Raw genomic sequence first — 57671 nt, forward strand, 5'->3', positions numbered from 1 at the left:
TTAGTTTGAGAAAAATTATAAAATACTTGAAGAAATCTTCTAACTCTAGGATAATAAAAGAATGTCAGAAAATAATTATAAAGAGGCTTGGGAGTACACGATGAAAGTACTCCATGATTTATATAAATCGCAAAATAAAGGAGATGAATTTAAACTCTGGTTCAATATGAACTACGTAGAAGACACTATTGATACTATCACTGTGTCTGTTGCATCTACATTCCTTCAGCAGTCAATGCAGAGAAAGGGAAATTTTGATATCGTTCTTAAAAAACTCAAGGAAATTACAGGTCAGGATGAAATTAAACTGAACGTTGTTGTAATTAAAGAGGAAAATTCAGAAGCAAAAGAATCTAAAAAATCAGATACATCAGAATTAAATACTGCAGAAGAAAAATCAGTTAAAGAAAATAAGCCTTCAGAATCAAATGAAACAAAAAAAACAGGCTTTAAAAAACATCAGCTGCTTGATGAAGAATATACTTTTGATACTTTTATTCCAGGTGATAACAGTAGATTTGCATATAATGCTGCTATAGCTGTAGCCAATGAACCTGGAAGAAAATATAATCCGATTCTTTTTTATGGTGGATCAGGTCTTGGAAAGACTCACCTTATGCAGGCAATCGGAAACTATATTAACAACAATAATACTGAAAAATTAAAGATCTGCTACGTATCTGCAGAAAGCTTTACAAATGAATTTATTCTTTCTCTTAAAGAAAAAACTGAAAAAGCTTTTAAGAATAAGTACAGAAATCTTGATGTTCTTTTACTTGATGATATTCACTTTCTTCAGGGAAAGGAATCAACTCAGGAAGAATTGTATTTAACTTTTGATGCTCTTTCACAGAAAAAAGCTCAGATGGTTTTTACATGCGACCGTCCAATCCGTGAAATCAAAACTATGGCCGAAAGACTTGTAAGCCGTATTTCAAGCGGTATGTGTATTGATCTTCAGCCGCCTAACTATGAAACCCGTTATGCAATTCTTCAGAAAAAAATTGAACTTCAGAATAGAGTTCTTGAACCTGAAATTATAGATTTTATTGCAAGAAATGTAGAAACTAACGTTCGTGAGTTGGAATCTGCTCTTGATAAAGTTCTTGGTTATGAAGAACTGATTGGTAAAAAATTAAACATTGATATCGTAAAAAATCAGCTTCGCGATATTATCAGTTCTAATTCTACAGAAAATATTTCGCTTGATATTATTCAGAAAGTTATTGCAGAAAACTATCAGATTTCTGTTGCAGATTTAAAGAGTAAAAAGCGTGATAAAAAATACGTAGTTCCTCGCCAGATTGCTATTTATATTGCCCGTGAACTTACTGAAATTGCTTATACTGAATTAGGCAATGAATTTGGCGGTAAAGATCATTCTACAATTATGACTGCATATAAAAAGATTGCTGAACAGATCAAAATTGATTCAACACTGGAATCTAAAATCCAACTTTATATAAGAGAAATTAAGGAGTATAAAAAGTAAAAATTTGTTGATAAATTGCCGCTTTAAAGTGGATAAATTGACAAATATTAATTAAAATGTGGATATGTGGACAAAAAGTTAATTAAGTCATCCGATTTATTAACAATTTAAATCTTTGAAATATAAAGAATTAAATGTGTTTTCCACAGTATTCACAGCCCTTATTATTACTATTACTAAATTTAAAAAATTTAATAAATAATAAATAATGTGTAAAAGGAGATAAAGAAATGAAATTCACATTCGACAGAGACGCAATGATTAAAGAAATTTCAATTGCACAGGAAATTATTACAAATAAAAGTCCTGTTTCTATTCTTTCTAATATTTTAATCATAGCAGAAAATAATTCACTTACAATTAAAGCAACTGATTCAACAGTAAAGTTTACAACTGTAATTCCTGTTGATATTCAGGAAGAAGGCCGCACAACAATTTTCTGCGACAAGTTTATGAGTATTCTTTCTTCTTTACCTTCTGGCGAAATTGAATTCATTCAGGAAGATATTGGAGTTACAATTAAACCAATTTCTAAAAAAGTTAAATTCCAGCTTAAGAGTCAGGCAAGCGATAAGTTCCCTGAGTCTGGTACAAGCGACAATGTTCCATTCTTTGAACTTCCTGCAAAGGATTTCAAAGAGATGATTAAGGAAACAATCTTTGCTGTTTCTGATGACCGCAACCGTTATTTCATGACTGGTGTTTACTTCATCAAAAATGGTGAGACACTTACAATGGTTGCAACTGATGGTCGTCGTCTTTCTTGTGATAACAAAACAGGCTTCAGTATTCCTGATTTTCAGCCGGCAATTATTCCTACAAAAATTCTTTCTTGTATTTTGAAGAATGCTCCGGATGAAGGAAACATTCAGGTTGCTGTAGTTGATAAATCTATCTTTGTAAAATTTGGAAATCTTGAATTCTCTTCTGTACTTATCGAAGGTCAGTTCCCTAACTACCAAAAGGTAATTCCAGAAAATCTTACAATGTCATTCATGGTTAATAAGGCTGATCTCGATGCAGCTCTTAAACGTACAACAATCATGGTTGATAAAAAAGTAAGCAGAATTATTTTCAAGATTTCTTCTGGTGTACTTAAGCTGATTTCTCCAGAGTCAGATATTGGTACTGCAGATGAAGAGATTCCTTGCCGCTATGATGGCCAGGATATTTCTATGGCATTGAACTTTACTTATGTAACAGAACCGCTCAAAGTTATTGATTCAGAAAATGTTGTTTTTGATTTCAATATCAATGACGTTGACGGCGATGCAAATATTACTAAGGCTGTAATTATGCGCAGCGAAACTGGCGGAGATTACATCCACGTAATCATGCCGATGAATTACTAGGATGCCGTTTCTTTATCAAACATTTTATAATTTCCGAAATCTTAAAAATGATAAAATAGACCTTTCGAACAGAGAGGTCTATTTTGTCGGTGAAAACGGGCAGGGCAAGAGTAATATTCTGGAGTCGCTTTATTATGCGTCTTACGGAATTTCTTTTCGAACTCACGTTGATTCACAGATTGTAAAAAAAGGTGAAAAAGATTTCAGCGTTAATTCAATGTTCAAAAAAGATGAAGGAGATATTCAGCGTGTCTCTGTAATTTTTGAGAACAACAAAAAACGAATAGAAAAAAACGGAAAAAAAATTCAGGACAGAAAAGAACTTATCAATACAATTCCATGCATTCTTTTTTGCCATGATGATTTGAGGTTTGCAACTGGCGAACCAGAAGCCCGCAGATTTTTTATTGATCAGTCACTTACACTTTATGATTCAACTTACATTGATGATTTACGAAATTACAAAAAAGTTTTAAAGAGCCGAAATTTAATTTTAAAAAATCATCAGTATGATGTGCTTGATGTTTTGGACAGTCAGCTCGTTCAGTACGGACTTGTGATTCAGGAAAAACGTAAAAAGGCAATTTTTCTTTTTAATCAGATTTTTGGAAAAGTCTTTGAAGAGATAACAGGCATTGAGGGGCTCTCAATAAATTATCATCCGTCATGGAAAGAGCTTGATGCAGAAGGCCAGAAAATTTTTCCTGCTTCTCAGGATATTTTAAATTTGCTTTTAACTAACCGTGAGCGAGATAAGAATCTTGAAACAACACTTTCCGGCCCGCACCGCGACCGCATTGATTTTGTAAAAGATCATCATCTTTTTATACCGACTGCATCAACAGGACAGTGTCGTTTAATTTCACTTTTATTGAGAGTTGCACAATCAATTTATTATACCCGCGCGACCGGCCTTCGGCCGGTACTCTTAATGGACGACGTTCTCCTGGAACTCGATCCTGACAAAAGAGCAAAACTAACAGCAATGCTTCCCGATTATGATCAGCTCTTCTGTACATTTTTACCGGGCGAACCTTATGAACGGTATATGCATGACACAACTAAAGTGTATAAAATAAGACAAGGTGAATGGTATGAATAATATAATAATTTCCGCCGCCGACATGATGCTGCAGGCTGCAAATATTGGAACCTCCGAGGCCAACGAAATTTGCAGTGTCTGGAAAAAAGTTGTGTCCGGTATTCATTCAAGTAAATACGAATCTGAAGTTAGCGAAAGACGTATGCCAATTGGAGAACGCCTTGCTGGAAATACACGTGTCATCGATTTGAAGAACGGTGTTCTTTTAGTTGAAACAGATCATCCAGGCTGGATTCAATATCTGAAGATGTATCAGAAATTTATTATCAATGGGCTTAAGATGAATCTGCCGAAACTTAAAATCAGTTCACTGGCTTTTCGTGTGTCTGGTGAGAAGGTTAGTCTCAGCGAGAGTTATGAAAATCAGCTTGCTAAAGAAAGAAAAGAAATGGCTGCCAAATTAGAAAAGCAGGAAAAGGAATTGAAAAAATACGATAAAGGCAGTGAAAATACCGAAAAAAGGGAAAATAAACTGCCTCCAGAGCTTCTAGCTAAATTTGACAGTATACGGAATAGCATGCTTGACCTATCGCAAGAATAAATGATATATTTTATTACTATTTTTGAATTCTTTTTTTAGAAATTTAAATTATTATATATAAGGAGTACGTTCCATGAAAAGAACATATCAACCAAGTAAAGTAAAGCGCAACAGAAAATTTGGATTCAGAGCTCGTATGGCAACAAAGGGCGGACGCAAGGTACTTGCTAGAAGACGTGCTAAGGGTCGCGCAAAGCTCTCAGTTTCTGACGAAAAGAAGAAGTACTAATTTTTTAAGGGATGGAAACAGACTTGATAAAAACGGGATTTTTTAAACGTGAAGAGCGGATAAAGAATCCCGCTGATTTTAAAAAGCTGTTTAAAGACGGAAAAAAGATAAGTATTCCGGGTGCTAAGCTTTTCTATTTAGAAAACAATCTTGGAATGAATCGTGTCGGTTTTCCTTTGATGCGCGGCTACGGTAACGCGGTCGAAAGGAACTTATCAAAAAGGTACAGCCGTGAAGTCTATCGATTACTAAAATCACATCTGAACACCGGATATGATATGCTATTCTTAATATATCCCGGAAATGATTCGTTCCACTCGCGATGTGATCAAATTCGTTTATTGTGTCAAAAGGCAGGATTAATTCAGGAATAAGGCTATGTTGAAAAAACTGGCCGTCATTTTAGGCGGAGCCATAAGTAAATTTTTCACAAAACTTTTCTGTTTTTTAATTCGTGCTTATCAAATTTGTATTTCGCCATTGCTTGGGAAAAACTGCAGATTTACTCCCACTTGTTCTGCATATGCTCTTGAAGCAATAAAAAAATACGGTCCGGGTAAGGGCCTTTTTCTCTCGATTAAACGAGTTCTCAAATGCAATCCATTTCACGAAGGCGGTTACGATCCTGTGCCTTAAACTTAAGAGGAATGCAAAAAAATGGATAAAAACACTATATGGGCAATTGTTCTTTCAACACTTGTTATTATTGCTTCTTATCTGATTTTGCCTAAATTTTTCCCTGGCCTTAATATGATGGGCTTAGGAAACCAGGCAAATGCTCAGATACAGACAGAAGAAACTGCGGAGCCTCAGGAGTTTTCTCTTGAGTCAACAGAACTCAGCGAATTAGCAGAAAGCGAAAATGATTTCTCTGATGATGCTGAAGCAGAAGAAGTTCTTGTTGAACAGAAATATACTATCAGAACAGATAAAGTAGAAGCTGTTTTCACTAATAAGGGTGGAGACATCATCAGTTATAAACTTCTTGATCATAAAGATATGGATACTGATGATTTTGTACAGCTTTCTGATAACATCAACAGCAAGAACAGAACATGTGCAATTGCATTTGGAAAGGCTGATTCAAAAATTATTGATGACATTTTCAATGCAGAAACAGATGGTAATAAAATCACTTTTACAAAGACACTTAATGTAAACGGCAAGAAAACAACTATGCGTAAGGTTTATACCTTTATGGATGGTGAATATGTTTTCAAGCTTGATGTTCTTATTCATACAGCTGATTCTACTGGAATTGATCTTGGAGGAACTGCTTACACAATCAGAACTTCTCCACAGATTGGTCCACACTTTAATCCAAAACAGAATCGTTATGAACGCCGTGAATTTATTTCATATAACGGAAATAAATATAAGAAGATTATGCTTAGCAACGGTCAGTTCAAAGAATACGATAAAGATATGATCTGGAGCGGTATTGCAGGAAAATACTTCATTGAACTTATGATTCCTAATGCTCCGGAAACAGTAAAAACTAACTGGTATTCTTCTAATGTAGAAATTAATAATTATGCTAATGCTCAGGCATTTATTGAGCGTTCATCATTCAGTGGTTCAGATATTTCTGATACTTACTATATGTACTTTGGTCCTCGTAATGACAAGGATCTTAAGCGCTATAATATTGCAGAAAATAACGGCTGGAACATTGGTGGTAAAAAGATCAGCCAGGCATTGCAGACAAGCGGCTGGCTCAACTGGCTCGAAAAGATTCTTAAGGTAGTTCTTGAGATGTTGAATAAGCTTTTCCATAACTGGGGTGTTTCAATCATCATAATGACACTTATCCTTAAGGTAATTATGTTCCCGCTTTCTAAGAAGCAGTCTTTGGGTACTCTTAAGATGCAGGATCTTCAGCCTAAACTTAAGGCTCTCCAGGATAAATATAAGAACGATCAGCAGAAACTTCAGCAGGAAACTTCAAAGCTTTATCAGCAGGCAGGATATAATCCTGCAAGCGGATGTCTCCCAATGGTTTTCCAGTTCCTGATTCTTTTTGCTATGTATAACCTCTTTAACAACTACTTCGAATTCCGTGGTGCTATGTTTATTCCAGGCTGGATTCCAGACCTTTCTACAGGTGATGTTGTAAAGACTTTTAACTTCAATATTCCGTTAATTGGTAACCAATTACGTCTTTTACCTGTAATCTATGTGGCTACTCAGTTGTTATCTGGTAAGATAACTCAGAATGGTCAAACAGCAGCTCCAGGTCAGAGTCAGGCTACAATGAAGTTCATGATGTACGGTATGCCGTTAATGTTCTTCTTCCTGTTCTACAATGCTCCATCTGGATTGCTTCTTTACTGGCTTACCAGTAATGTTCTTCAGATTTTCCAGCAGCTTATCATCAATAAGATGATGAAGGAAAAAAGAGCAGAAAAAGATGCAGGCTTTAAGGCAAAAGAGCAGAAAGTTCTTCCACCAAAAGCTAAAGGAAAGAAAAAATAATAATGGCCGCTACGCGGTCAATCTAGGAGATAAATAAAATGACTTACGAGTTTGAAGGAAAAACTGAAAAAGAAGCTATCGAAATGGCAGTAAATGAGCTTGGTCTTGAAAGAGATCAGTTCGATGTAGAAATTCTTGAAACACAGAAAAACTCAATTTTTAAAAAAGGTTATGTAAAAATCAGAGTTCATACTCTTGATGATAATGATAATGGTTCAAACTGGGGAAATGAAGCTTCAGAAGAAAAGCATTCACGCCTTGTTGCAGATCCACTTCCACAGGGAGAATTTGAGCAGAAACTCATTGAATTCATCAAAACTGTTGTTGAAAAAATGGGTTATGATGTGAAAGTTGAGGTTTCTTATCGTGAAGAAAAGAAGCTTGGAATTCGTCTTGATTCATCTTACTCTTCAATCCTTATTGGACGCAAGGGAAAGAACCTCGATGCTCTTCAGCTTCTTGCAAACATCTACGCTGGCCGTCTTGGTCACGAAGAAGTTCGCGTAATTCTTGATACAGAAAACTACAGAATCCGTCGTGAGGAAACACTTGTTCGCCTCGCATATACTACAGCAGATAAAGTTCGTCAGTCACACAATTCTATTCTGCTTGAACCAATGAATCCGTTTGAGAGACGTCTTATTCACACAACTTTGAATGACATTCCTGATGTTGAAACAAAGAGTGAAGGAGAGGGCGTATTCAAACAGGTTCGCGTTCTTTACAAAGGAATTCGTTAATGGGATTTAATTTGATTAAAAAGATGGGCCTGATGCTTTTAGCAGGTGCAGTTTTCACCGGTACAGTATTTGCCGATGAAAACGCCAAAGTAAAAGGAATGGTCAGTGCACAGCTTTATGAGCAGCTGGTTAAAGAAGGCAGCATTGCAGATTATCGTTACGATGGTTTAGAAGAATTTAAGCTTCTTCCTAAATCTGTTTATAGTGAAGGTTTATTCAGAACGATGATCAAAAAAGAGCCTGGAAATTTTCCATACACTTACGAAGGTCTTCATCTTATTAAAAAAGCAGACCTTCTTAAGCAGGGAAATTCAGGCAAAACATCAATAACTATTGATGATATTTCTAAAGTAGTTCGTTCACTTTCTACAATGGAAGGATTGAAATATTATTCAACTACAAGAAATAAAGAAATGGTTCTGTTCAAAAAATGCTATATGATTGCAGGAGCTGATGATAAAACTAAAGTTCCTGATCAGAATACAGGTAATGCAGATGGCCAGATTTCTTATTGTCTTCAGGATGACAGCAGTTTTGGTGTAAACACTTACAGACTTACTTATCATCAGAATGAAGATTCTTTGTGGTGTAATTTTACAATTCTTGACAAAATGGGAATTGGACCATTTAGACCAATCCATCCGGGAAAAATGATTATCAATATTCTGGTAATAGATTGTGGTGACGATATACTTTTATATCTGTGTACCGATACAGACAGTCTGAAATTACCTGGCATTAAGGGACAGATTACAAAGTCCATGCTTGCCAGAATGAATGCTGTTTATGAATGGTTTAAAACTCAATTCTAAGAGGTAATAAAATGAAACTTAAAAAAACTATTATTGCAGGTCTGCTGGCAATTTTTGCATTATCTTCTTGCACAGCCGCAGGTACTAAGGGGAAAAACATGGAAGCATTGAAAGGAAAAGAAGGCGTATTTGCCGTTCTTGAAACAGAAAAGGGAACTATCATTCTTAATCTTTTTTATAAAGAAACTCCAATGACAGTTGCAAACTTTGTTGGTCTTGCAGAGGGAACTCTGGATGCAGCAAAGGGAAAGCCATTCTATGATGGTTTGAAATTCCACCGTGTAATTTCTGATTTTATGATTCAGGGTGGTGATCCACAGGGTAATGGTACTGGTGGTCCTGGATATAAGTTTGCTGATGAATTTGTTGAAGGATATGTATTTGATAAGCCTGGTAAGCTTGCTATGGCAAACTCTGGTGTTAATACAAACGGAAGCCAGTTCTTTATTACACACGTTCCAACAGACTGGCTTAACTACAAGCACACAATTTTTGGTGAAGTTCTTGAGGGACAGAATGTTGTAGATACAGTTGCTCAGGGAGACACCATTAAGTCTCTTACAATTGTTCGCCAGGGTAAAGACGCAGAAGCATTCAAAGTAACTCAGAAGAGCTTTGATGAGCTTAAAGCTGCAGGTGCTAAAAAAGCTGCTACTTTCAAAGAAGAACTTGCAAAGAAAACAATTGCTAAGGTAATCGAAGGCTGTGAAAAGTCTAAGAGCGGTATTTACTACCAGATTCTTAAACAGGGCAGCGGTGCTGTTTGTGGAAAAGGAAAGAAAGTAACTGTTGAGTACAAAGGATATCTTCCAAGTGGACAGCTTTTTGATGCTTCTAAAGAATTCCATCCACAGGGACATGAACCAATCGAATTCACAACAGCTGGTGGACAGATGATTCCTGGTTTTGATGAAATGGTTCAGGAAATGAAATACGGTGAAACAAGAAAGATGGTAATTCCACCTGAGCTCGCTTATGGAAGCTATGGTGTTCCACAGGCTGGAATCCCAGGTGATTCATATATCTGCTTTGATGTTAAGCTTGTAAAGTAGGCGAAGATAGCAGAACCGTTAAAAACCGAGCTGCGAAAGCGGGTCGGTTTAGGTTCTACGAAAGAATGCCTCAGAGGCGAGACTATGCGAGCCGACTCATTAATATGAGCCGGTTTTTTTATTTTAAAATCGGCGAAACGTCGAAAAGGCTTTTTGTAGCTTCGTAAATTTTGCGTGCTACAAGAGGGTTATTCATTGTGTAAAGGTGAATACCTTGAACACCGTGAGTAACAAGATCAATTATCTGATCAATAGCATAGGCAATACCAGCGTCACGGATAGCTTCCGGATGGTCGGCATAGCGGTCCATCATATCAGTAAACTTTTTAGGAAGCACGGCGTTTGTCATACTGACCATTCGCTCAATTGATTTTTTATTTGTAGCCGGCATAATACCAGCTTCAATAGGCACATTTATTCCTTTAATCTGACAGCGTTCCAGGAAGCGGTAGAACTGTGCATTATCAAAGAAAAGCTGTGAAAGCAGGTGAGTGGCACCGGCATCAACCTTCTTTTTCAGGTAATCAATATCATCATAAACATTTTTTGACTGTGGATGAAGTTCAGGATAACAGGCACCAAAAATCTTGAATTGTTTTCCGTCAGTTCTTTTTGAATCAAATTCCTGTATAAATTGAATAAGATCACTTGCGTGATGGAAATCATTTGCAGGTTCTTTACCTTCAACACGGTCTCCACGAAGTGCAAGAATGTTTTCTATTCCAGCATTCTGAAACTGTTCCAGTACATACTGAGCATCCTGACGTGTCATATTTAAACAAGGCATATGGATTACAGATTGAACACCGCAAACGTTTTTAATATGCTTTGCAATTTCTACAGAATTATTGCAGTTTTCGCTTCCACCGGCTCCAAAGGTTACGGAAATAAAATCTGGAGAAAGACCTTTTAACTCATCGAGAGTAGAAAAAATAGTATCGATTGGCATGGTCTTTTTAGGAGGAAATACTTCGAATGAAAATATTGTTTTAGTCATATTTTGTTATTATATAAAGAAACGAATATGTGGTAAAGACAAATAAAATCACTCAAAGCTATGACATTTGTCATAAATCTTAGGTAACTTTAGTTATTTTGAATGATTTAAATGTATAAAATGTTATATTACTTATGACAATTATATTATAATTTGTCTAAGAAAAAAACACAAAACTATCAGTATGATAGTTGTAAATTTCCTAGGGGGATAAAATGAAGTTATTAAACAAAGGTATTGTATCTTTTTTTGCAGCTGTTTTTGTTACTTCATTACTTTTTGTAACCGGATGTTCATCATCAAAAGTTGCTTCTGGTAATGGAAAACAACTGGTTATGGACTCTGCAATTAAGCAGGGAAAACTTGACAATGGAATGTCATATTTTATTCGTGAAAATGGAGAACCAAAAAATCGTATCCAGCTTAGACTGGTTGTAAAAGCTGGTTCGTGCATGGAGGAAGACGATCAGAAAGGTGTTGCTCATTTTGTAGAACATATGTGTTTTAATGGAACTGAGCATTTTGAAAAGTCTGCAATCGTTGATTATTTTGAATCTATTGGTATGCAGTTTGGACCAGAAGTAAATGCATATACTAGTTTTGAAGAAACTGTTTATATGCTTGAGCTTCCAGCTGATGACCCGGAGATATTAAAAACAAGTCTTATGGTACTTCATGACTGGGCTAGTGCTGTTTCTTTTAATCCGGAAGAAATCGATAAGGAACGTGGTGTAATTGTTGAAGAATGGCGTCTTAGAAATCAGGGTCTTAATGGACGTGTTACAGATAAGTTAATTCCACTTATTTTCAAGGATTCAAGATTTGAAGGAAGATTACCAATTGGAAGCATGGATGTAGTTAAAAATGCTTCTTACGATCGTATTAAAGATTTTTATAAGAAATGGTATAGACCGGAACTTATGTCTGTAGTTGCAGTAGGTGATGCAAAATCAGATGTTCTTGAAAAAGCGATTAAAGAAGTGATGGGTACAATTCCTGCTTCAGAGAAGAAGATTAAATCACCAGAATTTAAAGTTCCTTTGCAGTCTAAGAAAAAAATTGAAATAATGCGCGATAAAGAGTTGAACATTTTGCAGGTTGAAATCTATCAGCAGGCAAAGGATAACTCTCCTGTAACAACAGTAGAGCAGCTCAGAAAAGAATATGCACTAAATATTGCTGCAAGCGTATTGAATATGCGTTGTCAGGAGATTTCAAATCAGCCTTCTGCAGAATGGCTTGGTGCAGGTGTTGGATCAACAGGTTTTGCAAATAACAATCCTATTTATGTAATGCAGCTGTTTCCTAAAACAGACCGCTTTGAACAGGCTTTTAAAGCATTCTTAGATGAATATGAACGTTTTATGCTTCATGGAATTACTGAAGCAGAGCTTAATAGAGCAAAGCAGTCTATGTTGCAGAGTTTCCAGCAGAACTATGCTAATAAGGATAAACATCCTTCAGCAAATTTTGCAGGCAGTATTGTAAGTCATATTGTAAGTGGACGTATTTATTTATCTGATGAAGATGCTTTCAAATTAGATACAGAAATTACAAATCAGATTACTGCTGAGGAAATTCTTGAAGTTGCAAAAGAAGCATTTGAAAATCGTGGAACTTTGATGCTTGTTCTTGTTCCTGAGTCAATGAATGCACCTTCTGAAAAGGAAATTCTTGATATCTGGAATAATTATGAAAGTGAATCAGCAAAAGAAGCTTATGTGGATGATACAGGCGATAATAAGCTGATGGATAAGCCGTCAAAAAAAGCTAAGGTTACTGAGAAAAAAGCAATCAAGGAACTTGGCGGAACTCAGTATACTTTTGAAAACGGTGTAAAAATCATTACTAAAAAAACTGATTTCCAGAAGGACTCAATTGTAGTTTATGGTGGAAGCAAGGGTGGATATTATCAGCTGAAGGAAGAAGAAATTCCTTCTGCAAAGATTGCCAGGGAATATGCTTTGTATTCTGGTTTTAATGGAAAAACTTTGAGTCAGATAAAGAAAATTGCAGTTCCATTAAATCTGAATATCGGTTTTGAAATTAATAATACAGAAGAATGTTTTTATGGAAATGCAAACAAGTCAAATATTGAAGAAACCTTGCAGTATATTAACATTGCATTTGATAAACCTCAGTTCACTGAAGAGGGTTGGACAACTCTTATAAATCAGTATAAGCAGGTTGCAGAAAACTATGGTGCACAGCCTTCAAGAGTTTTCAATGATAAGATTAACGAAATGCTTTACGGTAACAACTTATATTTTGCTCCATGGAATATGGATTACATCAATAAAATGAATCCTGAAATTGCAGAGCGTGTTTATCGTGAACGTTTTGGAAATCCTGCAGATTTTACTTTTGTATTTGTTGGTGATTTTGATGAGAAGAAGTTTGTAGATTTGTGTGCATACTATCTTGGAACTCTAAAAACAAATGATGTAAAAGAAGAAACAAAATATGTATACTTCCCATTCCCAGAAACAAGTAAGACAACAACTGTTAAAAAAGGAATCGATCAGAAGGGTGAAGTTTACATGTGCTTTGGTGGTGAATTGCCAGAATGTAAAGATTTAGAAGTCAGCTATAAAGAAGGCAAGATAATTGATCAGCTTGCATCTGTACTCGATATTCGTTTGCGCGAGGTTATTCGTGAAGATAAGGGTGGTTCTTATGGTGTAAGTACAGGCGGATTTATTGATGGCTGGCCAGAGCGCTTCTATAAGGTTTATATTGATTTTGGTTGTGAACCTTCAAGAGAAGAAGAGCTTCAGGCAGTTGTAATTGAAACTATAAAGGATATTCAGAGTGGTAACATTTCTGATGAGCTGATTCAAAAGTTGAAAGAAACTTATACCAGAACTATTGAAACTTCGGTTAGAAATAACTACTGGTGGTTGAACAGAATTGGTAGTGAGATTTTGTTTACTTATGAACCATTATGGTATACAAATGATACAGGTCGTGTAAATGAGTGGATTACAAAGGAAGCACTTGTTGAAGCTGCTAATAAGTATCTGGATACTAACAGAATTGTTACTGGATATTTGAAGCCAGAGAAATAAAAAGAAGGCTGCCAGGGGATTTTAAGGGGGTGACCCCCTTAGGAGAAGGGGTAGCGTAAAATAAAAAGGCTGCGGTGGTTTACCACTGCAGCCTTCTTATTTGGAGTGAGGGGAAGTCTTTCCCCTTCAAAAATTAAAGAATACCGATTCCCTTCAAGAGGATGATGAAAAGAAGGATTGGTGCAACGAACTTAATCATTACAACGTAGAGAGTCTTACGACCGAACTTTTCACCATTGAGGGTAATCTCATCGATTGTTGTTTTTGGCTTAGCAACCCAACCGATAAGGATACAAGTAAGAAGACCAATGATTGGCATGAGAACGTTGTTACTTGCGTAGTCGAGGATATCGAGAATCTGACCAACACTACCGTTCGGAAGTTTGAGGTCGAAGTAGAATACGTTGTATCCGAGACAAACGATGATTGAAACAACAAATGTGCTTGCTGCCATAACGAGAGTAGATTTCTTGCGGCTCCACTTGAACTTATCCATCATAGAAGATGTGATTGCTTCGAGAATTGATACAGCAGAAGTGAGGGCTGCGAACATTACCATTACGAAGAAGATGAGACCGATGAACTCACCGAACTTACCAAGAGAGTTGAATACTTTTGGAAGTGTTATGAACATAAGTCCTGGACCTGCAGACATACCTTCTTTTCCAGAGAATGCAAATACGGCTGGGATAATCATCATACCAGCGAGAAGAGCGATACCTGTATCGAAGATTTCGATCTGGTTTACAGATTTACCGAGGTTTACATCTTTCTTCATGTATGAACCGTAAGCAATCATAATACCCATAGCAATTGAGAGTGAGTAGAAAAGCTGTCCCATTGCATCAAGACAAACTGTAAGGAAACCCTTGAATGTGAGTCCTTCAAAGTTTGGAATGAAGTAAACTGCAGCACCCTGGAGACCTGTACGTGTTACGCCAGCTTCGTCTGTGTGGCTGATGAAAAGTGAGTAGATTGCAATGAAGATTACAATTACAACAAGAATTGGCATAAGGATTTTTGAATATTTTTCGATTCCGTGCTCAACACCTTTGTAAACAATAATGAAACAGAGAACTGCAAAAAGAACTGTATAGAAAATAGGCTGCCACTGTGATGTGATAAAGCCTGTGAAGAATCCGTCTGCAACTGCAACCTGGCCCTGGAAAGCGAGGTAGCTGAACATGTACTTCATTACCCATCCACCGATTACACAGTAGTAAGGATAGATGATGAAAGGTACGACGAAAGAGAAGATTCCGAGGAAACCCCATTTCTTGCTGATTTTTGAATAAGCAGTAAGAGGACTTTCCTGAGTCTTTCTACCAATTGCTACTTCTGTGATGAGAAGAGCAAAACCGAATGTAAGAGCGAGGGCAAGGTAAACTACGAGAAAAAGTCCACCGCCATCTTTTGCTGCGAGATATGGGAAGCGCCAGATGTTTCCGAGACCTACGGCACTACCTGCTGCAGCGAGAACGAACCCGATTGAACCAATAAATGAGTTGCGCTGTTTTGTTTGAGTTTCCATAAATAAACCTCTAAAAAAATTTTTTTTACGGAAAGCATTTTAACATAAAAGAGGGCTTTGCGTCATTAGAAGAGATTGTTATTGAAGGAAGTCTTAAAATAGTGGTGCGAAGATGCGGAAGAGGCGGCCGAGTGCTCTCTGATAAAGAGGAATCTTTTTGTAATCGCCTTTCTGCATGTGAGTACAGTCTTTGAGGGTTTCATCAAAATCTGCTTTTGCATCGTGTACCACTGGTGAATCTAAAAAGACAACTCCATTTTCGAAATGATGATAGAGGCTTCTGTAGTCGAGATTCACTGAACCAATGGTTGCGATATGGTCGTCAGCGATGAACATTTTAGAATGGATAAAACCTTTATTGTAGAGATAAACTTTTATTCCGTTATCAACAAAAGATTCCAGATATGTTTTTCCAATGCAGAATGTGAGAAGATGATCTGGAACTGATGGCACGATGATAGAAACTTCGACTCCGCGGGCTGCGGCAAAGAACAGGGCTTCCTGTAACAGGTTATCTATGAGGATATAAGGAGTTGTGATGTTCAGATATTTTTTTGCATTATTTATGATGTAGAAATAAATGTTTTCTGCAATGTCTTTGTTGTTGAAAAAGTCGTCGCCGTAAGGGATGGTGATGCCGGGGTGTGCGGGGAGGGCTTGTTTAGGGGCGAGTTCTTGTTGTGTACCGGGGATTTGCTGAGAGTTGAAGTCTTGTGATGCACTGGGTGACTGCTGAGGGTCGAGATCTAGTTGTGCACTGAGGGCCGTGAGATATGGAGAAAAATCTTCAGGAGTTTTGGAATAAAGATTCCAGTTCTGCAGGAAAAGCTGCATGAAGGTGTGAACAGCGATTCCCTGTATTTTAACAGCATTGTCTTTCCAGTATGGAAAGCGGTTTTTACCACGATTGAAATATTCGTTGGCAAGATTAAGACCGCCGGTAAAGGCTGTCTTTCCGTCGATGATTACGATTTTACGGTGGTCACGGTTATTGAGGTGTGTTGAAACAATCGGAATGATTGGGAGGAATACCCTCGAATCAAAGCCTTTAGATTTAAGATACTTCTGATAGAACGAAGTAGAAGCTACGGGGGATCCGAGGCCGTCGCAGAGGATTCGGATTTCAACTCTATTTTTCTGGCGCTCCTGAAGTGCGCTTAAAATCTCGTTCCAGGAACTGTCTACATCGATAATGAAAAATTCAAGGAAGATAAATTTCTGTGCGTTTTCAATTTCTTCTATCAAGGCTGGAAAAAAAGTTTCGCCATTTGGATAATAAGTTGTATTGCAGTTCTTGTAAGGAAAGAAAAAATTATTTGTGAGGTAGTAGATTAAATCTGCAGATCGATTTTTGGAGAACTCGCGTATCAATTCTTTCTGTTCTCTGAGTGAAGAAGGTATGTTTGCCGGAAGTAAGATTTCGGTTTGTTCACGAAGCAAGGCGAGTCTTTTTGAGTGTCGATGTGAGCCACGATTTGTATGATACATAAGGTATGCGGCGATGCTGAACAGTGGGACGAAGATCATCGGAACGATCCAGGCGAGCTTGAACTCGTTGCGTCCTTTTTTGTTTATTATGAAAATCATGAAGCCGGCTGTGAGGGTGAGGGAAATTCCAAAATAGACTTCGAGGTATTTTTCGAGTCGGAAAATGAAAAAGGCCAGAAGGAAGATTTGAATGGCGATGAACAGGAAGTTGATTATGAGACGGCTGTAAACGTTCTTATGAAAAATTTTGAAACGCTTTTTGTCTTTGATGATTTCATAATTTGATTTTTTAGAATGCTTTTTCATAATCAATTAAATAATAAACTGATTAGTCAATTTTGTCATTCATACGTTTGTAATTAAAATAATTCTGGTTGAAGAGGGTCGTTGTCTGGAAACTCTTCAATCCATTTGAAAACAGAATCAGTACCTAGCATGATGTTGTTGCGTTTACAGAGTTGTGAGAGATAAGACATAAGGGCGTGACTGTTCGGACTGTTTACCATGTAATTGTAACCGAAAGTTTTTATGTAGCGTTGCTTGAGAGAAATCTGATCAGCAGAAAGTGATGGAAAATTACGGTCCAAGGCGGCATAAAAATATTCGCGATTACCTTCTCGCAAAGTGAGCCCAATTCCAAAGCAGATGATTGCGTGAACTCCGGCCCGGGCACAAAGGTCTACAATGCCTTCGATATTTTCTTTTGTGTCGTTTATGAATGGGAGAAACGGGCTGAACCAGACAACGGTTGGAATGCCGGCTTTGTGAAAGGCCTGAAGTACTTCGAAGCGTCGGCTTGTTGGACAGACATTGGGTTCAATTTTTTTACAGAGAGTGTCGTCTGCGGTGGTGAGTGTCATTTGAACTACAGCCTTTGTTTTTTGATTTATGTGAGTAAGAATATCGAGGTCACGAAGTACAAGATCTGATTTAGTAATAAGTGTTGCACCGAAATTATAATGGTCTATGATTTCGAGGCAGCGGCGTGTAAGCTGGAGTTCTTTTTCTAAAGGGATGTAAGGATCGCACATAGAGCCGGTACCTATCATGCAGCGCTTTCGCTTTTTTTTGAGAGCGGCTTCGAGAAGCTCGGGTGCGTTTTGTTTTACTTCTATGTCTTCAAAATCATGAGTGAACTGATAACATTTACTTCGTGAATCACAATAGATGCAACCGTGGGAACAACCACGATAGATGTTCATACTGTGAGGAGTAAGAATTGTTTTTGCGTTCACGAAGTGCATGTTTGTATTATAGCATGAAAATATGACAAGGTGATGTCATATTAAAAATCTCTTTTGAAAAAAATATAAGTTTGATTATTTACAATTCTTAATATGAGCTTTGATTTTTTTTATAGCCCAGTCGTAGTGGCTTGAGGTTGTGCTGACACAATAATCTCCAAGCGCTGCGTTTCCTGTCCATGCAAAATACTTTGGGATAAAAAGTTCTTCGTTTGAATAACTCTCTATCAGATTTATTACATCGGCGTGGCTTTTATCGAGCAACTTTCTAGCTTCTTCCAGACTTGTTTTCTGATGATTATTCCAGAACATTACATTCATTGCGCCATAAGTTTTCCACGAATATTCTGATGGGAGGAAGGCAATAGCTGATTTTTTGTCAGTAATGTCTTTATTGTTTTTCGGAAACTTGAGCATAAGCTGATGCCATTCATAAAGGTGAATGAGTACATCGCGGACATTTTTGTCGCGGCTCCAGTGAGCTTCTCTTTTGCTTGGTTCGCCTGAAAAATCAAATGGTGTATTAAGTTCTTTTTCAGACATTCCGTCGATGAGCTTGATAAGTTTGTCATAGTTTTCTTTTGCTGCTGTAAGCAGGTCGTCTTTAGTTTTTGGTCTTGGCATTTAGTTCTCCTTGTTTATTATATCACTGAACTCTTCAAGAAGTTCAGTAGTGTATATTTTTTCTCTGGTAGAAGTACGAACTTTTTTCCAGAGGATTGAAGCGGTTTTGAGTTTATTTTTAAAGTGAGTAGTGGCTGGGTCAGTGCAGAAGTCGTGAACGAACTTGTTCCATTGTAGAGAGACTTTGTCGTATTTTGCGTAAGTTTTAGTGCCGTAAAAAATGTTGAGGAGGTCACCGAGAGTGAAAGAGATATCGTTGGTTTCCTTTACTTTACGAACGGTGGCTACCATATCGACGTTGAATTTGAAATTATCGATTCCAGTCTGTTGAGAGAAAAAATCGCGGAAACGCTGGTTGAAGCAGAAACCGCATTCTATGAGGCTGGTTTGTGGGGTGAGAGTGATGATGGAAGTGGCAGCCTTTGGGGAAGTATGGTGTTTGGTAACTGAGGGGCTGAAAGTGTTTGATTTTTTTGGTGGAATGAAATTGCCTTTAAAGTATTCTTCTATGTTGTGGTTGAGTTCTGCTTTCATACCTGAGGCATCGATATTCAATGATTTGCAGATAGTCTGGAGCTCTTCGCGGTACCAGTAATATTTAGAAAAATCTTCATAGGATTTGATGGCGGTGAAAGAAGGGCGCTTTGTGATGGTGGTTTCGTGTTTCGACAAACTCAACAACCGACTGCTGCGCGGATATTTAACTGCTGTTGTATGAGCAGTGATAATAGTATAGCTGTATGCATTTACTGTGATGTATATTCCATCAATTTCACAGTACCAGTTCTTGCCTTGGCGAGTGATTTTGCAATCTGGGGATGAAATCTTCTTTTTGCAAAAATCCACAACATCAGTAATACTTTCACCCAGAGAAAGATTTTTTCTGATACGTTCTGATCCCATAGGAGTAGTGTAAATCTTGTTGAGATTCGATAATAATGGGCAATTATCTGCGTTGATCATGTTTTTATTATAGGATCTTAAATATGACAATGGCATGTCATATTTAAAAATATTATTTTTTTCATTTGTGATATGCTATACTATTATTTAAGGAGTACTTTTTGGAAGAAATAATTCTTTTTGCAGCCTGTATATTTTCTTTTGCTGCTGTGTTGATATCACTTTTATTTTTTTTCAGATATAAAAAGAATTTTTTCCTTCATGTCCTTTTAATACTTTTTTCTTTTTTTATGATAAGTACAAACAACCTGTATGCTGTAATTCACAGTCCGCTTGTTGAACGAATTCCTATCTGTATTTTTGGTGCATTCCTTTCATTATTCTTTTCTTATGGCATTGTCAATTTTACATTTGATCTGATTCAGATAAGCAGTTCAGCCTCTATCCGAAAATTTGTTTTATCATATTCAATAATTGTTTTTGTATTTTCTTTTATTCTGATTTTTTTGACTAACTTTTCAAAACCCGCTTTTATCTTAAACTTAATCGGATTATGGATACCAACAGGTTTTTCATTGGTCATCAGCATCAGCTTTTTTAAGCGAATTGATACTGGAGTTTTCAGAAAAGAAAAATGGATAATTCTTTTTCTTGCGATATTGAATTTAATTCTTTCTTTTGTACTTCATAGTGCTCCGTTCATTTTTATAATTTCAATTTCTCTTTTAGTTTATCATGTTTTCTATCATTTCTATTTTTTGTCTCCAATTTCAAAAACAGAAAAAACTTTGAAAGAAGAATTCATAAAAGATTTTGGAATTACAAAAAGAGAGCAGGAAATCATTGTTGCCCTTTTACATGGTAAGTCAAACAAAGAACTTGCAGAAACACTTTTTGTCAGTGAAAAAACAATAGAAACTCACCTTGCAAATATTTACAGAAAAGTTGGAGTAAAAAACAGGCTGGAACTTTTCTCACGTCTTCAAAACGACTAAGGGTTTACCCTGAATTTCAAATTCCAATTAAAATCAGTACAGACCCTAATATCTTTCTTAACCTTCAGAGAGTAAAGTTACAGCGAAAACTTTTCTGGAGGTTGTACATGAAAATCAAAAAATTCTTATCTGTAATTATTGGGCTATTTATATTGTCACTTTCAATTTTTGCAGAGGAAAAGAAAACTCAGGTAGAAATATCCTTATCGATAAACTGGACTTTCGGCTGCTATAAGGAAACAAGCTTTGCAAATATTTCCCAGAAAATTCTTGCTCCAAGGTTTCAGCTGGATTCAAAGATTTATTCTGGAAATATGCTACATATAATCACAGCCGATTATTATTTTTGTCATCCGAAATCGGCAATGACAAATACGGCTGTAGTGTACAAGAATTATGATCCTGTTTCTGGCGAATCTTATTATGAAGCTTTTCAAAGTAATCTGGCATTTCATCGAATTAGACTGCAATATGATGCGGCTTACGATGTTTTAAAAAATGAGAAATATGATTTATTTGTGGGCGGAAATTTTTCATGCAATGCTTATCTTCAATTTGAAAATTACCCGTCTATCACAGGAATAATATCGATAGGACCAACAACGGTTTTTAAATACAACATAGATGAAAGAAACTCTTTTATGGTAACAGGTTCTATGCCTTGGTTCGGCTATGGTGTACGACCGCCATATGCAGGATGCGATGCTCAGCTTATGAAATATGCGGAAGAAAATTTTATGAAAATTCTAACTCTTGGAAATTTCTTAAGTCTTCACAATTATCAGAACATCAGTTTAGGATTTGATTACAAGATAAAAGCTTCAAAACATTTTTCAACGGGACTTGGCTTTGGATTTGAATATTCGCGAATTGCTGTTCCAAAAGAACGGCCTTTATATTATCTGGATGGAAATTTCAGAACCATGGTATCAGTAAATTTTTAGGAGGATTAAAATGAGAAAAAATAATTTCATAAGTATTATTGTGTTTTTACTTATCTCAATGATTTTGTTGCAGGGTTGTTCTTTCTTTTATGGAGAAACTCCTGATCTTACATACAACGAGATGTTTGACTCTTTGTGGAAAGATTACGATGAGACTTATGCTTTGTTCGAAGTGCGAGGTGTAGATTGGGATGAGCAATATAAAAAATGCAAGCCTTTGGTTTCTGATAATATGACTGACAAAGAATTTTTTGAAGTACTTAAAAAACTTCTGTATCCGTTGAAAGATTCTCATGTATATGTAAAAACTCCTTTTGAAAGTTTAAACTCTGGGGAAGACAATTCAACCATTGATAATTTTTCACTTACAGAAGTTTGCAATCAATATATTGAAAATCCAAAAAAATGCGGTAATAAGATTATTACTTTTGGAACATTAAAAACTGATGATACGGTTGGGTATATTCATATTGCAGCTTTTTCGAGTGGACAGACAGGAATCAATCAGAAACAGAATTGGGCTGGTGAAATAGATACAGCACTGGAAGAATTAAAAAATACACGCTGTATGATTCTTGATGTTAGAGGCAACCGTGGTGGATTAACTGGGAATGTAACCAGAATATCGGGACGCTTTTGTTCAGAAAATAAAGTATATGCAGTTTCACGAACAAGAAATGGAACCGGTAAAAATGATTTTGGTCCTGGAGTAGAACTGGAAATCAAAAAGAATGGAAGCTGGCAATATACAAAGCCTGTAATACTTTTGACGAATGCTCAGACGATGAGTGCAGGTGAAGAGTTCTCTATGGCAATGACATCGCAGTCTCATGTTATTCAGGTTGGTAATCATACCTGTGGAGTTTTCTCACTTGCTCTGGAACGCTGTCTTGTAAACGGCTGGAAGTATGCTGTATCTGTTCAGAAAGTAACAGACCCGGATGGAAAAACACCGGAAGGAAAGGGTATAGTTCCGGCGCATGAAAACCTGATATTAAATCCTTCTGCAGCTGAAGATTTGCAAATGCAAAAAGCTATCGAGTTATGTAATTATTAAGCACGTCATTGGCAAGTATAATAATTCTTTCACGAACTGATTTTGGTGAAAGAATTTTGATATCTGGCCCAAAGCCTAGAAGCAGATCCTGCAGCCAGTCTTCATCTGGAACGGTGAAGCTGGCTGTAATACTTCCGTCTTTGTTTGGTACTACTTCAGAACAAATAAAAGTATCAAGCAGATATGAGATTTTATTATTTGAAACCTTTGCTTTTATTGTAATCATTTTAGGCTTAGGTCTTTGATTTGCAGATTGTGAATTAACAACCGGAACAGAAAAGCGGGTTACTGTAGCAGTACGTCCAGTCATTGAAATATTTCTCATTCTGGAAAGTTTGAAAAATCTTTCGGCTTGTCGTGTCGTACACCAGCCCTGTAAATACCAGGCCTGACCTTTGTAAACCAGTTTCCAGGGATGAACAAGACGATGTTCAGTTTTTCCATCTCCACGAAAATATTCAAAAGAGACCTGACGTTTTTTAAGAATACATTCGCGAAGAGTTCCAAAGAGTTTTCGAACTTCGCTGCCTTCAGGACTCCAGGGAGAGAAATCAACTTCGAGCCAGTCAGTATCTGTGGTAACAAGACTTGAAATTTTTTCGGCTGCTTTTAAATTTGCATTAACTGCAGAAGATGAGTTTCCCGTCAGACTGTTAAAAGCTTTTACACTTGAAACAATAGCAAGACGTTCTTCTTCAGAAAGGATTCGTTTATCAAGAGCATATTTTTCTGAGATGGCAATTCCGCCGCCGCGGCCTTTAAGGGAATAAACAGGAACTCCGGAAACCGAAAGTGCGTCTATCCAGCGGTAAATGGTTCGGGTAGAAACTCCAAAGCGTTTAGCCATTTCACTGGCAGTGGACTGCTTTTTATCTATGAGAATATAAACAAATTCGAAAAGCTGATCTATCTGCATAAGGAAATTATACATCTGAAAATATGACATCGCAATGTCATATTTAATACTACTCGACATCACACGATTTTATGTCTATCATGGGTTTATGAATATTACACTTCCACCAAATTATAATTCTCTTGCTGGGGCACTTGTTGCACTTTTTGGTAATTCAGTTGCTATTGCAGAAACAGACAGACTTTCCGGAGGCGACATAAATAAGGCCTATGGTCTTACTCTTACAAACGGAAAGCATATTTTTATGAAGGCAAACGCAAAACAGAATGCGCCCTTTTTTACATCAGAGGCGGCAGGACTTACTGCGATCGAAAAAACTGGTGCAATAGGTACACCAGAAATTTTGTGTACGGGAACTGATGATGGTGAAGATGTAGGCTATAGTTTTCTTTTACTGAAGTATATAAAAAGCGGAAAGCAGCAGAAGAATTACTGGCGGGAGCTGGCACAGAATCTTGCGAAAATGCATAAAGCAGATACTTCCATTTATTTTGAGGGTAACGGTAAGTTCGGATTTTTCCAGGATAATTTTATAGGCGCACGGCCACAGTGTAATACACCTTGTGACAGCTGGATATCTTTCTTCCGTGATAACAGACTTGCTCCACAGTTTAAGGCAGCGGATTCTTATTTTGAGACTAACGACCGTAAGTTAGTTACTAAACTGTTGGATCATCTGGAAGAATTTTTAGTTGAACCGGAAAAGCCAAGTCTGCTTCATGGAGATCTCTGGAGTGGTAATGTAATGTGTGGTCCAGAGGGAAAAGCAATGCTGATTGATCCTGCCTGTTATGTAGGACACGCAGAAGTAGATTTAGCAATGACAGAGCTTTTTGGCGGTTTCCCGCCGGAGTTCTACGAAGCATATCGTGAAGAAAATCCTCTGCAGCCAGGCTACGAAAACCGCCGTGACCTTTACAACCTCTATCAGCTTTTGAATCATCTGAATCTTTTTGGTCCGACTTATCTTGGACCTGTTTTGAGTATTGTTGCAGAATATGTCGGATAAAAAAGAAAACGTCAGAGAAACAATTTTGCATGAAATAGAACCGGTATGGAATGAAGAAAGCCGAGTTCTTATCCTTGGGACAATGCCGTCTCCTGCAAGCCGTAATGCCGGATTTTTCTACATGCATCCGCAGAACAGATTCTGGAAGGTGGTTCCAGAAGTTTTTGGCGAGGCACTGAAACTCCCGAATAATGCGTCCGACCGACTTGCTGCAATCCAGGAACGCCGTGAGTTTTTAGTTCGCCACAATCTTGCTCTTTGGGATGTGCTTGCTTCCTGTGATATTCAAGGTGCTGCAGATTCAAGCATAAAAAATGCAAAGCCAAATGATTTTACTGAAATATTTGAAAAATCAAAAATCCGCCATGTATTTTGTACAGGAAAAACTTCTTTTAATTTGTGGAAAAAATTTTGCGCAGCACAATATGAAGAGCGCTTTGGTTTGACATGCGAATGTCTTCCGAGTACGAGTCCTGCTAATGCCGCGTGGAGCATGGAAAGGCTTGTGGCGGAGTATCAGAAAATATGTTATCATTCCAGATATGATTCAGATATTCGGAACAAATAAATCTTTTGATACAAAGGCGGCTCAGCGATTTTTTAAGGAACGCCGCATCGACTTTCAGTTTGTAGATCTTAAAGAAAAGGAAATGTCTCCCGGTGAGTTCGACTCAGTAGTTTCTGCACTCGCAAGAGAAACGGGGTCACGAGCAGATGCAATTGATTTACTGATTGATAACAAGGCTAAAGATTACGCCAGTATTGCTTATCTGGACGACAGTGAGAAAGAATCAAAGTTGTTTGAAAATCAGGTAAAGTTGATGAAGCAGCCGGTTTGTCGTAATGGAAAAACTGCAGCCACTGTCGGTCTTCAGCAGAAGGTTTGGGAAAACTGGTAATCATAATTTATTAAAAAAGTCATGTCTGATTTGAAAGAAAAAATCTATGCAGCAGTTAGATTGATTCCACGTGGAAAAGTTGCATCCTATTCTCAGGTTGCAGCTCTTGCAGGAAACTGTAATCTTCGCCGCTATGTTGGAAATGCGCTTCACGAAAATCCAAGTAATCAGATAACTCCTTGTCATCGGGTGGTTAATGCAAAAGGTTTTTGTTCAGGCAGTTTTTCTTTTGGCGGGCCAGATGCTCAGCGGGAAAAACTCGAAGCCGAAGGCATTACCTTTGTTGATGGCCATGTCGATATGGAAAAACACAATATTACTGAAGAAGATTTTGAAGTAATAAAAGCTGAACTTGATAATAATTAAGGAAATGTTAGGTTTCTTTGCGGAAATTCCTAAGATATTTTGTAGACTGTAACTGAAGATGCGGATATTTTATAATCTGTGAGGTGAATTATGTTAGGTGCAAAAATTTATGAATGCCGTAAAAAAAATGGTATGTCACAGGAAATGCTTGCAGAAAAGCTGAATGTAGCACGTCAGACAGTTTCAAACTGGGAGACAGGAGAAACTTCGCCAAATCCTGAACAGCTGAAAATGCTTTCAAATATTTTCAATATCAGTGTGGATGAACTTCTTGATAACAAGTCTTTTGTGAATGTTTCCTCAAATAGCAGCAGAGCACGGGAAATCGGCTTTGAGTATAAAAGCAAACGGATGATTAACGGCGTTCCAATGATTCATATAAATCTTGGAGGAATTGTTCCCCGAAGGGCCAAAGGAATTATTGCCATTGGTGATATTGCAGTTGGTGTGATTGCAATGGGCGGAGTCAGTGCTGGTGTAGTTTCAGTTGGAGGAGTAAGTGCAGGCCTTGTCTCTCTTGGAGGACTGGCAGCAGGCTTGATTGTTGCCCTTGGTGGTGTTGCTGTAGCGCCTATTGCTCTTGGTGGCCTCGCTATAGGAGTGATTGCTTGTGGCGGTGCAGCCTTAGGTTATATTACCAATTTAAAGTAATCACAGCCGCAACCTTTAACATCAACTTTGCAGGTAAATAAACAGCCGTCATGTTCACCTGTCTGTTCATTTCCTGAAGTAGTGATAAAGAGAGTATCGAGATTGTCGCCGATAAAACAGCAGGATGTAACGTTCATTGCATCTACATTTATTACTGCTAAAAGAGAGCCGTCTTTTGTGCTGCGTTGTTCTATACGGCTGCCACCCCAGAAGGCTACCCAGAGATTGTCATCAGCATCGATACACATTCCATCTGTAAGACCTTTGTTTTCTTCTGGAGTAAACAATACTTTTCTATTTGAGATTTCTCCAGTTTCTAAATTGTAATCGTATGAAAAAACGGCATATTGCAGTGTATCGGAAAAATAAAATTTTTTTCGATCAGCACTCCAGGCCATTCCATTTGAGATTTTTGTATTTGGCTGGAGACAGGTGATTTCGTTGTCTTTTAGAGTATCAAGACAGAAAAGATTTCCGCTTGCTTCGTGTATATTGTCATCTACAGATGAACCGAAAAAAAGTCGTCCGGCTGGATCTGCTTTGGCGTCATTGGAACGCTGGTATGATTCATAATAATCTTTCAGATTTTTGATAAGCTTTGGAGCTGGAGTTTCAGAGGCAGAATCATTTGATTTTGTTTCCTGAAGATAGAGACCGTCAGTTCCGGCAATAAGATAACAGCTTTCTTTGACAGTTGGAACGGCTGAACCAATTGCCTGATTAAAACAGAAGGTTTTACGAACTCCATCTGGTCCTAGAGTAAAAAACTTTTTGTCCATAATGTCGACCCAGGAAATTGTTTTTGTACGTGAATCGTAAAATGGGGATTCTCCGAGTTTATATTTTTCCTGAGAAAAAAACTGAGCAGTGTAAGTTTTCATATTACCTCCTGGTGGCCGTTGGCGGTCCTTTATTGTTCATGATATAATAAAACCGGGTTTGGGAAAATGGGTGGAATAAGAAACAGCGGACATGCAGATTTACCTCTTCATACTGGAACAGTGCCGAGATGGCTTGCTGACCGTATGATGGTTTTAGGAACTCTTATAACAGAATCCCTTGTTGAAAACTTTGGTCCTGAAGAAGTTCTTGTTCGTCTAAGTGATCCATTATGGTTTCAGTCCTTTGGTGCTGTAATGGGAATGGACTGGCATAGTTCTGGAATTACAACAAGTGTAATGTATGCACTGAAGCGTGGATTGAATCCAAGAGCTAAAGAGCTTGGTATCTATGTTTGTGGTGGCCGTGGAAAATATTCTCGAATGACTCCTGATGAACTCTTAGGAATTGCAGATGCAGAAGGGCTTGATGGAGATGCGCTGGTCCGCAACAGTAAACTTGTAGCTAAAGTGGACAATAATGCGGTGCAGGATGGATTTCAGCTTTATCAGCATAATTTTGTTCTAACACAAAATGGAAGCTGGGCTGTTGTTCAGCAGGGGATGAATACTGCAGAAAAAAAGGCTAGAAGATATCACTGGTGTTCAACTAACTTACGTTCGTTTGTTGAAGAACCGCATAGTGGAGTAGTTGGAGATAATAAAGGAAAAATCTTAAACCTTACAGATTCTCAGGCTGATAAAGCCCGCAGTTCTATTCTTGAGATGAGCCGTGAAGAGCCGGAGCGAATGATAAATGAAATTCTTCAGATAGAAAAACCGGCCAGTGAAATAATACTATTACAGGATGGGGGCGTTACGGGGGTATCCCCCGTTAGAAGGGGTAGCACGCAACGAAGTGCGGGCGAGGGGGAGACTTCCCCCTTATCCATGCCAGAACAACTGGAGTTATTCCCAGAATTAGCTAACGAACGTTCGATAGTTATGCCTAGTCACCATGAAGTCAGGGAACAGGATGTGGATCTTAAGAGATTGGGTGGAGTACTTGCTACGGCTTATAATTCTCAGCCAAAAGATTTTGAGGAACTGCTGCTGACGCCTGGACTTGGTCCGAGAACTCTGCAGTCTCTTGCGCTGGTGAGCGAAGTGATTTATGGAACTCCGAGCCGCTTTACAGATCCTGCTCGTTTTAGTTTTGCGCATGGTGGTAAGGATGGACATCCGTTCCCGGTACCGCTGAAGATTTATGATGAATCGATTCGTATTCTGCGGGATAGCATAGAAAAATCGAAGCTGGGATATAAAGATAAATCTGATTGTATCCATCGTCTTCATACGGTTGCTTTGAATGTCGAACAGAACTGTGCACCGGATGTTGATTTTGATGCTGCTATTCGATTCGAACGTGAACATTCAAAAGAATGGGACGGTAGAACTGTTTAAAATAAAGTATTTTAAAAAATTTGAAAAACAATATATAATGATAAAATGGACTTTAAACAAAAACGGGGAAAAGGTTTGAATGGTCTCACATCCTCTTATCAGAGGGCGCGACTCGTTTCTATTTTTGTTTGCATATGTTCACTAGTATACCACTCGGCTATTTGTATTTTTTTCTATGCAATAGACTTAAAACCGATGTTCTATTACAACTTCGTCAGTATTACAATTTTCACCCTGATTTTAATTTTTGTTCCACGACTTAAGTCTTTTGTATTTGTTTATAATATTGGTTTGCTGGAAGTAATTGTACATCAGATTATGGCGGATTATTATCTTGGTTCATACAGCAGTTTCCATTCGTTTATTCTTCTGATGGGTCTTTTACCGTTCCTTATTTTTGAGAATAAAAAAAGATATGCATTGCCGATTACGGCTTTAAGTTCTTTGCTTTATATTTATTTCTCATGTCGAAATATTGAGGCTCATGCGCAGGTAACGGCTGGAACTTTATTCGGCATCAGATGTATGAATATTACAATTACGGTTTTTATTATTCTTTTTGTAGTTTTAATTTATACCCGGGTTGTTTATAGAATTGAATATTATCTGAAAAATCACAGCGATTCTCTTGAAAATGAAATTAAGATGGCTGCGATAATTCAGCAGAATTTTTTCAGACAGGAAATTGAGAATATTAAAAAATACGAGGTAGGATATTTCAGCCGTCCGATGGTTGGAGTTTCTGGTGACCTTTACGATTTTTATAAGACTGGCGAGAAGCTTGATGGACTTGGAGTTTTTGATGTTTCAGGTCATGGTATTTCTTCTGGTCTTGTGACTATGCTTGTTAAAAATATTATTCATCAGGAATTTTACAATCAGCCAGATGTTGAACTCTGGGAAATTGTTAATAAAATAAATGACCGCGTAATAGAAGAGAAGGGTGAAATTCAAAATTATCTTACTGGTATTCTCGTTCGCCTTTATGAAAATAAATTTGAACTTGTTGATGCTGGACATCCGGCTCCAATTCTGTATAAAAAGAAAACTGGTGAGTGCAGCTTTGTTCAGCTGGGTGAAAAGGCTGTCGGTGTTATAGGTATTGCAGGTTTTCCAGTTTATTATGAATCGCTCTATTATGATTTTGAAGATGGTGATGAGTTGATTCTTTTTTCTGATGGTGTTATTGATATTAAAAATGAAAAAGATGAATACTTTGGTAAGGAACGTCTGCTGGAAGCTGCTAAACTAAATATCGAAAAATCTGCTGCTGAGCAGGTTAGCTTTATTGCTAACAGCATTTATTCATTCTGCGGAACTCGTGAGCAGAATGATGACCTTACTATCATTGTATTGAAAAAATAAAAAATGCCTGAAAATTTGAATTTATCTCAATTTCCTATCACTCCTTATCTCGAACAGATTTGTAATGCATTGAAAGATTCTCCTTCGCGCTTTTTGATTTTAACTACAGAAACGGCGGCTGGAAAATCCACTGTGCTTCCGCTTGCTTTGCTGGAACATTTTTCCGGAAAGATTTTGATGACGGAGCCACGACGAATTGCGGTTCTAGGTGTGGCGAACAGACTTGGAGAACTGGCGGAAGCAGGGTCTCTAGGGCAGACAGATTGTGGAAATCCGATTGGTTATAAAATTCATCTTGAAAGTAAGATTACCCGTGATACAAGGCTGGAGGTTGTGACTGAGGCTATTCTTGTCCGCCAGTTACAGAGCGATCCTGCTTTAGAAGATTATAATGTTGTTGTTTTGGATGAGTTTCATGAGAGGTCGGTGAATACGGATCTTGCGCTTGCTTTTTTGAAAGAAGCGATGCAGCTGCGGGACGATCTTTATGTTGTGATTATGTCGGCAACAATTGATACTAAGCGTTTACAGAATTATCTTGGGACGGTTGGTGAAGTTCCAGTCTTTTCTGTTCCTGGAAGACAGTTTCCGGTGAAGGTTTTGTATGAGGCGGAGAAGTCTGTGGTTGCGGCTGTGAAAGATGTGCTGAGATTTGACGCAATGGGTAATATTCTTGTTTTCCTGCCGGGAATTGCTGATATCCGTAAAGCACAGGAAACGCTTCTTGAAACTGGTGATTTTGATGCTGATAGCGATACAGAACTTTGTGTACTTCATTCGAGTGTTTCTCTTGAAGAGCAGAAGCGGGTTATAAAACCGTCTCGTGATGGAGAGGATATAAAGCGACGTATCATTTTGTCTTCTGCTATTGCGGAAACTTCGCTTACGGTTCCCGGCGTCACAACTGTTATTGATTCTGGGCTTGCCCGCATAAACCGCATGGATTTGAATACCGGTATGGAAAAGCTTTCTACAGAAGTTGAAAGTGAATTTTCAGCTGAACAGCGGAAAGGTCGTGCCGGTCGTATTTGTGAAGGAACCTGTATCCGTCTTTGGGATGAGCATGACCCTCGTGTAAAAGAATTGGCTCCGGAAATCCTGAGGACAGACCTTGTTCCGGTTGTTCTTGAATGCAGCGAGCGTGGCGTTTACAGTGTTGAAGGAATTGACTGGCTGGACAGTCCTTCGAAAGCAGCGTGGAAAACAAGCAGTACTCTTTTACGGCAGCTTGGTTTGATTCGTGATGATGGTCACCTTACAGAAAAGGGAAGGGCTGCGCTGACTCTTGGTGTGCATCCGCGGCTTGGCAGTATTGCGCTTGAGGCTTTTGATAATGGTACTGGCCGGTTGAGCGAAGAAGGACGAGAGCTTTTGTTGAAGTGCAGTACCTATTCAGGCTCGTCTCGGGATTTGCAGAATCGGTTTATTGTTGACATGGAACGCCGTTTAAAGACTTGTAATTATGCAGTTTATGATAAATCTGATTTTTTGATTTTGAGCGGATATCCGGATCGTCTTGCAATGCGGACAAGTGCTCCTGGTGTTGAGCCTGCTGAATATAAGTTTGCGGGAGGACGTCAGGCAAGACTTTATAAGTCGAATGCTCCTTTGTGGCTTGTTGCGCCTGAGGTTATGGCTAAAAACGCTGATGCTGTAATTTTTGATTTTGCTGAATTGCCTGAGACCAAAATCGGAGAATTTCTTGAGAAAAACTGTGAAATTCGAGAAATCTGCTCATTTGCTCACGGGACTTTGCAGAAATTTGAACAGAAATGTTATGGGGAAATAGTGCTTTCTTCTAAGAAAGTGCCTACTCATCCCGAAGATTTTGCTGAAGCCTGGGTTACCGAAATTACAGAAAAAGGTTTTGATTCTGTACCAAAAGATGCGAGGGTTGAAAGCCTTTTGCTTCGTGCAGAGTTTATTGAGCAGCAGAAGGATGAGGGAATCGATAAGGAGGCAGGCGACCTGGAAAACTCGTTATACAACCGTCTTTCTGAAAATGTCCGCGAATGGCTTATTCCATTTTTAAGCGGGTCTAATACACTTACTCCTCAAATTGTTTATGATGCCCTTTACTGGTATCTTAATGGTTCAGAAATTGATCGCGAGGCTCCAGAACAGCTTGTTCTTGAAAACGGGCGTCGTGTTAAAGTAAAATACGAAAAACAGGCAGAAATCCGTCCGATTATTGAAATCATAATCCAGCGAATTTTCGGCTGTTTTACAACACCACAAATCTGCGGGAAAAAAGTTCTGCTGCGTCTATTGTCGCCGGCCAGTCGTCCGCTTCAGGTTACTGAAGATCTTGAGCACTTCTGGACTGGAGCATGGGTTGAGATCTGTAAGGAAATGAAGGGCCGCTACCCGAAGCACAACTGGGACTATCGCGTGGTGGAAAAGGAATAAAAATGAACATTACACTCATCATTCTAGGAATTATCAGCATATTCTACGACTTTATCATTACGTTTTTGAATCCCGGCACTTTCTGGGATATCGTAGTTTCCTTCACTCACATCTGGACAGCCCTTGGTGCTTATCTGATTTTTCTTGGAATATACAGAATCAAAACAGGACACTCGTTCTGGAGTATCTGGAAGAAGTGGATAAAAATAACGTTCATCAGTCTGGCTAGTGTCGGTGGCATTATTGCAATCATCAATCTGATTTTCATTTTGAATCCGGCAATTGTTTCAGTAAATGAAACTGCAGAGAATGTTATTCTTCTTGGTGGTGGAATTGATAAGGACGGAAATCTGCCAAAGCCTGTTATGGATCGTGTGAAACTGGCGGCAGAGTATCTGAATCAGCATCCGGAAACTGTTTGTGTTGTTACCGGCGGAACCTTAAAATGGCTGCCATATGCTGAGGCTCCGGAGCTTAAAAATCAGCTTGTAAATAAAGGTGTTGCGCCTGAGCGGATTTTAGTTGAAGATCAGGCTAAAGATACAATTCAGAATTTTCAGTTTAGTTGTAAAATGCTTTCAGAATATAGAGGTGTAAGTATTCAGGAAATTCTGGATATGCCGACTGCGGTTGTAACAAGCAGCTATCATTTGCGTCGCAGCGAACGCCTTGCCCGAAGAATGGGCTTTAGTAATATTAAAGGGATTGGTTCTGCCTGCCCGGTAATTTACGTTCCTCACAGCTACGTACGCGAAAGTTGTGCGTACGTAAAACTGAATCTTCGTATTCTGCTGACAGGCGAGCCGAAAAGATTGTCGGGTCAAACCCGACAATGAAATTTATTTGCCGAGGGCAATTGAACGATTGCATGCAGCAGTAACTGCTTCAATTACTGCATTGCGGAAGTTATTTTTTTCGAGGGCTGCAACACCTTCGATTGTAGTTCCGGCAGGTGAACAAACCATGTCTTTAAGAACTGCAGGATGCTTTCCGCTTTCCAGAACCATTCCAGCTGAACCGTAAACAGTCTGTGCAGCGTAAGTATAAGCCTGAGCACGTGGCATTCCACAGCGAACAGCAGCATCAGCCAAAGCTTCAATAAACATAAATACAAAAGCCGGACCAGAACCGCTAACAGCAGTTACACAGTCCATCAGTTTTTCAGGAACAACTTCTACTTTTCCAGCTGAGCTCAAAATCTCAATGGCAGTTTTTGCCTCAACATCAGAAATATTATCTTTATAAGTAACGGCGGTCATTGCTTCGCCAATCTGTGCACAAACATTCGGCATCATGCGGATAAAGCGAGCCTTAGGTGCCCAGTTCTCGAGCTTTTCGATTTTCACACCGGCAGCCATAGAAATCACAACTGTCTTGTTAGAAATCTTTCCGGCAATCTCAGCAAAAACATCGCCAAGGAATTGTGGCTTTACAGCAAGAAAAACATAGTCGCAGTCGAGCACATCAGTGTTGTTCTCAACAAAAACAGCTCCAGTCTCAGCCGCAAAAGCTTTGCCCATCTCAACATTTTTATCAGTAACCTTAATCTGGCTCACATCATATTTTTTGCAGACAGCGCGCATAATAGCGCCGCCCATTGCACCAGTTCCAATACATCCGATTTTCATTTTTCTATCCTCCTATTCAGCCGAGAACAAAGTTCCCTTTGAATTTTCATCAAGCAAACTAATCAAAGCATTCTGTTTACCACCATTAGCCAGCAGCATCTCAATTCCATACTCAGTAACCTTCTCTGCAGCCTGAATCTTTGTTTCCATGCCACCTGTTCCAAATGCATTTGTATCACCAATTTTGATGGATTTTCTGAGTTCTGGAATCGAGCCTACACTCTCAATCAGCTTTGCATCTGGATTTGTCTTTGGATTATCTGAGTAAACACCGTCGATGTCGCTGAACAAAATCAAAAGGTCGGCAGACCACAGAATTGCTGTGAGAGCCGAAAGATTATCGTTATCTCCAATCTTAATTTCATCAAAACTTACACTGTCGTTTTCGTTGATGATGGGTACAACACCTTCGTCAACCAGGGTAAACAATGTGTTACGGATATTAAGGCTGCGGTGCTCGTTTTTGAAGTCATCCTTTGTAAGCAGAAGCTGACCGATGTGTAAATCCTGCTTCTGGAAGGCTTTGCGCCACTGGTGCATAAGCTCTACCTGACCAATTGCACAGAGGGCCTGGCGGTAGTGAACATCCTTTTTGCGGGCCCATTCCTTTGTTGTAGAAACGCCTGCAACCTGAGCTCCCGACGAAACCAGAATAATCTGTTTTCCCTGTTTGATAAGTTCAGCACACTGTTCGGCAAACTCTGCCATGAACTCAGTGTTCTGAGTTCCGTCGGCTTTTGCCAGAGTGTTACTGCCTATCTTTATAACTATTTTTCGTGCTTTCTTTAAACTATCGTTTATCATTCCCATGTTAATTACTCCTTATGAAAGGTTATAGGTATTAGGTTTTAGGTATTAGGGGGTTTTAGGGGGAAAGCAACTTGTTGCGTCCCCCTAGGAGAAGGGGTGGCGAGCAACGAAGTGCGAGTCAGGGGAAGGCTTTCCCCCTCCTGACACCTAAAACCTATAACCTGGCACCTACCTTATCTGTCCTTCACCATCTATAAGATACTTGGTGGTTGTTAATACTTTAATTCCCATTGGGCCGCGGGCGTGCAGCTTCTGGGTGCTGATTCCGAGTTCTGCGCCAAAACCGAACTCACCGCCGTCTGTAAAGCGTGTACTTGCATTTACATAAACACAGCTTGCGTCAATCATTGCCTGGAAGAGTCTTGTATTTGCACGGCTCTCGGAAATAATGCTTTCACTGTGCTTTGTGTTGTGTGAATTGATGTAGCTGATGGCTTCTTCAATTGAATCTACAACCTTTACACAGCATTCATAATCGAGATATTCGTTGCCGAAATCAGCATCTGTTGCTAGAACAGCATTTTTCAGGTGCTGGATAGCTCTTTCGTCTGCATGCATTTTTACGCGGCCTGCGAAAATAGCCTCGAGTTTTGGTAAGAACTCAGCTGCAACCTTGTTGTGTACGACAACGCACTCAATTGCATTGCAAACGCTTGGACGCTGAATTTTAGCGTTCTCAGCGATTTTTGCAGCCATATCTAAATCAGCATATTCATCAACATAAAGATGACAAACGCCGCTTCCTGTTTCAATAACCGGAACTTTGGCATTACGAACAACGTTTTCTATCAGTTTTTTACCGCCGCGTGGCAGACATACATCAATCATACCAACAGCGTTTAAAATTTCATCAACATCACTATGGTCGTGCTCACGAACTTCAACCAGTTCAATTGCTTCTGGAACGCCACCAGCCACTCCGGCCAGCGCTTCACGAATCACTCTTACAATCTCTTTATTTGAATTATAAGCAGATGAAGAACCACGAAGCAGAATAGCGTTTCCGCTCTTATAAGCAAGACTGAAGGCGTCTACAGTAACGTTCGGGCGGCTTTCGTAAATAATTGCCACAACTCCGAGCGGTACACGAACCTGACGTATAGACATTCCATTGGGAGTTTTCCAACCTGCAACTTCTTCGCCAACGGGGTCTGTCTGACTAATTACAATGCGAAGACTGTCAATTATGCCGTCAATTCTCTTATCGTTGAGCATAAGACGGTCAATGATTGACTCAGAAATACCGGCATTACGTGCATTTTTTACATCTTCATCGTTTGCAGCAATGATAGATGCACGATTTTTGTCCAGACCTTCAGCAACAGCAGCCAGTGCAGCATTTTTCTCGCTGGCATTCTGAAGGGCAAGTTTCTGGCTTGCAGCACGCAAAGAATCAGTTGTGGTTTTCAGGTTCATATGGACTCCTTAAAAAAAAAGACCGGAACTCACTCAAGCTCCGGTCTGCTAAAATCTAAAAACTAGTAATTTGCAAGGAAATACATTCCGAGCAGCATAGCTAACCGGCATTTTTCTTCTGACCATTCAGTTTTGGGAGGAAGGTTTGAAATGTACCACCAGAAAATTCCGAATTCAGGATCAATGCGGAGAGTATATTCTGCAAAATCAGGAGTGTCCGGTTTCTGTCCGAACATCAGGAAAACTGCCTGATTTATCAGCTGCAAAAAGAGAACGTAATTGTCTTTCCATGAATTATTGCTCATAAAAACATCAAGCTGGTAGAGCAGCTGATCCTTTAAAGCAATATCCGATTTTTCAACCCAGGTTTTCTGTACAAGAAGGGTTAAATTGTTTTTGAAACTCGATACTAACTTTTCAGCAGCATCCTCTTTCATTTTTGAAAAACCCTTTCCTGAACCAAACGCTACGGCAATAGTATCGGCAGACGATTCGTATCCTTTTTCCTTGTTCAGGAAGTGAGAAAGCGAATCAATAGTTTTTGAGTCTAAAAATTCTGTAAGTATGTCGGCCTGTTTAGTCATACTGTAGATATTAAAGATTTATTCAGAGTTGGTCAAGGAAAAGGAAGCCTGGGACTGATGTTGTAATTATTTTTTTGATTCGTTATATTTACCGCAACTACATCGACTTTCGTTGAAAGCGGTGATAGCGTTTTGACATTACAAAAAAACTTTGGACTTGACCAAAAAGGCAGGTACTGAATGAAACTCTCACCCGCAGACTTTCCAAAACGGAAAGCCGAGCATTCAATTATTTCTATGGTGACATGTTATGACTACACTATGGCATGTCTGGTAAATCAAACAAATATCGACTGTGTTCTCGTTGGCGACAGCCTTGCAAATGTAATGCACGGCGAAGAGAATACGATTCCCGCCACGGTGGATCTTATGGCTTTGCATACTCGTGCGGTGCATAGAGGGCTCCCGGACAAGTTTCTGGTGGCTGATATGCCGTTTCTGAGCACAAGACTCGGTCTATATCGCGGAACAAAAGCGGCCGGGAAACTCATCGCGGCCGGGGCCGATTCGGTGAAAATCGAAGGGGCGGACGGAAATCTTGAACTTATCTCTCATCTTGTAGAATCGGGAATTCCTGTAATGGGCCATTTAGGGCTAACTCCGCAGTTTTTCCATGCGATGGGCGGCTACAAAGTACAGGGCCGCACGGAGGAAGCAAAATCCAAACTCATTAATGATGCAGTTGCCATGGAGAAGGCGGGCTGTTTTGCGATTGTCGCTGAATGTGTGCCGGCGGACGTTGCAACTGCTATGAGCCGGGTTGTGTCGGTGCCGGTTATCGGGATTGGCGGTGGATCTGCAGTGGACGGGCAGGTGCTCGTTCTTCACGACCTTCTGGGCTTATCATCTTTCAAACCAAAATTCGTACGTCATTTTATGAATGGAGCTGATTTAGTAAAAAATGCTCTGAACGAATATGACGAGTGCTGCAAAAATCACACATTCCCAGCTGCCGAGGAGACTTTTACAAAATGAAAATCATAAATACACCAGCCGAATGGCTCGAAATAGAAAAATCAATTAACCGTAAAGAAAAACATCAGAGTATCGGACTTGTTCCGACAATGGGAGCCCTTCACAAAGGTCATCTATCCCTTGTTGAACGCGCAATTAAAGAAAATGATATCAGCGTTGTAAGCATTTTTCTGAATCCTGTTCAGTTTAACAATCAAAATGATTTGAAAACTTATCCGAAAACCTGGGAAGAGGACTGTGTACTTCTTGAAAAGGCCGGAGTTGATTACCTTTTTGCTCCGACTTACGACATTATGTACCCGGATGATTATCACTATAAGCTTTCTGAAGATTCTTTCAGCAAAACTTTGTGTGGTGCGAGCCGCCCGGGTCATTTTGATGGAGTTCTCACAGTTGTTATGAAGCTTTTCCAGATTTTCCTTCCGGAAAAGGCTTATTTTGGTGAAAAAGATTTCCAGCAGTACAAGCTTCTGGATGGAATGGCAAAGGCTTTTTTCCTTCGTACAGAAGTTATTCCATGTCCGATTGTCCGCGAAGAAAACGGACTTGCTTTCAGTTCAAGAAACAAGCGTCTTTCAGAGGCTGGGCTCGCAAAAGCTCCGTGCCTTCATAAGGCTCTTGCAAGTGGAAAAAGTGTTGATGAGATTAAAGCGCAGCTGGAATCAGATGGCTTTATGATTGATTATGTAACGGAAGTTGGAAACCGCCTTTACGCTGCCGCATCTATTGAAGATGTAAGACTTATAGACAATGTTGAAAGATAAAAAGATTTTACTTCACGTTACCGGCTCAATTGCCTGCTATAAGGCCTGCGAGCTTGCAAATCTTCTTGTAAAGGAAGGAGCTGAAGTTCAGGTTTCGCTTTCGGATGGAGCACTGAAATTTCTTCAGCCGGCAGTTTTTGAAGGACTTACTCATAAAAAAGCTTTGACTCAGAATATGTTTGCCTGTGAGCCGGATTGTATTCCGCATATTACGCTCGCTCAAAAATGGGCGGATCTGATTGTGATTTATCCTGCAAGTGCAAATTGTATTTCGCGGCTTGCCTGTGGTTTAAGTGATGATTTGTTTGGCGCAGTATTTTTAGCAAATAATTTTGATAAGCCTGTTTTACTTGCTCCTGCAATGAATTCAAATATGTTTGCGCATCCAGCAGTTCAGGAAAATCTGAAAAAGCTTGAAAGCTGGGGCACAAAGATTCTTCCAACGGATGAAGGCCGGTTAGCCTGCGGCAGTGTTGGAAAGGGAAAATTGATTTCCCCAGAAACTGCTGTAGATTTTATAAAGGAATCGTTATGAGAGTTTTGATTACAGGCGGGGGCTGCAGGGAATATATCGATAGTGTAAGGGTTGTTACCAATTCTTCTACCGGTAAAACCTCTGCAGAACTTGCCGGCTTTTTTGCTCAAAATGGCAATGAAGTTACGCTGATTACCGCAGAAAATGCAATAAAACCTGCAGATTCTGCGGTAAAATGCGTTTTTTTTACGACAGGACAGGAACTTTCTCAGGCTATTCAGAGTGAGCTTTGTACACGTTCTTATGATGCTGTAATTCATGCAGCGGCTGTAAGTGACTATATTCCGTCTGAAATTATTACAGGTGGAAAAACAATCAAAGCTGGAAAACAGGTTTCAAAGCTTCATTCTGATGAGGAGCTTACGGTTGTTTTCCGAAAGGCTCCAAAACTGGCAGATTCGCTTCGTTACTGGGCGGCAGAAGGCGGAAATCCCAACGCTAAAATCGTGTGCTTCAAGCTTACCAGCGGGGCCGCCCTCTCAGATCGTTCCCGCGCAGCCGCAAAACTTTTTGCGCACAGCAACGCAGACTTTATCGTGGCGAACGATCTCTCAGAAATCACCGGCGACCTCCATCCATTTAATATCCTCACTCCAGACGGCAAGATCCGCGCAGCGGGAACCACAAACCTTCAGATGGCCCAGGAACTCCTGTCGCTCCTAAAAACCTCCGAGCCGGAGGAGGCCGAAAAATGACACTTACTCTGGATGCGGGAAACACAAGACTTTCATGCGGTCTCTTTAACGAAGATAAGCTTGTTCATACTTTTTGCTGTGAAACTGGTGGCGGATGTACGGAAGGGGCTCTTGCAGATTTCTTTCTTTCAGAAAAAAAACGAGCAGGCCTCGCTCTAACTGAGATCTCAGAAATCTCCGCCTGCTCTGTAGTTCCATCCATGAACTCAACAATTATAAATGCCTGTAAAAAAGCCTTTGAAAAAGAAGTCCTGTTCCTGCAGTCAAACTGTAAAACCGGTCTAAAGATTTCTTACAATAATCCAGAAAAACTGGGAACAGACCGCATAGCCGCTGCCATCGGAGCAACAGCTCTGGAGCCAGACAAAAATCTTATTGTCGTAGATATGGGAACTGCGACAACAGTAGATGTTATCACAAAAGAAAAAGAGTTTTGCGGAGGTGCAATTCTTCCTGGAATAAATCTGATGGTGAAATCACTCGTTTCTGGAACAGCACAGTTACCGGAAGTACAAATTACTCAGCCGGAAAAACTTCCCGGAACTTCGACAACACAATGTATTCAGGCTGGAGTCTATTATGGAGCTCTTGGCGGTATAAAAGAACTGATTGAGCAATTTACCAGAGAAATCTTTAATGGCCAGAAGCCTTTTGTAATTGCCACAGGTGGACTTTCATATCTTTTTGAAAACGAAGGTCTTTTTGACAGGATTGAAAAAAATCTTGTTCTTGAAGGGCTGAATCAGATAATCAAAAATAAATAGGAGATAAATATGAATATAGAAGTATTAAAATCAAAATTACACAGAGCAACAGTAACTCAGACAATCCTTGATTATGAAGGTTCAATTTCTATAGATACCGAACTTGTAAAAGCAGCAGGAATGCATATCTGGGAAAAGGTTGAAATCTTTAATATCAATAATGGAGCAAGACTTTCTACCTATATTATTCCGGGGAAAAAAGGCGAGTTCTGTCTTAATGGAGCTGCAGCCCGCCTTGCTCAGCCGGGAGACAAAATCATTGTGGTGACTTATACATCAATAGATGAAAAAGATGCAGACTCCTGGAAACCTGAAATCGTTTTATTAAATGAAGATAATACAATTAAAGAAAAAAGATGAAAAATCCAAAATTTATTCTGGGAATAAAAAATTCGTAAAAATGCATAAATGGATGTAAAATATTATAATATGGTGAAGAGAAGAATTTTATTAACTATTTATGCATTATTTATAAGCAGTTATATTTTTTCCCAACCTCAAAACAATAATACAGATGATTCATTCTTTAAAGAATTTGTAAGTCGTAACTGGAATGCCGAATCTGGACTTACAGGAAATACAATTACTGACATCATGCAGGACGACGATGGTTACATGTATTTTGGAACCTATAGTGGATTGATGCGTTTTGATGGTGTTGATTTTATTTCTTTGAACCGCCTTTATGACGAGCGCTATGATTTCTTAAGTGCACGAACAGTATTTCAGGATTCAAGAAATCATCTTTGGGTTGGTTCAAATGATGAAGGCGTGACCTGTATAAAGCATACCGGCGAAATCCTGAAATATACAGCAAAAGACGGGCTTCCAAATAATTCCATTCGTGCAATTTGCGAAGATAAGAATAATTTTATGTGGATTGGAACTGCATCTGGAATTATCTGCGTAAACAGACAGTATATTCTTGAGAAACTTGTCGGTTTTGATAAATTACCTAATGGAAATCATTTCACTGTAAATCAATTATATTGTGATACTGCCGGTCGAATGTGGATTATTACCAGAACAGAAGAACTCTATTGTTATACAGGCGGTAAAATTCAAGAAATCCACATGATTAAATCTATAGAAAATCCTGTAGTAACAACTGTAGCGCAGGACTCTACCGGGGCGTTCTGGTTTGGTGTAGCTCCTCACTATGTTGTAAAAGTAGTTGATGGTAAAGAAACTGTTTATGATGTTGGATACGGAAAACAAAGAGGAACTGCTGTTACAAGAATCTTTCAGGATTCTGATAAAAACATGTGGTTTGCGCTCGACAACGGAATTACAGTTTTGCATGATGGAGTTTTTTCTTATGCAGATACAAGTAATTTCCTTGTAGATGATAATATAAATCAAATTATGGAAGACCACGAAAAAAATATCTGGCTTGCTCTGGATCGTGGTGGAATTCAAAAACTTAGCAGGGGAAAATTTCAGACAACAAATATTTCCTCTACAGTAAATGCTATTGCACAGGATTCTTTCCGTAATGTAATCTGGATGGCCTGCGATAATGGTTTGTATTGTTATAAAAATAATAAGTTTATAGAAAATGATCTTACCAGGTTATTTATGAATATAAGGATCCGTCATGTTGGAGTTACAAGTGACGGATCAATTCTTTTAAACTGTTATGAAAAATATAATCAGATAAAAATACATCTTGATGGAACAATTGAATACTGGAATAAAGACGATGGACTTGCCGGCAATAAATCAAGAGTTTCAATTCAAACGAAAAACGGTGACATTTATACAGGAACAATAACAGGTCTTTCAATTATAGATCATAAAACTGGAGAAATAAAAAACATATATAAAGATAATTTTCTGTACAACGATTTTATTATGTGTCTATACGAAGACGATGAGGGTATGGTTTGGTTTGGTACAGATGGTGGTGGTGTCTATATAATTGATCCTCAGACAAAGGAGATTACAAAAAGACTTACAAAGGATGATGGTCTTGTAGGAAATATTGTTTTCAAAATTTCTTCTGTGCGTGAAGATGAAATCTGGATATGTACCGGTTCTGGTTTAAGCATAATTTCTAAAACAACAGGAAAGATTACAAACTTTGACCTTTCAAATGGATTTGGATCAGACGGAGTTTTTCAGGTTCTTTTAGATTATACACATAGAGTCTGGGGTACAAGTAATCAGGGTATTTTTAATGTAAAACTTTCCGATCTTGATGAAGTAATTCATGGAGAACGCAAAACAGTTCATCTGACATTCTTCAGTAAACTTGATGGAATTCATTCTGGAGGAGTAACTTCAACTTCTGTTTCCATGCAGGATGATAAGGGACGACTCTGGTTTACCTTGATAGATGGATTTACAATGCTGGATCCTTTACGAAATGCTTCAAATAATTATGCGCCGACAGTAAAAATTCAGAGTGTAACAGCAGATAACGAAAAACTTGAAATTACTTCGGATTTGCGACGAAGCAGGTTTACGGTTAATGTTGCACCAAAAATAAAACGTCTGAATATTAAATATACTGGAATAAGTTTTGTTTCATCTGAGCATGTTCAATTTAAGACTAAACTCGAAGGTTTTGAAAAAGATTATTCAGAATGGACGAAAGAAAGAACAGCGTCGTTCACTAACCTTAAACCAGGAAATTATATCTTCCATGTAATTGCAAAAAATCCAGATGGAATCCAAAGCACAAACGAAGCTACTTTATATATAATAAGAAAAGCTCATTTGTGGCAGCAAACCTGGTTTAAAATAGTAATATCAATTCTGATTGTTGGAATTACTTTCCTTGTTGTTGTTTTGCGCTTTAGAGCTTACAGTAAACGTCAGGAAGAAATTGAAAAGTTATCTATTGAAGTTACCAGTGCACTTGCACAGACAATAGATGCTAAGGATAAATACACAAAAGGTCATTCAAATCGAGTTGCAAAATATTCACGGATGCTGGCTGCTGCTCTTGGAGAAAAAGAAAAAACTCAGGAGAGAATTTATTATGCAGCCCTGTTGCATGATATCGGTAAGATTGGTATACCAAATGCTATAATCAATAAGCCTGGTAAACTTACAGACGAGGAATATGAAATCATAAAAACACATCCTGTAATTGGAAGTGATATTTTGAAGTCTATTTCTTCTATGCCTGAAATCTCAATTGGAGCCAGAAGTCATCATGAACGTTTTGATGGAAAGGGTTATCCTGATGGGCTGGCAGGAGAAGAAATTCCTTGGATTGCGCGAATTATAGGGGTAGCAGATGCTTACGATGCTATGACTTCAAACCGAAGTTATCGTGACTATCTGCCACAGCAGCGTGTAAAAGAAGAAATCTTAAAATATCGTGGTATTCAGTTTGATCCAAAGGTTGCTGATGCGATGATAAAGATTATGCAGGCGGATATTGATTATGTAATGCATGAATAGGAGTACTTTTTGAAACCACAGAATCTTACAGCAGAAGAACAGTACAACAAGATGGTTAATACGCCGGTGTCGCGGTTAATTACAAGTCTTGCAGTGCCAACGGTAATTTCAATGCTGGTAACGGCCATTTACAATATGGCAGACACTTTTTTTGTGTCGCATATAAATACCCAGGCGAGTGCAGCAGTTGGAATTGTTTTTCCAATTATGTCGATTATTCAGGCAGTAGGATTCACACTTGGTATGGGTTCGGGAAGTCTTGTTTCTATCAGACTGGGTCAGAAGCGGAATGAAGAAGCAAGCATAATTGCATCTACGGCATTGTTCACAGCCCTTGGAGTTGGTGCTCTTATTACAATATTCGGAAATCTTTTTGCGCCGCAGGTTTTAAGTCTTGTTGGTGCATCTGAATCTGTTTTACCTTATGCTCAGCAGTATGGCCGCTTTATTTTCTGGGGTGCACCTCTTATGTGTGCCTCATTTGTTCTTAATAATGTTCTGCGTTCTGAGGGCAAGGCTTTCTTTTCTATGATTGCTTTGACCAGCGGTGGATTGATAAATATTGCCTTAGATCCGCTATTTATTTACGGCTTTGGAATGGGAATAAGCGGTGCGGCAGTTGCAACAATCGTTAGTCAGACAATTTCATTTATGATTCTTTTGAGCTGGTTCTTGCGTGGAAAAGCTGTATGCCATATGAGTATTAAGCTTTTCAGGGGTACTGTGGATGTGCTCGGAAAAACTGTTGCTACGGGTGTTCCATCTCTTGCACGTCAGGGACTAGCGAGTGTTGCGACAATTTTACTGAATACTACAGCCGGTGCTTACGGTGATTCTGCAGTAGCGGCTATGTCCATTACTACAAAAATCGTGATGTTTGTTGCCGCAATTATGATTGGAATTGGTCAGGGCTTTAGTCCGGTAAGTGGTTACAATTATGGAGCCAAACGTTATGACCGTGTAAAGAAAGCCTATAGATTCCTTGTTGGAAGCGGCTTTGCAATTATGGCCTGCTTTGCCATTGTGATTTTCATTTTTGCAAATCAGATTATGCACGGCTTTATTAAAGATGAGGCTGCAGTTGCGGTTGGTGTTGTTGCACTGAGATGGCAGATTGCGTTCATCCCTTTTCATCCACTGATTGTAGGAACCAACATGTTGATGCAGTCTACAAGACATATAAAGGCAGCAACATTCCTTTCTATGAACCGCCAGGGAGTATACTTTATTCCAGCTATTTTGATTTTACCTCGGCTGTTCGGTTTACGCGGTGTAGAAACCAGTCAGGCTGCTGCAGATATTTTGAGCGCGTTTACGGCAATTCCATATCTGATTCATATGTTCAGAAAACTGGATAGACTGGCTAAAGAGAACGAAGTGGCGCGCAGTTAAAGACCTGCTGCCTTTATAATTCTATCGGCAAAGGCGTCGGCATCGTATGTGGTGCCGGCGGTAATTTCCAGATTCGGGATGCCGTATTTTTCGCAGTCGGCTTTAAATTCCTTGCTGCAAATAATAAGCCGTTCAAGGTCCGGGTCGTCACAAAGACGTTTTTCTATAACACTTGCCTTTCCAACCACTTTATCAAAATTAGCGCGCAGATATTCTTCGTCCATTGTAATAAAAGTACAGTAGATTTTCGAAAGATATTCAGGTGAAAAAGCCAGTTTCCATTCACCGGGAATATAACAGCCTTCAACAATCATATTCTGATTATTTTCAATCGCAGTCTTAATCATCTCAGCCACAAACGGCCACAGAAAATATCGCATCTTATAATCGTCTTCAACAGTGAGGTCTGTGCGTCCGCTGCGAATATAACCCATCTTCAGATGATCCAGACTAATATATGGAAAGTGAGTTCTTTCCAAAAGCTTCTGCGCAATCAGAGTTTTGCCAACATGACTTGAGCCGCCAATCAGAATAATCATTTTGTCACCTCGAATAGAGTTTAACATAAATACAAAAGACAGTCTTCAAATTTATCTATAAAAGAAGCACCCAAAAACAAGGAAGACAGCGGTTTGATAACTAGACTTATTCAATAGCCAGTATTATATTAAATTTATAGTCAAAACAGGAAAGATTTCCAGGTTTTGCAATATTTAAAAAAAGGAGACTTTATGTTTCATTTAGTGGGAAAGTGGAGTATTACACCTAAAGATGGGGTTGCCGAAAAATTTGATGTAAACCATAACAAAAAGTGGAATATCTTTTTTGGTATTCTTGAGTTCAGCAATGCTTATATGCTGATTAAAATGGTTATAAATCTCTTTAAGAGTTTTTCTAAAGGTGCTGAAACAAATCCAAATATACCTCTTTTATTCAAGGTATTGCCATATTTAGAGTTGATTCTTATTATCAGTATTTTTGTTACCGGCATTCTTTATTTTTGTAATAAATTGATAGCTTATAAGATTTACTTTGTACAATTCTTTTTCCGTTTATTATTTTTTATTCCATCATTCGGACTTCTTTTGAAACTCAGATTTTTTATTTCAAATTCTGTTTTTATGAATGTCATGAACGTAGTTTGTGTAATTTTAGAAGTCTGCAGATTCGTAGTAACGATTTTTATTGTTCATGAAAGCCGCCGGTATGTATAAATTTGATTAGTTTTAAATTTGTAATTATTGCCCAATTTACAATACATAAATACGAAATTATGGCGGAGATTAAAAGTTTTACATGAAATCTCCGCCATTTAGTTTTATTCATAAACTAATTGTTGCAGTTTAATAATTGTTGTTGAATATAAAACACATTCTTCATTCTTTGAATTCTTTACATTTGCAAAAACAGGTCTTACAGTCATTACTTTCTCAATATTTGTAGGAGTCACAGATTGATTTTGTATAATGTTTATTAGATTATTTTCATCTTCAATGTATTTTGTGGCTGAAAAATAGTGAATTTTCATATTATTAACGATGTAATAGTTATCCTCATCATATGTACAATTATATTCATAAATCTTGTAATGATTTCCAGAATAACTAATTGAATTAATTGTTATTCCAGCATTGGTAAATTCTTCCTTTTCAAAAAATGTATAAGTTATAGGTTCATTATCAGATGAAGAATTTTTACAACCCACAAAAATGAATAAAATAAATAAAAATGCAAAAAATGATATTTTTCTAATCATATAAGGTCCTCCAAAAAACAATTATAGGAGAGTTAATTTTATGGCGCAAGAAAAAATTTACAGATTTCGGCAGTGTATTGTTTATAAAAATGTAAATCTTTAAAAAGCAACCGGTTGCCGTAGAAAGAGTGGAATGTTTGTATTATAATGAAAAACAGGTTAGGCTATGGAGCTGCGCCGAAGGCGGCCACCGCAACGAGTGAAACGAGTGAGGAGGCTGAGCGGGAGCGAACAGCGTAACAGCCGGCCCGAGTGAAACGAGGGAAACCCAAAGAAAAGGAGTATAAATCACATTATGAAAACTGTTGCAGGAATTGACCTTGGTACACAGAGTATGAAGGTTGTAATTTACGACTACGAGAAGAAAGAGATTATTGAAAAGGCTAGCTGTCCGATGGATTTGATTTCGGAGGCAGACGGAACACGTGAGCAGAAGGCTGAATGGTTCGACAAAGGACTTGAGGTTTGTTTTGGAAAGCTTTCTGCTGAAAACAAGAAGACTATCGAAGCTATTGGTGTTTCTGGTCAGCAGCATGGTTTTGTTCCGCTCGATAAGGACGGAAAGGCTTTGTATAACATTAAGCTCTGGTGCGATACTGCAACTACTGAACAGTGTGCTTACATCACTAAGAAAGCAGGCGGCGACAAAAAGGTTGTAAAACTTCTTGGTAACCTGATGTTGCCTGGTTTTACTGCTCCAAAGATTCTCTGGCTCAAAGATAACAAGCCTGAGGCTTTTGCTGCTCTTAAATATATTATGCTTCCACACGACTATTTGAACTGGAAGCTCACAGGCGAGTACGTTATGGAGTACGGTGATGCTTCTGGTACTGCTTTGTTTGATTCTGCAAACCGCTGCTGGTCTAAGAAGATTTGTGATATTATTGATCCAAAACTTCTTGGACTTCTTCCAAAGCTGATTGAGCCTAGTAGCCCAGCCGGAAAGGTTAGCGCTGAAGCAGCTGCCGCTTATGGTATTCCTGCTGGTATTCCTGTTTCTGCTGGTGGTGGAGACAACATGATGGGTGCTGTTGGAACTGGTACTGTAGCTGACGGATTCCTTACAATGTCTATGGGTACTTCTGGTACTCTTTACGGATATTCTGATAAGCCAATTAACGACCCTGCAAATGGTCTTTCGGGATTCTGCTCAAGCACAGGCGGATGGCTTCCACTTCTTTGTACAATGAACTGTACTGTTGCAACTGAGTTTGTTCGTGGTCTTTTCCAGCTTGATGTTAAGGATCTTGATGCTGAAGCTGCTAAGGCTCCTTGTGGATCTGAGGGTGTTCTTGTAATGCCATTCTTCAATGGAGAAAGAACTCCTAACTTGCCAAATGGACGTGCAAGCATTACAGGTCTTACTTCTGCTAATACTAACCGTGCAAATATTGCACGCGCTTCTCTTGAATCTGCTGTATTTGCTATGCGCGGTGGTCTTGATGCATTCCGCAAGCTTGGTTTTCAGCCTAAGGAAATCCGCCTTATTGGTGGTGGTTCAAAGTCTCCACTCTGGCGCCAGATTGCTGCAGATATTATGAATCTTCCAATCCGCGTTCCAGCATTGGACGAAGCAGCTGCTCTTGGTGGTGCTGTTCAGGCTCTCTGGTGTCTCAAAAACCAGAATGGTAAGTGCGACATCGCAGAGCTTTGTGCTGAGCACATCACACTCGATACTTCAAAGAGTGCAGACCCAATTCCTGAGAATGTTGCAGCTTACGACAAGGCATACGCTGAGTACAACAAGGTTCTCGACCAGGTTGCTCCACTTTACGTGTAAGTAAACAAATAATCTGATAAATTATAACCGTCAGTTCTGTAAATTTTAGAGCTGACGGTTTTTTATTTGCTCAAATATCTGAAATAAAGTAGACTGACTATATGTTATTTTTTAGCATTGCTGCATACACAGCGTTTGGAATTTTTTGTATTTATTGTATTGTCTCAGGTGTAAAAAAACTGAATGAAAAAAAGGCAGAGCAGGAATCACCGGATTATTATGTTGATGAAAAAGAGCATGATGAGGCTATGAAGGCTGCTGAAGCTTTTGAAAAAGGCTACTTTGAACGTATCAGAAACGGAGAACAGTCACAGCAGTTTTTATCTGTTGGTAGTATGATGATTTGTTCACTTTTAAGAAGCCTGCTTGCAGCAGAAGGAATTCCTACTTATATTCAAAACGAGCATGTTAATAGCATGTATTCCCTGAATTCACTTTCAGGAAATTCAGCTTTTTCTATAAAGGTTTTTATTCTTATTGCAGATTACGATCGTGCTTATGAAATCATTTCTGATTATATTTCAGCACACGAAAAAGTTGATGAAGAAAAGACTTCAATAAAATCACCTAAAACAGTTGCCAAAGCAGTTATTTCTGGAATGTTCTTTGTAAATCTACCTGAGGGGGCAGAAGAAAAAGTACATGGCATAATGATTTTACCAAAAATAAACTGATTATTTAAAAAAATTATACTGAATCAATTCAGGGTGGTATTCAAAATGCATGTTATCGTAGATAACCCATTTACCACCCCAGATAAAACCTTCTTCTTCAAAAGCTTGGATTACAGATTCTGGAGGCATCCAGCGGTTTTTTAGAGGAATCAGCATCCAGGTATTCGGATATTTACTTTTTGCCCAGCTCCAGAAAATCTGTTTTCCTTCCTGGCTTTTTGGAAGAATATCCATAGCAATTCCAAGACTGTGAAAAGATTTTCTGTTTGTTCCTTCGATGATTCGCCAGTAGTAAGCATCACAAGATTTCATGTTTGCAAGAAAGTGTTTAACGTCACTATCTGTTTCTGCAAGTTTATTGATTTTTTCTTCGACTCTTTTCAGAGGTACTTCCATACGCTTATGAACGTTAGTTAGTTTACCTAAGAAACTTATTCTTACTATATTAGTTTCTAAAGATCTGCGGGTTTCTGCTGAGTAGAGGGCTTCAAAAAAGAACATAGGCGTGCCGGCACCTTCCTGTCGATTTTCCGTTGATGAAAAATTCTTTATCTGTTCTTTTTCTTCTTCTGTATAAGTTTCTGGATCTATTAGTACTTGTGGATAGTTATATAAGAGTGACCAGTATTTATCTTTATTTGAAAGTTCAGAAGCTGGTAAAAAACTTCCGTTTGCCCAATAAAAATCTACAACCTTTTTAATGGTGCTCTTATCACCCGGAACTTCTGGAATTCCTACGCTGATTTTCCAGTCGCTTATTTCTGTATCAAAATGTTTTTCAAAACTGATATCAGGGTATGCGTGTTCAAAGTATTTCAGGTAACCGATTCCAATAAAGGGCCGTTCCTGAGCAAAAGCCTGTGAGAAAAATAATAGAGATATCAGGAATAAGAGTTTTCGCATAATCAATAACTATTTTACATCCTTGAGATGGCGGGCGTCATTTAAAAGTTCAATTGTAGGAACTGTCAGTTTTCCCGGAGTTTTATCGAATCGAAGAATTGAAATTGCTGTGTGCTGAAAATGGAGTAGGGCACACATATAAGGGAACGGCTGGTTTAGTACGCGAGACATAAATGCAGCGCTGGCTCCACCATGATTAAAAATGGCAAGTGTTTTTTGTTTATCATCCGGACGTGTACAACGGTAGTAAAAACCTTCGCGTTCATAGCCCTGAGTTGCAAGCCATTTATCTGTTTCTTCACCAATCTTATCTGCATCAACTGTTGCAAAATTATTCTTGAAAACCGGATATTCACGCCAGTTTGGACTCTGAAGATTTTGACCACTCCATACTAATTCATCAGCTCCGCTCCAGGGATTCCATTTTGGGTCATACAATTCTCCCTCACAGCCGTAGCGGATTTCACGGATAAAATCGAGAATTTGTATTGGTTTTATTCCTGAGGCTTTGGAAAAATATTCTGCTGTCTGAAATGCCCGGCCCTGTGGAGAAGAAAAAATCTCATCAATTTCTTCTGATAAAAGTCTTTGAGCAGCAACTGCTGCCTGCTTATGTCCAAGTTCTGTCAGACAGTCTTTTTCATAATCAGGATTTCCATGACGTATAAGTATGATTCTCATATTGTAACTTCCTATTTGGGGTAAAATAATTAAAAGCTTTCACTTATAAAAAGTTTTTTGTTTATAAAGATTCTCCTGAGCATTTCTTCTTTTCCATTGATTTTCACATCAGAGCGAAGAAGGGCTTCATCAATACTTAAGCAGCCAACTGCAAGCTGGCCAAGAGGTCGAATATTGGCTTCAAGATCAAACTTACAATCGTTAGTTTTATCATTTAAAACTTCAACCTTATCTGCCATAACATGAAGTGCAATATTATTTTCTTTAATGATTTCATCTGTAATCTTAATTGTAAAATCACAGTCTGAAGGTTTCTTTAAAACTTCAAAAAGTTTTACAGTATTCATAATTCGAACCATAAAATGCTGGCAGGTTCTTTTTTCAATTTCATATGTGTTTGGTGCAGATATTATTTTAAGAAGATCAATTCCCATTGGAAGAGGAAGAACTATAGAACCATAGTCTGCGGTAAAACGTGACAAGAAATTTAAAATCGCATTAAAGCCAATTCTGCTGGTCCATGCACATTCTTCAACTTTGAGGATTGCAGCTTCAGGACTAAATTCATCCTTGAAAATTAAATAAGAAACTGGCTTTCCATTATGCTTAAAAACATAAGAGAATTTTCTATCAATAAATTCCTTTTCAATCTTAAGATGCTCGAGCATCATCGATTCTGTTCTAACGGCTGAAAGATTAAAAGTTGGAGAAAATTGATTATAAATATCCATGAAATCTTTAATGTTTTCGCCAGGCTGCCATCGATAAACTTCGCATTTTTCTTCGGAAGGAAGAGAGTGATAGTCTTTTAAAGCACCCGGATGCATTTTATATTCGTTGATAAAAGGCACTACCTCATAACCAAATTTTCTATAAAATTTATGATTGAACGGATACAGAGATGAAAGTACTTCGCCGTTGCGATAGGCTTCCTTCAGAATCTCATAAAAAATTTCGCGAATGGCTCCTGTTTCTCTATATTCAGGATAAGTTGCAACAGCACCGATACCACCGGTTTTTACAGGTTTTCCATCAACATAAAAATCATAATGATTATTGATTATGCGAGCCATCAGTTTATTATCATCAGAAAAAGCTCCCCAGTCTTCACAGGTTTCTGCTTCGCATTTCTGACGTTCTGACTCAATATTATCTACACGACGATGAAAACAGTATACAAACAGTTTATAGGCGTCAAATCTTTCTTTGCCTTCAAGTTTTTTAATTATCATTTTTGAATTTCCTCTTTAAAAATAATTATAAAATAACAGTATAGATAAATCAAATTGAAAATTGATAAGTTTGAGAATTTCAAAACATTCTATACATTTCGCTACGTTTTTTCGCATCTCTTTACATTTTTCAACATATTCTGTTAAATAGTCTAGTTATGGAAGATTTAGATAAAAAAGAAGGGGCTGCTGCCTCAGAAACTAAAACAGTTCAGATTGAAAATAAAATGGGTACTATGCCGCTCGGTAAACTTTTGATTCAGATTTCATTACCGATGATGATTTCTATGCTGGTACAGGCGCTTTATAATATTGTAGATAGTATTTTCGTTGCACAGATTTCGGAAAATGCACTTACTGCAGTTTCTCTTGCGTTCCCTATTCAGAATTTGATGATTTCTACTTCAGTTGGTACTGGAGTTGGTGTAAATGCGTTGCTTTCTATGAGACTTGGACAGCAGGATAAAAAAGCTGTAAGTGATTCTGCTATGAACGGTATTTTCCTTTATGCTATCACTTGTGTTGTTTTTATTGTGCTTGGAATTTTTGTTCCACGCATTTATTTTGAATCACAGACAAATAACCCTGAAATCATTGAGTATGGTGTACAGTATCTTTCTATATGTATGATTGTTTCTGTAGGTTTATATGGTGCTATTTTGTTTGAGCGCCTTCTCCAGTCTACAGGACGTACTGTTCTTTCTATGATTTCTCAGCTCGCTGGAGCTATCACAAATATCATTTTTGACCCTCTTTTGATTTTCGGATTGCTTGGTTTCCCTAAGCTTGGAATTGCCGGAGCAGCCTGGGCAACAGTTTTAGGTCAGATAGTTGGTTTCGTAATTTCACTTTCTCTGAACCTTACAAAGAATAAGGAAATTAGTTTCAAAATTAAGGGATTCCGTCCTCATGGTAAAGTAATTGCTGATATCTATAAAGTAGGTGTTCCTTCTATTCTGCTTGGTTCTATTGGTTCGGTACTTACATATCTTATCAACTTGATTCTGGGTGCCTTTACAATGACAGCCGTTGCAGTTTATGGAGTTTACTTTAAGCTTCAGAGCTTTATTTTTATGCCTGTTTTTGGTCTTAATAACGGAATTGTTCCTATCGTTGCTTATAATTATGGTGCAAAACGTAAAGACAGAATTATGCGTGGAATTAAGCTCTGTGCTATTGCTGCAGTTTTAATTATGGGTGCTGGTCTTTTGATTTTTGAACTTTTCCCACGTCAGCTGCTTGCAATGTTTAATGCTTCAGAAGAAATGTATGCTATTGGTATTCCGGCCCTTAGAAGAATTGCCCTTCATTTCCCAGTTGCCGCAATCTGTATTACATTGATTTCAGTTTTCCAGGCTCTCGGAAAAGGTCTTATGAGTATGATTGTTTCATTTGTTCGTCAGATAATTGTGCTTCTTCCTGCAGCCTATCTTCTTTCTCTTACAGGTGATGTAAATAATATCTGGTGGGCATTTATTATTGCAGAAGGAGCTTCTGTAATTGCCAGTGCTATAGGAATGCGTATTACTTATAATAAGGACATTAAAACTCTTTAAATTTTGACAGTTTTCATATTTCCGTTATACAATATTAACACTTAATTTGTATGGAGAAGAGATATGAATTTGTTTCAGCTATATATGCTATTTTTTGGTGTTAGTACTGTAATTGGCGTTCCTTTACTATCATCATTCCAGGTTACCCAGATTAAAGGGTCTTCCTGGGCAGACTGGATAAGCGGTCTTGGAGCATCCTTAGGACCGGCTGCCGGAATCTGTGTTGTCATCACAATAATCAGTTATATCATCATGAAGCCACTTCTGAATCTGATTAAGAAAGCCGAAACAGAACCAATAACCGAAGAAGAACAGAGAAGCGTAGATAAAATCCTTAAGAAAATCAGAATCCTTTCAACAGCAGCTCTTATGGCAGGTTATCCTGTTGGTAACGGTTCAACAATCATCATAAAAACAATGGCTGGTAAGGTTAACTATAATAAAGTTGATCTGATTGTCATTATGATTTTGATTCTTTTATATGGTTTTACAGCTGTTCAGTATTCTGTTAACTGTTTTGCAACAGTTTCACGCCGTCAGCTTTATAAACTTAAGCTCATTACTACAGAGGGCTTTAAAACCTCTAAAGTTTCTATGAATCTTGGACAGGGAATTTTAATTGCAAGCCTTACTGTTGCATGGCATGTTTTCTGTTCTGGTTATAGTGCTGTTCGCCACGGCTGGTCTATGGATTTATTTGTTCACAAAGCACTTTTTGGTATTGCCCAGTCGGTGATTTTCTGTGGTCCACTTATCGTTATAACACTTATTCAGCTTCGTCACCGTTTTGCAATTTCAATCAATCAAATTCGTAAACTTCGTACAGAAGGTGATCTTCAGAGCCGTATTTATGTAGGATCTTTCGATGACTTTGGTATTATCATGTCGGAAATGAACCTTCTTATGGATTCACTCCGTACTTCCCTTTTAAAATTGAAGAATGAAGCTGATGCGGTAGATTTAAGTGCAGAAGAGCTTATGGGCCTTACAGAATCATCTTCTTCTGATATTGCTAAGATTGTTGAAAGATTCCAGGAAATGAGTTCTGAGTCTAATAATCAGGCTGAACTTCTTGTTTCTGTAAATGAAGGTGTTACAAAGCTTAGTGCTGATGCTACAAAAGTCAGCGATTTTACCGGTTTCCAGTTTAAGTCAGAAAAAGAAAATGAAAATTCTATGACTGAAATGGTAGATAACTTTAAGGCTATCACAAATCTGATTGAACGGGCACAGACTCTTTCTGATGCGCTTACTGCAGAATCTGTTTCGGGTAGTGCGGAAGTAAAGAAAACTCAGACTGTAATCAATGGTATTACAGAAATGTCTAAGCGCATGATTGAAGTTATCAAGGTGATTCAGGCTGTTGCTTCTCAGACAAACCTTCTTGCTATGAATGCGGCTATTGAGGCGGCACATGCGGGTGATGCCGGAAAGGGATTCAGTGTTGTAGCTGACGAAATCCGTAAGCTTTCTGAATCTACTCAGAACTCTACAAAAGATATCAGTAATCTTATCAATGAAATTGCTAAATCTATGGAAGAAGGTTCTTCGAACATGGAACTTACAAGTAATGCATTCAATAAGATTCAGAAAGAAATTGAAGAGCAGAGTGGTGTTGTTGCAGAGATTTCAAAGACTATGGCTCAGCAGTCAAAGGATGCAAATTCAATTCTTTCAAGTACAAATATTATTGTAAAGCAGATTGAAGACGTTAGTGGTCTTGCTAAGAATCAGGCAAATTATACAGAAGAGATTATGAATGATTTGACTGAAGTAGTAAATCTTGCAGGAAAGGTAAATGATTCTGTTGGTGAGTCAGAAACTGTAGTTAAGAACTTCTCTGAATCGTTCTCTACTGTCCGTGCTAAGGCTGAAGCAAATAAGAAATCTGTTCTTTATATCACTGAAGAAATTAATAAGTTCAAATTATAACGAAAAACCGGGCTTACAGGCCCGGTTTTTTATTAATCAAATTCGATTTGAGTTTTAAGATCGCCGCCTTTGCCGTAAATACAGCAGATGTGGCGGCCTTCGTTTTCTGCGTACTTGCAGACAATTTCTTCTCCTGATTTTACTGCCATTTTATAACTGATACGAAGTTTCTTGAAATCGCGGTTTTCAAAAACCTCTTCTGGAAGTCCTTCAAGGGCATAATCAAGATATGTAAGATTGTGAACATGGTCATTAAAATCTATATCCAGGCGCCGGATTGCAATTGGAGTTTCGCGGGTAAAATTTTCCGGAGCTACAAGTTTTGGAAGCTTTGAATCTTCGTAGGTATGCTTATCTTCCGGCTGGTATTTGTCTATGATTTCCTGAGTGATTTTACATGGGCGGTTTGTATTGAGGTCGAGCAGAATCCATTTTGTAGTGCCTTTTACTGATAGTTCACCGTTGCAATACATTTCAAAGTCACGGGTACAGATGAGCGGATGATTAACCGGTTCTGACCAGGTACGAGCAACGATTTTGTCACCGTATTTAGGATAGGTGATTACATCAATCAGCCAGTCGGTAAGAACCCAGGCTTTTCCGTTGCTGGAACCTTCAAGAATCGCATCTCCGGCAGCGTCTGAATGTTTATTTCCTGAATTTTCAAGAATTTTAAGAATAGAACCAAGCAGCATGTCGCCGTTTTTTTTGTAATCTTCAAGCAGCGGCTGATATTCAAAATCGATAATCACTTTTTATAACCTCTCTGTTTTAGAATGACAAAAAGTGGCTATTTTGTCAATCTATCGAACGCTGCCTTTGGCTTTCCTTCTCCATCAAACAGCAGAGGAACGTCTGTTCGGCCTGGAACAGGGAATCCGTTTTTCCAGCTCATACGGTCGGTAATACCCCAGAGAACGACATCCTTCAAAATGCCGGCTTTAGCTTCTTTCTTAAAGCATTCAAAAATCTGATAGTAGCGTTCTGCCTGCTGCTCAAAAAGCTCTGGTGTATATTCGCGGCGTGGATCGAACTTTCCGTTATTCTGTTCTTTATCCGGGTAAACAGAAATTTCCATTTCTGTAACAATTACGTTGAGTCCAAGGCTTCCGTAAAGTTCGATTGTCTTTTCAATTTCACTTACAGGTGGATTTTCAATGTTGATATGCATCTGAAGGCCAACTGTATCTACAGGAACTCCACGCTCAAGCAATCCTTTTAAGAGATTGTACATTCCCTGGCGCTTTCCAGGAACAATTTCAAGATTATAGTCGTTGATTACGAGGCTTGATTTAGGGAATGCTTCTTTTGCCCAGAAAAAGGCCTTATCAATATAATCAGGTCCGAGAATATCAAACCACTGGGAGCGGTCTGCTCCGTCACGGAGAATAAAGTTCTTATCTGAAATACATTCATTTACGACATCTACAGAGCAGATATCGTCGTGGTAGCGTTCACCAACTGTGAAAATATATTTTTTAAGACGTTCTTCGAGTACTTCTTTGCTTACTTTTTCGCCTTTTTCATCTTCAAAAATCCACTTAGGTGACTGATTGTGCCAGACGAGGGTGTGCCAGCGCATATCCTGACCGTTTGTTCTGGCGAAATCACGGAGGCGGTCTGCCATCTTAAAATCA

General features: G+C 38.5%; 56 protein-coding genes (1 of these 56 running past the window's edge). 37 read left to right on the forward strand and 19 right to left on the reverse strand.

The window, feature by feature from the left end; genetic code table 11:
- Nucleotides 1–61 precede the first annotated feature (61 nt).
- The 11 genes from dnaA (at nt 62) to AABJ44_RS00055 (ending at nt 9795) form a co-directional block, all read left to right on the forward strand.
- A complete protein-coding gene (dnaA, locus tag AABJ44_RS00005; protein WP_338369806.1) occupies nt 62–1492 on the forward strand; it encodes a chromosomal replication initiator protein DnaA in 1431 nt (476 codons plus the stop codon).
- A gap of 230 nt (nt 1493–1722) precedes the next feature.
- Complete coding sequence (gene dnaN / locus AABJ44_RS00010) at nt 1723–2844, forward strand: DNA polymerase III subunit beta (protein ID WP_338369807.1); 1122 nt, start codon at nt 1723–1725, stop codon at nt 2842–2844.
- Between the two features lies 1 nt (nt 2845).
- A complete protein-coding gene (recF, locus tag AABJ44_RS00015; protein ID WP_338369808.1) occupies nt 2846–3946 on the forward strand; it encodes a DNA replication/repair protein RecF in 1101 nt (366 codons plus the stop codon).
- Entirely contained in the window at nt 3939–4487 is a 549-nt protein-coding gene (locus AABJ44_RS00020; RefSeq protein WP_338369810.1) for a DciA family protein, read from the forward strand. Before recF ends, AABJ44_RS00020 begins: the two co-directional genes overlap by 8 nt.
- A gap of 73 nt (nt 4488–4560) precedes the next feature.
- On the forward strand, nt 4561–4716 hold the full coding sequence (gene rpmH / locus AABJ44_RS00025; RefSeq protein ID WP_022932870.1) for a 50S ribosomal protein L34: 156 nt from the start codon (nt 4561–4563) through the stop codon (nt 4714–4716).
- Between the two features lie 11 nt (nt 4717–4727).
- Complete coding sequence (gene rnpA / locus AABJ44_RS00030) at nt 4728–5090, forward strand: ribonuclease P protein component (protein WP_074644090.1); 363 nt, start codon at nt 4728–4730, stop codon at nt 5088–5090.
- A 4-nt stretch (nt 5091–5094) separates the two neighbouring features.
- Nucleotides 5095–5352: a membrane protein insertion efficiency factor YidD gene (yidD, locus tag AABJ44_RS00035; protein WP_083379839.1), complete on the forward strand. Its 258-nt coding sequence runs from the start codon at nt 5095–5097 to the stop codon at nt 5350–5352.
- 21 nt (nt 5353–5373) lie between these two features.
- On the forward strand, nt 5374–7191 hold the full coding sequence (yidC, locus tag AABJ44_RS00040) for a membrane protein insertase YidC (protein WP_338369813.1): 1818 nt from the start codon (nt 5374–5376) through the stop codon (nt 7189–7191).
- A gap of 38 nt (nt 7192–7229) precedes the next feature.
- Nucleotides 7230–7931 (forward strand): RNA-binding cell elongation regulator Jag/EloR, encoded by a 702-nt coding sequence (gene jag / locus AABJ44_RS00045; protein WP_338369814.1) that lies wholly within the window; start codon nt 7230–7232, stop codon nt 7929–7931.
- Entirely contained in the window at nt 7931–8743 is an 813-nt protein-coding gene (locus AABJ44_RS00050; RefSeq protein ID WP_074644083.1) for a DUF6675 family protein, read from the forward strand. Before jag ends, AABJ44_RS00050 begins: the two co-directional genes overlap by 1 nt.
- Nucleotides 8744–8754: 11 nt before the next feature.
- Nucleotides 8755–9795: a peptidylprolyl isomerase gene (locus AABJ44_RS00055; RefSeq protein WP_338369815.1), complete on the forward strand. Its 1041-nt coding sequence runs from the start codon at nt 8755–8757 to the stop codon at nt 9793–9795.
- Nucleotides 9796–9913: 118 nt separating this feature from the next.
- On the opposite strand, the gene metF is transcribed toward AABJ44_RS00055, so the two are convergent.
- The gene (gene metF / locus AABJ44_RS00060) at nt 9914–10792 is read right to left on the reverse strand and encodes a methylenetetrahydrofolate reductase [NAD(P)H] (RefSeq protein WP_338369817.1); all 879 of its coding nucleotides are present in this window, start codon (nt 10790–10792) and stop codon (nt 9914–9916) included.
- 215 nt (nt 10793–11007) lie between these two features.
- Between metF and AABJ44_RS00065 the strand changes: the two genes are divergently transcribed.
- The gene (locus tag AABJ44_RS00065; RefSeq protein WP_338369819.1) at nt 11008–13860 is read left to right on the forward strand and encodes a M16 family metallopeptidase; all 2853 of its coding nucleotides are present in this window, start codon (nt 11008–11010) and stop codon (nt 13858–13860) included.
- A 133-nt stretch (nt 13861–13993) separates the two neighbouring features.
- Here AABJ44_RS00065 and AABJ44_RS00070 read toward each other — a convergent pair whose 3' ends face one another.
- The 5 genes from AABJ44_RS00070 to AABJ44_RS00090 all read right to left on the reverse strand — a co-directional run bounded on the left by AABJ44_RS00070 (nt 13994) and on the right by AABJ44_RS00090 (nt 19746).
- Nucleotides 13994–15391: a sodium-dependent transporter gene (locus tag AABJ44_RS00070; RefSeq protein WP_338369821.1), complete on the reverse strand. Its 1398-nt coding sequence runs from the start codon at nt 15389–15391 to the stop codon at nt 13994–13996.
- A 93-nt stretch (nt 15392–15484) separates the two neighbouring features.
- The gene (locus AABJ44_RS00075) at nt 15485–17185 is read right to left on the reverse strand and encodes a phospholipase D-like domain-containing protein (protein WP_338369823.1); all 1701 of its coding nucleotides are present in this window, start codon (nt 17183–17185) and stop codon (nt 15485–15487) included.
- Nucleotides 17186–17238: 53 nt separating this feature from the next.
- The gene (locus tag AABJ44_RS00080; protein WP_338369824.1) at nt 17239–18123 is read right to left on the reverse strand and encodes an SPL family radical SAM protein; all 885 of its coding nucleotides are present in this window, start codon (nt 18121–18123) and stop codon (nt 17239–17241) included.
- 75 nt (nt 18124–18198) lie between these two features.
- On the reverse strand, nt 18199–18747 hold the full coding sequence (locus AABJ44_RS00085) for a ClbS/DfsB family four-helix bundle protein (RefSeq protein ID WP_338369826.1): 549 nt from the start codon (nt 18745–18747) through the stop codon (nt 18199–18201).
- Nucleotides 18748–19746: a DUF3781 domain-containing protein gene (locus AABJ44_RS00090; RefSeq protein WP_338369829.1), complete on the reverse strand. Its 999-nt coding sequence runs from the start codon at nt 19744–19746 to the stop codon at nt 18748–18750.
- A gap of 194 nt (nt 19747–19940) precedes the next feature.
- Between AABJ44_RS00090 and AABJ44_RS00095 the strand changes: the two genes are divergently transcribed.
- The 3 genes from AABJ44_RS00095 to AABJ44_RS00105 all read left to right on the forward strand — a co-directional run bounded on the left by AABJ44_RS00095 (nt 19941) and on the right by AABJ44_RS00105 (nt 22646).
- Nucleotides 19941–20645 carry a helix-turn-helix transcriptional regulator gene (locus tag AABJ44_RS00095; RefSeq protein WP_338369830.1) on the forward strand — a complete coding sequence of 235 codons (705 nt, stop codon included), beginning with the start codon at nt 19941–19943 and terminating at the stop codon, nt 20643–20645.
- 107 nt (nt 20646–20752) lie between these two features.
- The gene (locus tag AABJ44_RS00100; protein WP_338369832.1) at nt 20753–21589 is read left to right on the forward strand and encodes a hypothetical protein; all 837 of its coding nucleotides are present in this window, start codon (nt 20753–20755) and stop codon (nt 21587–21589) included.
- A gap of 10 nt (nt 21590–21599) precedes the next feature.
- On the forward strand, nt 21600–22646 hold the full coding sequence (locus tag AABJ44_RS00105; RefSeq protein WP_338369833.1) for a S41 family peptidase: 1047 nt from the start codon (nt 21600–21602) through the stop codon (nt 22644–22646).
- Here AABJ44_RS00105 and AABJ44_RS00110 read toward each other — a convergent pair.
- The gene (locus tag AABJ44_RS00110) at nt 22624–23562 is read right to left on the reverse strand and encodes a helix-turn-helix transcriptional regulator (RefSeq protein WP_338369835.1); all 939 of its coding nucleotides are present in this window, start codon (nt 23560–23562) and stop codon (nt 22624–22626) included. The genes AABJ44_RS00105 and AABJ44_RS00110 overlap by 23 nt on opposite strands.
- 88 nt (nt 23563–23650) lie before the next feature.
- Here AABJ44_RS00110 and AABJ44_RS00115 point away from each other — a divergent pair, with 88 nt between their 5' ends.
- The 5 genes from AABJ44_RS00115 to AABJ44_RS00135 all read left to right on the forward strand — a co-directional run bounded on the left by AABJ44_RS00115 (nt 23651) and on the right by AABJ44_RS00135 (nt 26487).
- Nucleotides 23651–24571: a fructosamine kinase family protein gene (locus AABJ44_RS00115; RefSeq protein WP_338369836.1), complete on the forward strand. Its 921-nt coding sequence runs from the start codon at nt 23651–23653 to the stop codon at nt 24569–24571.
- Nucleotides 24561–25139 (forward strand): DNA-deoxyinosine glycosylase, encoded by a 579-nt coding sequence (locus tag AABJ44_RS00120; RefSeq protein ID WP_338369837.1) that lies wholly within the window; start codon nt 24561–24563, stop codon nt 25137–25139. The genes AABJ44_RS00115 and AABJ44_RS00120 overlap by 11 nt, the downstream gene beginning before the upstream one ends.
- The gene (locus AABJ44_RS00125) at nt 25114–25470 is read left to right on the forward strand and encodes an arsenate reductase family protein (RefSeq protein ID WP_074644048.1); all 357 of its coding nucleotides are present in this window, start codon (nt 25114–25116) and stop codon (nt 25468–25470) included. Before AABJ44_RS00120 ends, AABJ44_RS00125 begins: the two co-directional genes overlap by 26 nt.
- 21 nt (nt 25471–25491) lie before the next feature.
- Nucleotides 25492–25836: an MGMT family protein gene (locus tag AABJ44_RS00130; RefSeq protein ID WP_074644046.1), complete on the forward strand. Its 345-nt coding sequence runs from the start codon at nt 25492–25494 to the stop codon at nt 25834–25836.
- Between the two features lie 90 nt (nt 25837–25926).
- On the forward strand, nt 25927–26487 hold the full coding sequence (locus AABJ44_RS00135) for a helix-turn-helix domain-containing protein (protein ID WP_338369841.1): 561 nt from the start codon (nt 25927–25929) through the stop codon (nt 26485–26487).
- On the opposite strand, the gene AABJ44_RS00140 is transcribed toward AABJ44_RS00135, so the two are convergent.
- Complete coding sequence (locus AABJ44_RS00140) at nt 26466–27368, reverse strand: SMP-30/gluconolactonase/LRE family protein (protein ID WP_338369842.1); 903 nt, start codon at nt 27366–27368, stop codon at nt 26466–26468. The genes AABJ44_RS00135 and AABJ44_RS00140 overlap by 22 nt on opposite strands.
- A 66-nt stretch (nt 27369–27434) precedes the next feature.
- Between AABJ44_RS00140 and AABJ44_RS00145 the strand changes: the two genes are divergently transcribed.
- The 4 genes from AABJ44_RS00145 to AABJ44_RS00160 all read left to right on the forward strand — a co-directional run bounded on the left by AABJ44_RS00145 (nt 27435) and on the right by AABJ44_RS00160 (nt 33379).
- A complete protein-coding gene (locus tag AABJ44_RS00145; protein ID WP_338369844.1) occupies nt 27435–28769 on the forward strand; it encodes a DUF763 domain-containing protein in 1335 nt (444 codons plus the stop codon).
- 291 nt (nt 28770–29060) lie between these two features.
- Nucleotides 29061–30134 (forward strand): PP2C family protein-serine/threonine phosphatase, encoded by a 1074-nt coding sequence (locus tag AABJ44_RS00150; RefSeq protein ID WP_338369847.1) that lies wholly within the window; start codon nt 29061–29063, stop codon nt 30132–30134.
- A 3-nt stretch (nt 30135–30137) separates the two neighbouring features.
- On the forward strand, nt 30138–32543 hold the full coding sequence (gene hrpB / locus AABJ44_RS00155; protein ID WP_338369848.1) for an ATP-dependent helicase HrpB: 2406 nt from the start codon (nt 30138–30140) through the stop codon (nt 32541–32543).
- Between the two features lie 2 nt (nt 32544–32545).
- Entirely contained in the window at nt 32546–33379 is an 834-nt protein-coding gene (locus AABJ44_RS00160) for a YdcF family protein (protein WP_338369849.1), read from the forward strand.
- A 3-nt stretch (nt 33380–33382) separates the two neighbouring features.
- Here the strand turns inward: AABJ44_RS00160 and proC are convergent, their stop codons facing one another.
- The 4 genes from proC to AABJ44_RS00180 all read right to left on the reverse strand — a co-directional run bounded on the left by proC (nt 33383) and on the right by AABJ44_RS00180 (nt 36981).
- Nucleotides 33383–34171 (reverse strand): pyrroline-5-carboxylate reductase, encoded by a 789-nt coding sequence (gene proC / locus AABJ44_RS00165; RefSeq protein WP_074644032.1) that lies wholly within the window; start codon nt 34169–34171, stop codon nt 33383–33385.
- Between the two features lie 12 nt (nt 34172–34183).
- Nucleotides 34184–34975 carry a glutamate 5-kinase gene (gene proB, locus AABJ44_RS00170; protein WP_338371300.1) on the reverse strand — a complete coding sequence of 264 codons (792 nt, stop codon included), beginning with the start codon at nt 34973–34975 and terminating at the stop codon, nt 34184–34186.
- A gap of 174 nt (nt 34976–35149) precedes the next feature.
- Nucleotides 35150–36397 (reverse strand): glutamate-5-semialdehyde dehydrogenase, encoded by a 1248-nt coding sequence (locus AABJ44_RS00175; RefSeq protein WP_338369850.1) that lies wholly within the window; start codon nt 36395–36397, stop codon nt 35150–35152.
- Nucleotides 36398–36459: 62 nt separating this feature from the next.
- Nucleotides 36460–36981 (reverse strand): hypothetical protein, encoded by a 522-nt coding sequence (locus AABJ44_RS00180; RefSeq protein WP_074644025.1) that lies wholly within the window; start codon nt 36979–36981, stop codon nt 36460–36462.
- Between the two features lie 180 nt (nt 36982–37161).
- Here AABJ44_RS00180 and panB point away from each other — a divergent pair, with 180 nt between their 5' ends.
- The 8 genes from panB (at nt 37162) to AABJ44_RS00220 (ending at nt 45520) form a co-directional block, all read left to right on the forward strand.
- Nucleotides 37162–37956 (forward strand): 3-methyl-2-oxobutanoate hydroxymethyltransferase, encoded by a 795-nt coding sequence (gene panB / locus AABJ44_RS00185; protein ID WP_338369851.1) that lies wholly within the window; start codon nt 37162–37164, stop codon nt 37954–37956.
- The gene (panC, locus tag AABJ44_RS00190) at nt 37953–38720 is read left to right on the forward strand and encodes a pantoate--beta-alanine ligase (RefSeq protein WP_338369852.1); all 768 of its coding nucleotides are present in this window, start codon (nt 37953–37955) and stop codon (nt 38718–38720) included. Before panB ends, panC begins: the two co-directional genes overlap by 4 nt.
- Nucleotides 38707–39255 carry a flavoprotein gene (locus AABJ44_RS00195; protein ID WP_338369853.1) on the forward strand — a complete coding sequence of 183 codons (549 nt, stop codon included), beginning with the start codon at nt 38707–38709 and terminating at the stop codon, nt 39253–39255. Before panC ends, AABJ44_RS00195 begins: the two co-directional genes overlap by 14 nt.
- Nucleotides 39252–39950, forward strand: a complete 699-nt coding sequence (locus tag AABJ44_RS00200) for a phosphopantothenoylcysteine decarboxylase domain-containing protein (protein ID WP_338369855.1) — start codon at nt 39252–39254, stop codon at nt 39948–39950. The genes AABJ44_RS00195 and AABJ44_RS00200 overlap by 4 nt, the downstream gene beginning before the upstream one ends.
- Nucleotides 39947–40714 (forward strand): type III pantothenate kinase, encoded by a 768-nt coding sequence (locus AABJ44_RS00205; RefSeq protein ID WP_338369857.1) that lies wholly within the window; start codon nt 39947–39949, stop codon nt 40712–40714. The genes AABJ44_RS00200 and AABJ44_RS00205 overlap by 4 nt, the downstream gene beginning before the upstream one ends.
- A gap of 9 nt (nt 40715–40723) precedes the next feature.
- Nucleotides 40724–41074 carry an aspartate 1-decarboxylase gene (gene panD, locus AABJ44_RS00210; RefSeq protein WP_074644011.1) on the forward strand — a complete coding sequence of 117 codons (351 nt, stop codon included), beginning with the start codon at nt 40724–40726 and terminating at the stop codon, nt 41072–41074.
- 69 nt (nt 41075–41143) lie between these two features.
- Nucleotides 41144–44128 (forward strand): HD domain-containing phosphohydrolase, encoded by a 2985-nt coding sequence (locus tag AABJ44_RS00215; RefSeq protein ID WP_338369858.1) that lies wholly within the window; start codon nt 41144–41146, stop codon nt 44126–44128.
- Between the two features lie 9 nt (nt 44129–44137).
- Nucleotides 44138–45520, forward strand: a complete 1383-nt coding sequence (locus AABJ44_RS00220; protein ID WP_338369860.1) for an MATE family efflux transporter — start codon at nt 44138–44140, stop codon at nt 45518–45520.
- Here the strand turns inward: AABJ44_RS00220 and AABJ44_RS00225 are convergent.
- Nucleotides 45517–46059 (reverse strand): hypothetical protein, encoded by a 543-nt coding sequence (locus tag AABJ44_RS00225; RefSeq protein WP_338369861.1) that lies wholly within the window; start codon nt 46057–46059, stop codon nt 45517–45519. The two genes, AABJ44_RS00220 and AABJ44_RS00225, sit on opposite strands and share 4 nt — an antisense overlap.
- A gap of 192 nt (nt 46060–46251) precedes the next feature.
- Between AABJ44_RS00225 and AABJ44_RS00230 the strand changes: the two genes are divergently transcribed.
- On the forward strand, nt 46252–46734 hold the full coding sequence (locus AABJ44_RS00230; protein ID WP_338369862.1) for a hypothetical protein: 483 nt from the start codon (nt 46252–46254) through the stop codon (nt 46732–46734).
- A 104-nt stretch (nt 46735–46838) separates the two neighbouring features.
- Here AABJ44_RS00230 and AABJ44_RS00235 read toward each other — a convergent pair whose 3' ends face one another.
- Entirely contained in the window at nt 46839–47276 is a 438-nt protein-coding gene (locus AABJ44_RS00235) for a hypothetical protein (RefSeq protein ID WP_338369865.1), read from the reverse strand.
- A gap of 295 nt (nt 47277–47571) precedes the next feature.
- On the opposite strand from AABJ44_RS00235, the gene xylB reads away from it, so the two are divergent.
- Both xylB and AABJ44_RS00245 read left to right on the forward strand, forming a co-directional pair.
- Entirely contained in the window at nt 47572–49056 is a 1485-nt protein-coding gene (gene xylB, locus AABJ44_RS00240; protein ID WP_338369868.1) for a xylulokinase, read from the forward strand.
- Between the two features lie 101 nt (nt 49057–49157).
- On the forward strand, nt 49158–49730 hold the full coding sequence (locus AABJ44_RS00245; RefSeq protein WP_338369869.1) for a putative signal transducing protein: 573 nt from the start codon (nt 49158–49160) through the stop codon (nt 49728–49730).
- Here the strand turns inward: AABJ44_RS00245 and AABJ44_RS00250 are convergent, their stop codons facing one another.
- The 3 genes from AABJ44_RS00250 to AABJ44_RS00260 are packed head-to-tail and all read right to left on the reverse strand — an operon-like array spanning nt 49731 to nt 52546.
- Entirely contained in the window at nt 49731–50633 is a 903-nt protein-coding gene (locus tag AABJ44_RS00250) for a M15 family metallopeptidase (protein WP_338369870.1), read from the reverse strand. It lies immediately after the preceding gene.
- Between the two features lie 9 nt (nt 50634–50642).
- Entirely contained in the window at nt 50643–51314 is a 672-nt protein-coding gene (locus AABJ44_RS00255) for a histidine phosphatase family protein (RefSeq protein ID WP_338369872.1), read from the reverse strand.
- Between the two features lie 29 nt (nt 51315–51343).
- Nucleotides 51344–52546, reverse strand: coding sequence for a GNAT family N-acetyltransferase (locus tag AABJ44_RS00260; protein ID WP_338369873.1), 1203 nt, complete (start codon nt 52544–52546; stop codon nt 51344–51346).
- A 158-nt stretch (nt 52547–52704) separates the two neighbouring features.
- On the opposite strand from AABJ44_RS00260, the gene AABJ44_RS00265 reads away from it, so the two are divergent.
- Entirely contained in the window at nt 52705–54102 is a 1398-nt protein-coding gene (locus AABJ44_RS00265) for an MATE family efflux transporter (protein ID WP_338369875.1), read from the forward strand.
- Nucleotides 54103–54165: 63 nt separating this feature from the next.
- Entirely contained in the window at nt 54166–56034 is a 1869-nt protein-coding gene (locus AABJ44_RS00270) for a methyl-accepting chemotaxis protein (protein WP_074643984.1), read from the forward strand.
- A gap of 32 nt (nt 56035–56066) precedes the next feature.
- Here the strand turns inward: AABJ44_RS00270 and AABJ44_RS00275 are convergent, their stop codons facing one another.
- Nucleotides 56067–56786 carry an acyl-[acyl-carrier-protein] thioesterase gene (locus AABJ44_RS00275; protein ID WP_338369877.1) on the reverse strand — a complete coding sequence of 240 codons (720 nt, stop codon included), beginning with the start codon at nt 56784–56786 and terminating at the stop codon, nt 56067–56069.
- A 38-nt stretch (nt 56787–56824) separates the two neighbouring features.
- A protein-coding gene (locus AABJ44_RS00280) for an endo-1,4-beta-xylanase (RefSeq protein WP_338369879.1) crosses the window boundary here: on the reverse strand, nt 56825–57671 show its 3' portion. 299 nt of this gene lie beyond the right edge of the window; only the last 847 of its 1146 coding nucleotides appear in the window; its start codon lies beyond the right edge, outside the window; it ends in the stop codon at nt 56825–56827.

It is taken from the genome of Treponema bryantii (assembly GCF_036492245.1).
Classification (GTDB): Bacteria; Spirochaetota; Spirochaetia; order Treponematales; family Treponemataceae; genus Treponema_D; species Treponema_D bryantii_C.

Coding starts and splice junctions, on each gene's coding strand:
- dnaA (WP_338369806.1), top strand. CDS start 62: ATGTCAGAAAATAATTATAAAGAGGCTTGGGAGTACACGATGAAAGTA.
- dnaN (WP_338369807.1), top strand. CDS start 1,723: ATGAAATTCACATTCGACAGAGACGCAATGATTAAAGAAATTTCAATT.
- recF (WP_338369808.1), top strand. CDS start 2,846: ATGCCGTTTCTTTATCAAACATTTTATAATTTCCGAAATCTTAAAAAT.
- AABJ44_RS00020 (WP_338369810.1), top strand. CDS start 3,939: ATGAATAATATAATAATTTCCGCCGCCGACATGATGCTGCAGGCTGCA.
- rpmH (WP_022932870.1), top strand. CDS start 4,561: ATGAAAAGAACATATCAACCAAGTAAAGTAAAGCGCAACAGAAAATTT.
- rnpA (WP_074644090.1), top strand. CDS start 4,728: ATGGAAACAGACTTGATAAAAACGGGATTTTTTAAACGTGAAGAGCGG.
- yidD (WP_083379839.1), top strand. CDS start 5,095: ATGTTGAAAAAACTGGCCGTCATTTTAGGCGGAGCCATAAGTAAATTT.
- yidC (WP_338369813.1), top strand. CDS start 5,374: ATGGATAAAAACACTATATGGGCAATTGTTCTTTCAACACTTGTTATT.
- jag (WP_338369814.1), top strand. CDS start 7,230: ATGACTTACGAGTTTGAAGGAAAAACTGAAAAAGAAGCTATCGAAATG.
- AABJ44_RS00050 (WP_074644083.1), top strand. CDS start 7,931: ATGGGATTTAATTTGATTAAAAAGATGGGCCTGATGCTTTTAGCAGGT.
- AABJ44_RS00055 (WP_338369815.1), top strand. CDS start 8,755: ATGAAACTTAAAAAAACTATTATTGCAGGTCTGCTGGCAATTTTTGCA.
- metF (WP_338369817.1), bottom strand. CDS start 10,792: ATGACTAAAACAATATTTTCATTCGAAGTATTTCCTCCTAAAAAGACC.
- AABJ44_RS00065 (WP_338369819.1), top strand. CDS start 11,008: ATGAAGTTATTAAACAAAGGTATTGTATCTTTTTTTGCAGCTGTTTTT.
- AABJ44_RS00070 (WP_338369821.1), bottom strand. CDS start 15,391: ATGGAAACTCAAACAAAACAGCGCAACTCATTTATTGGTTCAATCGGG.
- AABJ44_RS00075 (WP_338369823.1), bottom strand. CDS start 17,185: ATGAAAAAGCATTCTAAAAAATCAAATTATGAAATCATCAAAGACAAA.
- AABJ44_RS00080 (WP_338369824.1), bottom strand. CDS start 18,123: ATGCACTTCGTGAACGCAAAAACAATTCTTACTCCTCACAGTATGAAC.
- AABJ44_RS00085 (WP_338369826.1), bottom strand. CDS start 18,747: ATGCCAAGACCAAAAACTAAAGACGACCTGCTTACAGCAGCAAAAGAA.
- AABJ44_RS00090 (WP_338369829.1), bottom strand. CDS start 19,746: ATGCCATTGTCATATTTAAGATCCTATAATAAAAACATGATCAACGCA.
- AABJ44_RS00095 (WP_338369830.1), top strand. CDS start 19,941: ATGATAAGTACAAACAACCTGTATGCTGTAATTCACAGTCCGCTTGTT.
- AABJ44_RS00100 (WP_338369832.1), top strand. CDS start 20,753: ATGAAAATCAAAAAATTCTTATCTGTAATTATTGGGCTATTTATATTG.
- AABJ44_RS00105 (WP_338369833.1), top strand. CDS start 21,600: ATGAGAAAAAATAATTTCATAAGTATTATTGTGTTTTTACTTATCTCA.
- AABJ44_RS00110 (WP_338369835.1), bottom strand. CDS start 23,562: ATGCAGATAGATCAGCTTTTCGAATTTGTTTATATTCTCATAGATAAA.
- AABJ44_RS00115 (WP_338369836.1), top strand. CDS start 23,651: ATGAATATTACACTTCCACCAAATTATAATTCTCTTGCTGGGGCACTT.
- AABJ44_RS00120 (WP_338369837.1), top strand. CDS start 24,561: ATGTCGGATAAAAAAGAAAACGTCAGAGAAACAATTTTGCATGAAATA.
- AABJ44_RS00125 (WP_074644048.1), top strand. CDS start 25,114: ATGATTCAGATATTCGGAACAAATAAATCTTTTGATACAAAGGCGGCT.
- AABJ44_RS00130 (WP_074644046.1), top strand. CDS start 25,492: ATGTCTGATTTGAAAGAAAAAATCTATGCAGCAGTTAGATTGATTCCA.
- AABJ44_RS00135 (WP_338369841.1), top strand. CDS start 25,927: ATGTTAGGTGCAAAAATTTATGAATGCCGTAAAAAAAATGGTATGTCA.
- AABJ44_RS00140 (WP_338369842.1), bottom strand. CDS start 27,368: ATGAAAACTTACACTGCTCAGTTTTTTTCTCAGGAAAAATATAAACTC.
- AABJ44_RS00145 (WP_338369844.1), top strand. CDS start 27,435: ATGGGTGGAATAAGAAACAGCGGACATGCAGATTTACCTCTTCATACT.
- hrpB (WP_338369848.1), top strand. CDS start 30,138: ATGCCTGAAAATTTGAATTTATCTCAATTTCCTATCACTCCTTATCTC.
- AABJ44_RS00160 (WP_338369849.1), top strand. CDS start 32,546: ATGAACATTACACTCATCATTCTAGGAATTATCAGCATATTCTACGAC.
- proC (WP_074644032.1), bottom strand. CDS start 34,171: ATGAAAATCGGATGTATTGGAACTGGTGCAATGGGCGGCGCTATTATG.
- proB (WP_338371300.1), bottom strand. CDS start 34,975: ATGATAAACGATAGTTTAAAGAAAGCACGAAAAATAGTTATAAAGATA.
- AABJ44_RS00175 (WP_338369850.1), bottom strand. CDS start 36,397: ATGAACCTGAAAACCACAACTGATTCTTTGCGTGCTGCAAGCCAGAAA.
- AABJ44_RS00180 (WP_074644025.1), bottom strand. CDS start 36,981: ATGACTAAACAGGCCGACATACTTACAGAATTTTTAGACTCAAAAACT.
- panB (WP_338369851.1), top strand. CDS start 37,162: ATGAAACTCTCACCCGCAGACTTTCCAAAACGGAAAGCCGAGCATTCA.
- panC (WP_338369852.1), top strand. CDS start 37,953: ATGAAAATCATAAATACACCAGCCGAATGGCTCGAAATAGAAAAATCA.
- AABJ44_RS00195 (WP_338369853.1), top strand. CDS start 38,707: ATGTTGAAAGATAAAAAGATTTTACTTCACGTTACCGGCTCAATTGCC.
- AABJ44_RS00200 (WP_338369855.1), top strand. CDS start 39,252: ATGAGAGTTTTGATTACAGGCGGGGGCTGCAGGGAATATATCGATAGT.
- AABJ44_RS00205 (WP_338369857.1), top strand. CDS start 39,947: ATGACACTTACTCTGGATGCGGGAAACACAAGACTTTCATGCGGTCTC.
- panD (WP_074644011.1), top strand. CDS start 40,724: ATGAATATAGAAGTATTAAAATCAAAATTACACAGAGCAACAGTAACT.
- AABJ44_RS00215 (WP_338369858.1), top strand. CDS start 41,144: ATGGTGAAGAGAAGAATTTTATTAACTATTTATGCATTATTTATAAGC.
- AABJ44_RS00225 (WP_338369861.1), bottom strand. CDS start 46,059: ATGATTATTCTGATTGGCGGCTCAAGTCATGTTGGCAAAACTCTGATT.
- AABJ44_RS00230 (WP_338369862.1), top strand. CDS start 46,252: ATGTTTCATTTAGTGGGAAAGTGGAGTATTACACCTAAAGATGGGGTT.
- AABJ44_RS00235 (WP_338369865.1), bottom strand. CDS start 47,276: ATGATTAGAAAAATATCATTTTTTGCATTTTTATTTATTTTATTCATT.
- xylB (WP_338369868.1), top strand. CDS start 47,572: ATGAAAACTGTTGCAGGAATTGACCTTGGTACACAGAGTATGAAGGTT.
- AABJ44_RS00245 (WP_338369869.1), top strand. CDS start 49,158: ATGTTATTTTTTAGCATTGCTGCATACACAGCGTTTGGAATTTTTTGT.
- AABJ44_RS00250 (WP_338369870.1), bottom strand. CDS start 50,633: ATGCGAAAACTCTTATTCCTGATATCTCTATTATTTTTCTCACAGGCT.
- AABJ44_RS00255 (WP_338369872.1), bottom strand. CDS start 51,314: ATGAGAATCATACTTATACGTCATGGAAATCCTGATTATGAAAAAGAC.
- AABJ44_RS00260 (WP_338369873.1), bottom strand. CDS start 52,546: ATGATAATTAAAAAACTTGAAGGCAAAGAAAGATTTGACGCCTATAAA.
- AABJ44_RS00265 (WP_338369875.1), top strand. CDS start 52,705: ATGGAAGATTTAGATAAAAAAGAAGGGGCTGCTGCCTCAGAAACTAAA.
- AABJ44_RS00270 (WP_074643984.1), top strand. CDS start 54,166: ATGAATTTGTTTCAGCTATATATGCTATTTTTTGGTGTTAGTACTGTA.